Origin of the sequence: Nocardia sp. NPDC057663, assembly GCF_042799895.1 — a bacterium.
In the GTDB taxonomy this organism is placed as follows: domain Bacteria; phylum Actinomycetota; class Actinomycetes; order Mycobacteriales; family Mycobacteriaceae; genus Nocardia.
In genome coordinates this window covers 113,326-170,342 of sequence record NZ_JBHVHX010000006.1, presented here as the reverse complement: position 1 = coordinate 170,342, position 57,017 = coordinate 113,326, and the positions used below count along the sequence as shown (strand labels likewise).

The following is a 57,017-nucleotide window of genomic DNA, read 5'->3' as shown; positions in this document are numbered from 1 at the left end:
GGGTGACGGACTGATGTCCGCACCGGCACCGCCGTCGGCTGGGGCTTTCCCCAGCCCCCCTGGCGGATTCGCGCCAGCACCACCCCCGTCGACGCGACGCAACCAGGAGTTGCTGCTGCTGGCGGGGGCGGCGGGGATCACGACGGTGTCGTTGTTCATCGTCGAGGCGAGCCAGGAACAGTCGGTCACCTGGGACATCGCCAAGTACGGTCTGGCGTTCCTCGCGCTGTTCGGTGTCGCGCATCTGGCCGTGCGGCGGTTCGCGCCGTTCGCCGACCCACTGCTGCTACCGATCATCGCGCTGCTCAACGGTTTGGGCCTGGTGCTGATCCACCGGCTCGACCTCGCGGACGCGCAAAAGGCCGTGTACGACTCGAGCCCGATCCCCTCCCCCGACGCCAACCAGCAGATCATGTGGACCGGCCTGGGCATCGTGGTGTTCATCACCCTGCTCATCGTCTTGCGGGACTACCGCACGCTCGCGCGCTACACCTACACCCTAGGCCTGGTCGGCCTGGTCGCGCTGGCGATTCCGGCACTGCTGCCCAGCCGGTTCTCCGAAGTCAACGGCGCCAAGATCTGGATCCGGCTGCCCGGATTCAGTGTGCAGCCGGGCGAATTCGCCAAGATCCTGCTGATCGTGTTCTTCGCGGGCGTGCTCGTGGCCAAGCGCGATCTGTTCACCGCGGCGGGCAAGCACTTCCTCGGCATGGAGTTTCCGCGGCCGCGTGACATGGGCCCGATCCTGATCGTCTGGGTCGTCTGCATCGGCGTGCTCGTCCTCGAAAAGGACCTCGGCACTTCGCTGCTCATCTTCGGCACGGTGCTGGTGATGATCTACATCGCCACCGAGCGCGTGGGCTGGCTGGTCATCGGCGGCGGCCTGCTCGCGCTCGGATTCGTCTTCGCCTACCAGCTTTTCGGGCACGTGCGGGTGCGCGTGGACACCTGGCTGCACCCGTTCGACGACTACCACAACACCGGGTATCAGATCTCGCAATCGCTGTTCGGTTTCGCGACCGGCGGGCTGGCGGGCACCGGGCTCGGCAGCGGACGGCCCAACCAGGTGCCCTTCGCCAAGACCGACTTCATCGTCACCACCATCGGTGAGGAGCTCGGCCTGATCGGGCTCACCGCGGTGCTGATGCTGTTCCTGATCTTCATCGTGCGTGGGCTGCGGACCGCGCTGGCCGTGCGCGACAGCTTCGGCAAGCTGCTCGCGGCCGGCCTGTCGTTCACCATCGCGATCCAGGTGTTCGTCGTCGTCGGCGGTGTCACCAAGCTGATCCCGCTCACCGGCCTGACCACGCCGTTCATCTCCTACGGCGGTTCGTCGCTGCTGGCGAACTACGCGCTGCTCGGGCTGCTGATCAAGATCTCCGATGCCGCCCGCGCGCCCGCACCGGCGCGCAAGCGCGGCCCGGCGCCGATCGCCGAGGCGCCGACCGAGATGTTCCGCAGGTCGGAAGGCAGGGCGAGCGAATGAACACTCCGCTACGTCGCGTCGCCGTCGCCGTGATGGTGATGGTGGTCGCGTTGCTCGTGAACGCGACCTACCTGCAGGTGATCAAGGCCGACGATCTGCGCAGCGACCCGCGCAACTCGCGCGTGCTGCTCGACGAGTACGCGCGCCAGCGCGGGCAGATCTCCGCGGGCGGCACCGTGCTCGCGAGCTCGGTCGCCACCGACGACCGGTACAAGTACCTGCGCCAATACCCGAGCATCCCACCGGCTTACGCGCCGGTCACCGGCTTCTACTCGATGCAGTACGGCAAGACCGGCCTCGAGCTGGCCGCGGATCCGCTGCTGTCGGGCAACGACTCGAGCCTGTTCGGCCGCCGTCTCATCGACATGTTCGCCGGGCGTGACCCGCGCGGCGCCAATGTGCTGACCACGCTCAACCCGATGATGCAGCAGGTCGCCTACGAGCAGATGACCTCGAAGGGCTACACCGGCGCCGTGGTCGCGATCGAGCCGAGCACCGGCAAGATCCTGACGATGGTGTCGACCCCCAGCTACGACCCCAACGAGCTGTCGGGCCACGACGGCGCCGCGGGCCGGGCGGCATGGGAACGGCTCAGCACCGATCCGAGCCAGCCGATGCTCAACCGCGCCGTCTCGCAGACCTACCCGCCCGGCTCGACCTTCAAGACCATCGTGACCGCGGCCGCGCTCTCCAACGGCGTCGCCGGTCCCGACGACCAGTTCACCGCGGCGCCCACCATCACCCTGCCCGGCACCAGCACCACGCTGGAGAACTACAACGGCAGCACCTGCGGTGACGGGCCGACCGCCAGCCTCTACGAGGCGTTCCGGCGCTCCTGCAACACCGCGTTCGTCGAACTCGGCGTGAAGGTCGGCGCGAGCGCGCTCAAGGACGAGGCCGCCGCGTTCGGCATCGGCCCGCACCGTGGGGTGCCGATTCCGGTCGCCGAGTCGACCGTGGGACCGATCCCCGATAACGCCGCCCTCGGCCAGTCGAGCATCGGTCAGCGCGATGTCGCGGTCACCCCGCTCGACGTCGCGGTGGTCGCCGCCACCATCGCGAACGGCGGGACCAGGATGCAGCCGTACCTGGTCGACCAGACCCAGGCACCGGACCTGTCCGAGCTCAGCAAGACCAAGGCGGTCTCGGTCGGACAAGCCGTGAGTCCCCAGGTAGCGTCGACCCTGACGAATCTGATGGTCGCCTCGGAGAGCAATACCGCGGGCGGTGGCCGGTCCCCGTACCAGATCGCGTCCAAGACCGGAACAGCCGAACATGGCAGCAATCCGCGTAACACCCCGCCGCATGCGTGGTATATGGCGTTCGCGCCCGCGCAGAACCCGAAGATCGCCATCGCGGTGATCGTCGAGAACGGCGGCGACCGGGCGCTGGCGGCCACCGGTGGTTCGGTGGCCGCTCCGATCGCCAGGTCGGTGCTGGACGCCGGCCTGGCAGGGGGCTGAACGAAATGAGTGTGCGAGTGACAACACGGGGGCCCCGATGCTGAACAACGGCGCCATGATCGCCGACCGCTACCGCCTGCAGCGGCTCATCGCCACCGGCGGTATGGGTCAGGTGTGGGAAGCGATGGACACCCGCCTCGACCGGCGGGTCGCGGTCAAGGTCCTCAAGACCGAGTTCTCCGCCGACCCGACGTTCCGTCAGCGGTTCCGGACCGAGGCGCGCACCACCGCGCAGCTCAACCACCCCGGGATCGCCGGCATCTACGACTACGGCGAGACCACCGATCCGTCCGGCGGCGAGACCGCCTACCTGGTGATGGAGCTCGTGCAGGGCGAACCGCTCAACGCGGTGCTGAACCGGATGGGCAGGCTCTCGGTCGTCCAGGGTCTGGACATGCTCGAGCAGACCGGTCGCGCACTCGAGGTCGCGCACGCCGCCGGCGTCGTGCACCGCGACGTGAAGCCGGGAAACATCCTGGTGACCCCGACCGGCCAGGTGAAGATCACCGACTTCGGCATCGCCAAGGCGGTCGACGCCTCGCCGGTGACCAAGACCGGCATGGTGATGGGCACCGCCCAGTACATCGCGCCCGAGCAGGCCGTCGGCGAGGACGCCACCGCGGCCAGCGACGTGTACTCCCTCGGCATCGTCGGCTACGAAGCGCTGGCGGGCGTGCGCCCGTTCACCGGTGACGGTGCCATCACCGTCGCGATGAAGCACGTGCGCGACGCGCCGCCGCCGATGCCCGCCGATCTGCCTGCCAACGTGCACGAGCTGATCGCGATCACGATGGCCAAGGACCCGACCCAGCGCTACAGCAGCGGCGGCGAGTTCGCCGACGCGGTCGCGGCGGTGCGCGCCGGTCACATGCCTCCGCCGCCCGCCGGCATCGGCCCGTCGATGACCGGGGCCACCCGCGTGCTGCCGCCCGGCCCGACGACGGTGATCCCGGCAGCCGCGGCGGACTACGACGGCGCGACCATGCGCTTCGGCCACCAGCCGCCGCAGCCGATCACGCCCGGTGGCGGTTACACCGGTCCGGCGACGCAGGCCGCGGCTCCCGCTGCCGTCACGCCCGAGACCAGGAACAACAACCAGAAGTGGCTGATCGCGCTCGGCATCGGCGCGCTGGTGCTCGGTGGCGGTGTGCTGTGGCTGCTGTTCGGCGGTGAGCCGAATCGCGACACCGGCACCACGACCACCACCGTGCAAACCACCAAGCCGCTGCCCCCGCCGGTGACCACCAAGTCGCTGCCGCCGCCGATCGTGCCGCCCAGCGAGGCGCCGGTGACGACGCAGCCGCCGCGCCCGACGACCACCACCGAGGAGCCGCTGCCCACCACGACGGAACCCCCGGTGACGACGACGCAGCCGCAGACCACCACGTCCAAGCCCGCGCCGACGACCACGGCCAAGCCCACCAAGCCGACCACCACCAAGCCGGCGGAGGGTACGACGACGGTCAACGGGCGTCCGCGGCTGCCCACGCTCGACCTGCCGTTCCCCGACGCCCCGAACGCGATGGGCCCGAAGATCACCGTCGACAACACTCCGCCACAAGGACAACCATGAACACCCCGAAGAATCTCTCCTCGCGGTACGAGCTGGGCGAGATCATCGGGTTCGGCGGCATGTCGGAGGTGCACAAGGCACGCGACGTGCGGCTCTCACGTGACGTCGCGATCAAGGTGCTGCGGGCCGATCTGGCCCGCGATCCCACGTTCTACCTGCGGTTCAAGCGGGAGGCGCAGAACGCGGCCGCGCTGAATCATCCGGCCATCGTCGCGGTGTACGACACCGGCGAGGCCACCGTCGACGGCGGGCCGCTGCCCTACATCGTGATGGAGTACGTCGAGGGCGACACCCTGCGCGACATCGTCCGCGGCAAGGGCCCGCTGGCGCCGCGCAAGGCGATGGAAGTCGTGGCCGACGTGTGCGCCGCGCTCGATTTCAGCCATAAGGCCGGAATCGTGCACCGCGACATGAAGCCGGCCAACATCATGATCAACCGCGCCGGTGCGGTGAAGGTGATGGACTTCGGCATCGCCCGCGCGATCGCCGACAGCTCCAACCCGATGACCCAGACCGCCGCGGTGATCGGCACCGCCCAGTACCTCTCGCCGGAACAGGCGCGCGGCGAGACCGTCGACGCCCGCTCCGATGTGTACTCGGTCGGCTGTGTGCTGTTCGAGATCCTCACCGGGCAGCCGCCGTTCACCGGCGACTCGCCGGTCGCGGTCGCGTATCAGCATGTCAAGGAGGATCCGCCGCTGCCGTCGTCGGTCAATCCCGGCGTGCCGCGCGAACTGGATTCGGTGATCCTCAAGGCGATGGCCAAGAACCCGGCCAACCGGTACCAGACAGCCGCGGAGATGCGCGCCGACCTGATCCGGGTGCTCGGCGGGCAGAAGCCGATCGCGCCGATGGTGATGAACGACGAAGATCGCACCACCATCATGGATTACGACGACGAACCCGCCCCACGGACGTTCCGTGATCGCCGCGACGACACCTCCGAGCAGGCCGCTATCGCACCGCCCGCCGAGGGCCGCAACCGCACCGGCCTGATCGCGCTCGGCGTCGCCGCCGCGCTCGCGGTGGCCTTCGGGTTGTTCTGGGTGCTGGTCGGGCCGGGTAGTCAGCCGGACCAGGTCGCCGTACCCGATGTGTCGGGCCAGCCCTCCCAGCAGGCGCAGACCGCGCTGCAGAACGCCGGGTTCCACGTCGCCGTGCTGCAGAAGCCGGACGGCAAGGTGACACCGGGCAATGTCATCGCGACCCAGCCGCTCGGCGGTTCCCGAATCGACGAGGGCAGCACCGTCACCCTGCAGGTCTCGACCGGTCCGTCGCAGGTCCAGGTGCCGCGGCTGGCGGGACTCACGCAGGCCGAGGCCGAGCAGAAGCTGAATTCGATCGGGCTGCAGCTGAACCCGAATGTGGCGCGCAAGGCGTCGAGCACCGCCGAAACCGACAAGGTGATCTCGCAGGAGCCGAGCGCGGGCGTCCGGGTCGACATCGATCAGCCGATCGTCATCACCATCGGTTCGGGGCCGGAGCAGGTCAGGGTGCCGACGGTGATCGGCCAGGACATCGCCGTCGCCCAGCCGAACCTGACCGACAGCGCGGGCTTCAAGGTCGAGATCCAGGAGGTGAAGTCGACCGCGCCGCGGGGTCAGGTGCTCTCCACCAACCCGGCGGGCGGCAGCAACGCGGAGAAGGGGTCGACCATCACCGTGCAGGTCTCGGCCGGTGACCGGATCATCGTCCCCGATCTGAGCGGGCTCACCCCGACCCAGGCGCAGGAACAGCTGCGCGCGAGCGGCTGGACGGGTCAGCTCAGCCAGACCACGGTGATCACGCTGGACGGCAGTACGTCCGGCAAGGTCGTGGGCCAGAGTCCGGCGGCGGGATCCTCGGTCACCATGACCAGCAACGTCGTGCTGCAGGTGGGTGCTTCGCCGCTCCCGCGCTGAGGTCTCGATTGCATGGAGAACCTACCTGCCGCGGCGCGGCGGGCGCAGAATGAGGCTGCTTCATCCCAACAGCAACGCTGAACGAGGAGGTAGCCCTATGACCACGGCCAGGGACATCATGAAGCCCGGTGCACAGTGGATCACCCGCGGCGACACCGTATCGACCGCGGCGACGGCGATGGCCGATCTCGGCGTCGGATCGCTCGTCGTCGCCGATGACGACGAGCGCATGTGCGGCATCATCACCGATCGCGACATCGTCGTGAAGTGCATCGCGCTCGGTCTGTCCCCCGAAACGACGACCGCGGCCGAACTGTGCGAGTCGACCCCGCGCTGGGTCAGCGCGGACGCGGATGTGGAAGACGTGCTCGACCAGATGGAAAGTCATCGGGTCAAGCGGATGCCGGTGATCGACAACAAACGGCTGGTCGGCATGATCAGCGAGGCCGATCTGGCCAGGCACCTCGACGACAACCAGCTCGGCGAGTTCGTGACCGCCATCTACGGGCGGCCCTGAGCCTCAGCTCAGATCGAGGTGAGTGTTCATCGACATGGCCTCCTCGGCCAGGTCGGTGAGCTCGACCACGCGCACGCCGTGCTTGCGGAGTTTGTCCACACCTTCGCAGGCGGCGACGAACAGGCTCGGCTCGCGCCAGGCGATGACGACGGTCGGGATACCGGCGGCCAGGATCCGGTCGGTGCACGGCGGTCGGCTCGCCGTGGCGCGGGTCGAGCACGGTTCGAGCGTGCTGTAGATCGTCGCCCTGGTCAGCCGTGGATCGTCGGGGTCGAGCTTGTTCAGCGCCGATTCCTCCGCGTGTACCTTCTCGTCGGTCTCGCGCGACCAGCCGGTCGCGATCTCCACCCCGTCGGCGACGATCACCGCGCCCACCGAGTAGGCCGTTGTGCTGGGCGGACAGTTCCTGGCCAGGTCGATCGCCCTGTGCATGAATCGGTGGTCGGTGCTCTCGGCACTGTGTGCGCTCATCGAATTCCCCTGCTGGTCGGGAGTTATCCACAACTGTCGCATGATGTGGAGTCGGTCATGTTCAGGTGTGCAGCGATTCGTTCGACAAACTGTGGACAGTGATATTTCCCCAGGTCGGGCACATGATTTCGAACACAGGGCCGGTTAGCGAAGAGGCTCGTCCGCGGGGCCGACCAGGTACTTCAGCACAGCGACATCCCCAAGTTGTTCCACACCCGCCAAACGCAACCGGCGTTGGGCACCGCCGGGGAACTGGGCCGGGCCGACGAACCGCGGCGCGGCGGGGTCGCCGACCAGGATCGGCGCGATCGCGAGCCGGATCTCGTCGACCAGGTCGGCGGCGAGGAACCCGGTGTGCATCCCGGTGCCGCCCTCGACCATCAACCTGTGGATACCGCGCTCGCCGAGATCGTCGAGCAGCGCGGACAAGGCGAGTTCGGGGCCGAGGGCGACGACTTCGGCCAGGCCCGCCAGCCGGTCGCCCAGTGTCGCCGCGCCCGCATCGGAGGTGTAGACGACCTTGTCGCCGCCGGTGTGCCAGAAACGCAGCTCGGGATCGAGGTCGCCCGAGGCGGTGACGGTGACCTTGACCGGATACTCCGGCTTGCCCGCCGACACCCGATCGGCCCGGCGCTCGGCGCTGTTGACCAGCAACCGGGGATTGTCGGCGCGCAGCGTCTGCGCGCCGATCAGGATCGCGTCGGACTCGGCGCGCACCTGATCGACCCGGTCGAAGTCCGCGCTGTTGGACAGCAGCAGCCGCTGGGCGCTCGCATCGTCGATGTAGCCATCCAGGCTCACCGCCACCGACAGCAGAACCCAGGGCCTCACTGGGTCACCAGCGCGGCGACCTCCGCTTCGAGCGCTGAAACCAGGGCCTCGGCGGGGCGCTGCCCACACACCTCGAGCCAGTTGGCCAGCATCCGGTGCCCGCCCTGGGTGAGTACCGACTCGGGATGGAACTGCACACCGTGGATCGGCAGGGTGCGGTGGCGCATGGCCATCACGATCCCGCTCTCGGTGTGGCCGACGACTTCCAGCTCGTCCGGGATCGTCTCGGGGAGGACGGTGAGCGAGTGGTAGCGGGTCGCGGTGAACGGGTCGGGCAGGCCGGCCAGCACGCCGGACCCGAGGTGGAACACCTGACTGGTCTTGCCGTGCAGCAGCTCCGGCGCCCGGTCCACGGTCCCGCCGAACGCCTCGCCGATCGCCTGGTGCCCGAGGCACACGCCGAGCAACGGCATCCGGTGCCGCGCCGCCGCGTGCACCAGCGGGATGCTCGCGCCGGCCCGGTCGGGGCTGCCCGGCCCGGGGCTGACGAGCACGCCGTCGAAGGTCCCGCCCTCGTCGCCACGGGTGAGCAGGGTGTCCAGGTCGGCGAGGCGCTGGTCGTCGTTGCGCCAGACCACGGCGTCGGCACCAAGCTGGCCGAGGTACTGCACCAGGTTGAATACGAAGCTGTCGTAGTTGTCGACGACCAATACACGCATGCGTCGAGGGTACGTGCCGACCCCGTAGGTCGTCGCATCCATTACCTGGTGGGATAGCCTAGGAGTTACCTGTATTCCGAATTCGAGGACGTCATGCCCAAGTCCAAGGTCCGCAAGAAGGCCGACTACACCCCGAGCCCCGCCAGCCGCACCCCGGTGAAGGTGAAGGCGGGCCCGTCGCCGGCTTGGTACGTCGCGATCATGCTTGGCTTCATGCTGGCAGGCCTCGTCTGGCTGCTGGTGTACTACCTGGCTGCCGAGCAGATCAGCTGGATGAACGATCTCAATGCCTGGAACTTCCTGATCGGGTTCGGCCTGATGGTCATCGGCCTGATCATGACCATGCGATGGCGCTGACCTGCCGGTACGCACCGGATTACACCGGTGTTATTCATGCACACCTGTGGATGAAGCTGTGGACAACTCGAGGAGCAATGGGGGACGAAGCCGCGTGAACGCTGTGGATTCCACCGGCAGCACCTCGTGGACAACTCCCACCGCCGGTCTCGTCGCGGTGTCCGGCGGCGGTCTGATCCTGGTCGTGGCCGGCGTGCTGGCCCAGGACGGGCCGAGCAGGCTGCTCGTCGGCCTGGCCGCGGTCGCCGTCCTGGGGATGGCCGTGCTCGGTTTCCGCCAGCGCCCCCGGTTGACCATGGTGCCCGGACCCGCGGCGCGCCTGGTGGTCGGCACGCTCACCGGACCGAAGGAGTACCCGCTGGACCGGATCGACCGGATCCGGATGGTCTCCTACCGCCGCCTCGGCCGGAAGTCGGCGATGCTCGAGATCGACGTCCAGCACGAGGGCTCGGAGCGGCTGCTGATCTTCGGCCGCTGGGATCTCGGCACCAACCCGCACGATGTCTACGACGCGCTGGTCGTCAACGGCTTCGCCTCGGTGGCCGACTGAGCCCGCAACGTTTCACGTGAAGCAGAGAACTCCCCGTCGCGACTGTCGCGGCGGGGAGTTCTGCTGTGGACGGCTCGATCAGCCGATGGTGACCGAGGAGATCACGACCGGCTCTTCCGGGCGATCGTTGCGATCGGTCTTCACCGCGGCGATCGCGTCGACGACCTTGCGCGAATCGGGATCGACCACCTCACCGAAGATGGAGTGCTTGCGATTCAGGTGCGGCTGGGCGCCGACGGTGATGAAGAACTGCGAACCATTGGTAGCCGGCCCCGCATTGGCCATTGCCAGCAGGTAGCCGCGGTCGAAGCGCAGTTCGGGGTGGAACTCGTCGCCGAATTCGTAGCCCGGCCCACCGCGTCCGGTGCCGGTCGGGTCGCCGCCCTGGATCATGAACCCCGGCATCACCCGGTGGAAGACGGCGCCGTCATAGAACGGGCCAGCGTCCGTGCCACCGGCGTTCTCGGTGGTGTAAGGGGCGCTGCCGTCGGCGAGACCGACGAAGTTGCGCACCGTCCTCGGGGCATGGTTACCGAAAAGCGCGATCTTGATCTCGCCGTGGTTGGTGTGCAGAGTCGCCACGGCAGTCTGGTTGGGTGAGGTCACGCGATCATGGTGCCACGGGCGGGGCGCAAGGCCTCAGAAGCCGGTGGGAGCGTCTCGTAGAGTGGTCGCATGAAGCTTCGTAACCCGCTCATCGCGTCCCTCGCGATCGCCGGGGCAGGCGCCCTGGCCCTGCTGGCCCGCAGCAAGCGTCCGCAACTTCCCGAGCCCGCCGCCGAGCCGCCGCGCCTCGGTTACTCCCGCAACGGTTCCGCGCCGGCCCCCATCCCGGAGACCGGCGCGCACTGAACCGTCAGCGGCTCACGGACTTCTTGTACTGCACCTGAGCCAGCGGCACGAACACGATCAGGATCACCACGATCCACATCACCGTGGTGATCACCGGGTGCTGCATCGGCCAGGCATCTGATGGCGGACCCAACGGGTTGGTGTTGCCGAACAGGTCGCGCACGGCCTGGGTGAGCGCCGATACCGGGTTCCACTCGGCGAATACGCGCAGCGGCCCTGGCAGGCTCTCCAACGGCACGAACGCGTTCGAAATGAACGTCAGCGGGAAGATCACCATGAAGCTGGCGTTGTTGAACACCTCGGGCGCGCGCACGATCAGTCCGACGACCGCCATGATCCACGACAGCGCGTAGGCGAACAGCAACATCAGCACGTAGGCCAGCACCGCGTCCAGGAACGACCCGCGGATCCGCCAGCCGACGACCAGGCCGGTCACCGACATGACGACCAGGCTGACGATGTTGATCACCACGTCGCTGATCGTGCGGCCGACCAGCACCGCCGACGGCGCCATCGGCAGGGACCGGAACCGGTCGATGATGCCCTTCTGCATATCCTCGGCCAGGCCGGCACCGGTGAAGGTGGCGCCGAACACCACGGTCTGCGCGAAGATGCCCGCGATCAGGAATTCGCGATAGCCGCCGGCCACGCCCTCGATCTGGATCGCCGAGCCGAAGATGTAGGCGAACAGCAGCACGAACATGATCGGCGACAGCGTCGTGAAGACCAGCACGTCGGGCACGCGCTTGATCTTGATGACATTGCGCTTGGCGATGGTGATGCTGTCGCTGACGACCATCGAGAGCCGTTCACCGAGCCCGGGGCCTCCCACGTCCGCCGCCTTGTTCAGCGCGGTACTCGTACTCATCGCTTCTGTCCTTCCGTGACGCCGACGGACTGTGCCTCGGCATCGCCGTTGACGAGTTCCTCGGCCTCGTGCCCGGTGAGGGTGAGGAAGACGTCGTCGAGCGACGGCCTGCGCAGCGCGACGTCGTTGATCTGCACCTTTTGCTCGGTGAGCCGGCCGATCGCGGTGACCAGGTCCTGCGAGCCGTTGGCCACCGGCACGGTGACCCGGCGCAGGCCGGGTTCGAGATGGATCTCGCCGTCTGCCAGTCCGGCCAGCGCCTGCTGGGCTGGTCCGAGCTGATCGGCGGTGGCGACGGTGAGTTCGATGCGGTCGCCACCGACGATGGCCTTGAGTTCGTCGGCGGTGCCGCGGGCGATCACCTTGCCGTGGTCGATGACGGCGATCGAGTCGGCCAGCCGATCGGCCTCGTCCATGTACTGGGTGGTGAGCAGCAGCGTGGTGCCGCCTGCCACGAGTTCCTCGATGACGTCCCACAGGTCGAGCCGGGCCCGCGGGTCCAGACCGGTGGTCGGCTCGTCCAGGAACAGCACCGGCGGGTTGGCCACCAGCGCACCTGCCAGGTCGAGCCGTCGGCGCATGCCGCCGGAATAGCCCTTCACCGGCCGGTCGGCGGCGTCGGAGAGCCGGAAACGGTCGAGCAGTTCGCGCGCGCGTTCCTTACTGCGCTGCACGCCGAGGTGGTAGAGCCTGCCCACCATCTCGAGATTCTCGAATCCGGTGAGGTACTCGTCGACGGCGGCGTACTGGCCGGACGCGCCGATCCGGGAACGCAGGGCCTGTGGGTTGTGGAGCACGTCGATCCCCGCGACGGTGGCACTGCCCTCGTCGGGGATGAGCAACGTGGTGAGAACGCGGACAGTCGTGGTCTTTCCCGCGCCATTGGGGCCGAGAAGTGCGGTGACGGTACCTTCGGGCACGGACAGATCCAGCCCGTCCAGGGCGACGAGCTGCCCGTACCGTTTGACCAGACCCTCGGCGACGATTGCGTCGGGCATGATTCTCCTGATGTCGTGGTTCAACGCTGTTGCCCCAGTATTGCGGTACCCACCGACAAGTCGCACCCCGTTTTGCCGGAGCCCGATTCCCCGATGTACAGATTTGTTCGACATGCCGAGCTGTAGCGACACGCGGCGAATCGGACTGATTTTCCGGCCGTGCCGCGAAAGGCAAGCCCCTGGTCTCCGGGGCACGGCCGCCGGTACGACGAGAACCTGTTCACCGGCATTTTTCCGTAAAACGTTGCGTACCAGCATTTTCCACGCGCCGTAACACAATTGCCGGGTGCTCGGCCAGTGGATCCGCCGCCCACCACACCGCATGCGGGCGGCCACCCCGCCCACAGTCGCCGAAAAATTTCGGAAACTGGTTCGTTGCGCGTACACGAATTCCGCTCGTATCGCGTAGGATCGTTCACGTCGGCCCCTCCCCCCCGGGCCGACCCTACGCGGGCCTCGGCTAACTCCCCCCCTTCGCCGAGGCCCGCTCCCCATTTTCCGGCAAGGTGCAGCTCTGGCTACCGGTGAGTAACACCCGGTAGCCAGACCGTCACAGTCCAGCCACGTTCCCGCGATCACACCGCAACCGGGTCTATCGTCGCCCCATGGTGCCTGCCAAGGGTGCAATCGCAGCGCTGGTCGTGTCGATGGCTGTCGTGGTCGGCTGCGGCGGATCGCCCGGCGACGAGCACACCGCCACCACAACCACCACCACCGAACAGCTCCCACCGAACCAGGTCGCCGCGGTCGCGCTCCCCGACGACGCGGTCGACAAGGCCGTCGCGAAACTCGACGAGCTGGCGACGTCGCTGATGGACAGCAGCCGCATCCCCGGCATGGCCGTCGCCGTCGTACACGGTGGAAAGACCGTCTATGCCAAGGGCTTCGGTGTCCGCGAGGCGGGCGGTCAGGACAAGGTCGACGCCGACACCGTCTTCCAGCTGGCCTCGGTGTCGAAATCGGTGTCGGCCACCGTCGTCGCCCACCAGGTCGGCGCGGGCACGGTCGAGTGGGAAACGCCCGTGGTGTCGAAGCTGCCGTCGTTCGCGCTGGCCGACCCGGCCACCACCGCCCAGCTCACCATCGGCGACCTGTTCGCGCACCGCAGCGGCCTGCCCGACCACGCGGGCGACCGGCTGGAGGATCTCGGCTACGACCAGGACACCATCCTCGACAAGCTCCGCCTCGAGCCCCTCGACCCGTTCCGGATCACCTACCACTACACCAACTTCGGTCTGACAGCAGGCGCCGAGGCCGTCGCCGCCGCGGCGGGCACCGCGTGGGACCGGCTCTGCGCCGACACGCTGTACACCCCGCTCGGGATGTCGTCCACCAGTTCCCGCTTCGTCGACTTCCAGTCGCGCCCGAACCGCGCCGTCGGCCACGTGAACGTCGACGGCCAGTGGGTCGCCGAGTTCGTCCGCAACCCCGATCCCCAGTCTCCCGCGGGCGGGGTCAGCTCCTCGGTGAACGACATGGCCCGCTGGCTGGCGATGGTGCTCGGCAACGGTTCGTCGAACGGCACGACCATCGCCCCGCCGGAAGCGCTGCTGCCCGCGATCAGCCCGCAGGTGATCTCCGCACCGGCGTCCTCGCCTGCGGCACGGGCGGGCTTCTACGGGTTCGGCTTCAACGCGTCGACATCGTCCGCGGGCCGGACCGCCTACAGCCATTCCGGCGCGTTCGCGCTCGGCGCCGCCACGAACTTCCTGGCGATCCCGTCCGCCGACGTCGCGATCGTCGCCCTCACCAACGCCGCGCCGATCGGCGTGCCGGAGGCGCTGACCGCCGAGTTCGGCGATCTGGTGCAGTTCGGCGAGATCCGCGAGGACTGGCGCGGCATCTACCAGGCCGCGATCGCCCCCATCAACGATCCGGTGGGCGACCTGTCCGGCAAGTCCGCGCCGCCGAATCCGGCTGCCGCCCAGCCCCTACCGAGCTACGCGGGCACCTACGCCAACGAGTACTGGGGCCCGGCGACGATCTCCGAGGACGACGGCGCCCTGGTCCTCACCCTCGGCCCGGCCCAGCGCCGGTACCCGCTGCGGCACTGGGACGGCGACACCTTCGCCTTCGACCTGAGCGGCGAGAACGCACCGCCCGGCAGCGTCTCCTCGGCGATCTTCGACAACCGGACGCTCACCCTCGACTACTTCGACGAGAACGGCCTCGGGAAATTCACCCGGTGACGCTCACGCCTCGGCCACCGCACGCCAAGCCGCCGCGAGCCGCAGCGCCCTGACCTTGCCCGCGACCCCGAGCAGCGGCTCGTCGCGTTCCCACCGGCTCCTGACCTCGGGGTCGACCGTCTCCCACAGCGGCGCGAGGTCGGCGCGCAGGCGGGTCAGCCGCTCGAAGACGCCACCCAGCGCGATGTGGACACCGACCGAACCCGGATCCTCGGTACTCACGCCACGCACGGCCGCAAACAGGGCCAGCAGCTGTTCTACGGCCTCGGCGGGCCACTGTGCTTGCCGGGCAACCCGGACGAGCTGTCCGAGCACAGCGGCGACCACATGCAGATCTTCGACGGTGCGGAACGGCTTGAGGTAGTCGGTGTAACCGTCGCCGGGCAGCAGCTCGCCGGGCGCGGCGTCGAAAGTGACGGTGGCGTGCGGGATCTCCGGGGCGAACGGCAGCGCGGGCAAGGGTGTCACCACGGTGCCGGGCCCGGCCGGGACGAGCACCGCCCGCAGCTCGGCGCGACCGTCGGCCTGCTCGCCCGCACGGGCGATCACCAGGAAGCTGGTCGCGAACTCGCCGAGTGTGGCGAAGGATTTTGTGCCGGTGACGGTGCCGTCGGCGGTCACGGTGGTGGCCATCGACGACGGCTTGGCGCCGTTCGCCTCGGTCGCGCACATGGAGGTCAGCCCCTCGGGGCCGAGCGTGGGAACCAGCGCGTGCAGCGCTTCCTGATAGCCGCCGAGAAAGGCCGTACCTGTTCCGGCACTGTCGAATCCGGCGACAGCGGCGCGGTCGATCGAACCGGGGAAGGCGGTGCTGCGTGCGCGGTGGTGTGCCGCGATCGCGGCGATATCGGTCGAGCTGGACTCGACGGGAGCTGCGGTGAGCAGGAAATCGAAAACCGAGGAATTCACAGAAGTGGAGCCTAGGGGAATCGAACCCCTAACCCCTGCCTTGCAAAGGCAGTGCTCTGCCAATTGAGCTAAGGCCCCTTGCTGGCTTGGTGAAACCAGTTGGCAACCCGAATCAGCGGGTGGTGACCTCGCGCCAGAGATCTGCGTCATCGCGCTTGCGGAATTTGGTGATACCGATGAGAACCGCGATCACGACACCGACCGTGAGGACAATCTTCATGATTCCCACCCTACTGTGATGTACGGGAGTGGGCCTAGGAGGACTTGAACCTCCGACCTCTTCGTTATCAGCGAAGCGCTCTAACCGCCTGAGCTATAGGCCCGTACTCGTTTCGATCCCCTGCCGGAGCAGTGAACCGCAACGAGGAACGAGGTTACCCTACCCGGCCGGGGATAACCAAAACGGCCGGTCAAGCCCCTTTTGGCGGGGCTGACCGGCCGTCGTGGCAGAGCGTGTTTCTAGTCCGGATCGGCCAGGGTCACCTGGATGCCACCGACCAGATCGCAGCACTGGTTGTAGATGAACACACCGACCGTCGCCAGCGCGGTGAACAGCACCACGTTGATCAGGCCGATGACGCCGGCGTAGCCGAACACCGTGCCCGCGTCGATCAGGCTCGACGAACTGCCCTCCTGGTTCAGCATCTCGCCCAGCGAGTTGTCCAGGTTGTCCCACACGCCCATACCGGCGAGCACGATGTAGAGCAGACCGACGGCCAGCATCCACACGAAGAACAGCGCGACGCTGATCACCAGGGTGATCTTCAACGTCGACCACGGATCGATCCGGCGGATCTGCACCGTCGCGCGTAGCGGCTCACCCGACGCGGCGGCGGCGATGGCCACCGGCACCGCGGGCGAGACCGACACGGGGGCGGCCGCCCTGACACTCGGACCCTGCTGCGGCGGAATATGAGCCATCGGCAGGCCGGGCGGGACAGGCGGCGCGTCGGGCGTCGGGTGCCGCACCTCGGACAGGTCGGGCATGTCCTTGACCAGTTCCGGCCGGGCGATGCTGCGGGTCGGGCCGTCGATGCCGACGGACTTCACCATCGCCGCTTCCTTGCGGGCCGCCTTGGCCGCCAGGTCGGCCGTGGTGCGGGCGTTGGACGAGCCGCTGCCCTTCAGCCCACCCGACGGCGCAGGCGCTCCGGAGGACGGACGGCCCTGGCTCGGCGCCTCGCCCGGCCGGTACAGGTTCGACTGCGGCTCGCGCTGCGGCAGCTGCGCCCACCCGTCCGAGTAGGGCGACTTGCCCTTCCCGTTACCAGCGGGCGGCGTGGGTTCGGTACCCATCCGCACGGTCGACTGGTCGAACGATTCGCCCCCGGCGGCACCGGATTCCGGCGCTGCCGCACCCTCGGCCGGACCGCCCTGGCGAGGGATCGGCCGCGGCTGGATCGGAGACGAGGCAATCCGCTCGGTGACGCCGTTGGTCTGGTTCCGATCGTCGTTCGACTGATTCGGTGTGGTCAATGGAATCCTCAGATCCGTTCGTTGCCGCCGCTGGTTGGGTTATTGCTCCGAAGCCGCGTCGCCGGTGAGCTGATCGGGATCGGGCTCGTCGGCGTTGCGCGCGATCGCTAGCAAGGTATCGCCATCCGCGAGGTTCATCAATCGCACGCCCTTGGTCTGGCGTCCAGCTTTGCGAACTTGCTTGGCTGCGGTGCGGATGACACCACCGCTGGAAGTGATCGCGTACAACTCGTCCTCGTCGTCGACGATGAGCGCACCGACCAGGCTGCCACGCTTCGGGTCGTACTGGATTGTCAATACGCCTTTTCCGCCACGACCCTGCGCGGTGTACTCCTCGATCGCGGTGCGCTTGGCGTAGCCGCCCGCGGTCGCCACCAGCAGGTAGGTGTCCGGGCGAACCACGTTGAGCGAGAGCAGTTCGTCGTCGGCGTTGAAGCGCATGCCCTGCACACCGGAGGTGGCGCGGCCCATCGGGCGCAGCGCCTCGTCGGTCGCGGCGAACCGGATCGACTGACCGTGCGCCGACACCAGCAGCAGGTCGTCGTCGGACGAGCACAGCACCGCGCCGACCAGCTCGTCGTCGTCGCGCAGGTTCACCGCGACGATGCCGCCGGAGCGGTTGGAGTCGAAATCGGTGAGCTTGGATTTCTTCACCAGGCCCGCGCGTGTCGCGAGGACCAGGTACGGCGCGTCCTCGTAGGTCTTGAGCTGGATGATCTGGGCGATCTTCTCGTCCGGCTGGAATGCCAGCAGGTTCGCCACGTGCTGACCACGCGCGGTCCGGTTGGCCTCGGGCAGCTCGTAGGCCTTTGCCCGGTAGACCCGGCCCTTGTTGGTGAAGAACAGCAGCCAGTCGTGGGTCGAGGAGACGAAGAAGTGCTTGACGATGTCGTCCTGCTTGAGGCCGGCACCCTGCACACCCTTGCCGCCGCGCTTCTGCGACCGGTACAGGTCGGTCTTGGTGCGCTTGGCGTAGCCGGTCTCGGTGATCGTGACGACCACGTCCTCGCGGGCGATCAGGTCCTCGTCGGCGACGTCACCGTCGCTGGCGATGATCCTGGTCCTGCGGTCGTCGCCGTACTTCTCGACGATCTCGGCCAGCTCGTCGCGCACGATCGCGCGCTGCCGCTCCGGCTTCTCCAGGATGTCCTTGTAGTCGGCGATCTCGAGCTCGATCTTGGCCAGATCGTCGATGATCCGCTGCCGCTCCAGGGCCGAGAGCCGGCGCAGCTGCATGTCCAGGATCGCGGTCGACTGGATCTCGTCGATGTCGAGCAGCTGCATCAGGCCGGTGCGCGCGGTGTCGGTGTTGGCCGAACGGCGGATCAGCGCGATGACCTCGTCGAGCAGGTCGAGCGCCTTGACCAGGCCGCGCAGGATGTGAGCCCGCTCCTCGGCCTTGCGCAGCAGGTAGCGGGTGCGCCGGACGATGACTTCCAGCTGATGGTCGACGTAGTACCGGATCATCTGATCCAGGCGCAGCGTGCGCGGCACGCCGTCGACGATCGAGAGCATGTTCGCGCCGAAGCTGGTCTGCAGCTGGGTGTGCTTGTACAGGTTGTTCAGCACGACCTTGGCGACCGCGTCCCGCTTGACCGTCACCACGATGCGCATGCCGACCCGGTCGGAGGACTCGTCGTGGATATCGGAGATACCCGCGATCTTGCCGTCCTTGACCTGCTCGGCGATCGAGTTGATGAAGTTGTCGGTGTTGACCTGGTACGGCAGCTCGGTGATGACGATCTGGGTCTGGCCGCGGCTGCCCTCCTCGATCTCCACCACACCGCGCATGCGGATCGAACCGCGGCCGGTGGTGTAGGCGTCGTGGATGCCCTGGCTGCCGACGATCAGGCCGTGGGTCGGGAAGTCCGGGCCCTTGACCCGTTCCATGCACGCGGCGAGGGTGGTCTCCTCGTCGGCGTCGTAGTTCTCCAGCGCCCAGTAGATGGCCTCGGCCAGCTCGTTGAGGTTGTGCGGCGGGATGTTGGTCGCCATGCCGACCGCGATGCCGTTGCTGCCGTTCATCAGCAGGGCGGGCACGCGGGCGGGCAGCACGGTCGGCTCCTGCGAGCGACCGTCGTAGTTGGGGACGAAATCGACGGTCTCGCTGTCGATATCGCGCAGCATCTCCATCGCGAGCGGCGTCAGGCGGCACTCGGTGTATCGCATGGCGGCCGCGCCGTCGTTGCCGCGGGAACCGAAGTTGCCCTGGCCGTCGACCAGCGGGTAGCGCAGCGACCAGGGCTGCGCCATGCGCACGAGGGTGTCGTAGATCGACGAGTCGCCGTGCGGGTGGTAGTTACCCATGGTCTCGGCGACCGGACGCGCCGACTTCACGTAACCGCGGTCGGGCCGGTAGCCGTTGTCGTACATCGCGTAGAGCACGCGCCGGTGCACCGGCTTGAGGCCGTCGCGCACGTCGGGCAGCGCGCGGCCGACGATCACGCTCATCGCGTAATCGATGTAGCTGCTCTGCATTTCGTTCTGGATGTCGACCGGTTCGATCCGGTCGCCCGCACCACCGGAGGGCGGCAGCGTGGTCTCAGTCATCAAATCTCCTTCGAGGTCCTGACATGCTTCACGGGCGCGCGCTTACGGCGCTGCACCGGTTACACGTCGAGGAAGCGGACGTCCTTGGCATTGCGGGTGATGAAGCTGCGACGTGCCTCCACGTCTTCGCCCATGAGCACGGAGAACAGCTCGTCGGCCGCGGCCGCGTCGTCGAGCGTCACCTGACGAAGCACCCGCACCGCGGGGTCCATGGTGGTTTCCCACAGCTCCTTGGCATTCATCTCGCCCAGACCCTTGTAGCGCTGGACGCCGTCGTCCTTGTTGATCTTCTTGCCCGCGGCCAGGCCGGCCTCGAGCAGCGCGTCGCGCTCGCGGTCGGAGTAGGCGAACTCGGGCTCACTGCGCATCCACTTGAGCTTGTACAGCGGCGGCTGGGCCAGGTACACGTGACCGTGCTCGACCAGCGGGCGCATGAACCGGAACAGCAACGTGAGCAGCAGCGTCGCGATGTGCTGGCCGTCGACGTCGGCGTCGGCCATCAGGACGATCTTGTGGTAGCGCAGCTTCGCGATGTCGAACTCGTCGTGGATGCCGGTGCCGAACGCGGTGATGATCGACTGGACCTCGTTGTTCTTGAGGACGCGGTCGATGCGGGCCTTCTCGACGTTGATGATCTTGCCGCGCAGCGGCAGGATCGCCTGGTACATCGAGTCGCGGCCGGACTTGGCCGAGCCGCCTGCGGAGTCACCCTCGACGATGTAGATCTCGCACTTGCCCGGATCCTTGGAGCGGCAGTCGGCCAGCTTGCCGGGCAGCCCGCCCAGATCGGTGGCCGACTTGCGGCGCACCAGCTCACGCGCCTTACGGGCGGCCATGCGGGCCTGCGCCGAGGACACCGCCTTCTGCACGATGGTCTTCGCGTCGGCCGGGTTGGCCTCGAACCAGTGCTGCAGGTGCTCGTTGCAGGCGCGCTGCACGAAGGACTTGACCTCGGTGTTGCCCAGCTTGGTCTTGGTCTGGCCCTCGAACTGCGGCTCACCGACCTTGACGCTCACGATGGCGGCCAGGCCCTCGCGGATGTCGTCGCCGGTGAGGTTGCCGTCCTTCTCCTTGAGGAGCTTCTTCTCCTTGGCGTACTTGTTGACCACCGTGGTCAGCGCCGCGCGGAAGCCCTCTTCGTGGGTGCCGCCCTCATGGGTGTTGATCGTGTTGGCGAAGGTGTGGACCGACTCGGAGTAACCCGAGTTCCACTGCATCGCGACCTCGAGCTCGTGGCCGGTGCCCTTGCCGGTGAAGCCGACGACCGAGTTGTGGATGGCCGACTTGGTGCGGTTGATGTGGCGGACGAAGTCCACCAGGCCGCCCGGATAGTGGTAGGTGCGGGTCTTGACCTTGTGCTCGACCGGCTTGTCGACACCGTCTTCTGCGTGCCTGGGCGCCTCGGCGGTATCGCTGACGATCTCGTCGATGACGTCGGAGTCGCTGACCCGCTGGTCGGTCAGCGTGATGGTCAGGCCCTTGTTGAGGAAGGCCATCTCCTGCAGGCGACGCGCCACCGTCTCGAAGTTGTAGGTGGTGGTTTCGAAGATCTCCGGGTCGGCCCAGAACCGGATCGTCGTGCCGGTGCGCTGGGTCGCCTCGCCCTGGATCAGCTTGCCCGGCTTCGCGTCCTTGTAGATCTGGGTCCAGTGGTAGCCGTCGTTGTCGATCTCGGCTTCCAACTTGCTCGATAGGGCGTTGACCACCGAGATACCGACACCGTGCAGACCACCGGAGACAGCGTAGGAGTCGGAGTCGAACTTGCCGCCGGCGTGCAGCTGCGTCATGACGACCTCGACGGTCGGAATGCCCTGCGCGTGCATGCCGGTGGGGATGCCGCGGCCGTCGTCGACGACCTCCACACCACCGTCTTCCAGCAGCGTGACGTCGACCCGGGTCGCATAGCCGGCCATCGCCTCGTCGACCGAGTTGTCCACAACCTCCCAGATGAGGTGGTGCAGACCGCGTTCACCGGTGGAACCGATGTACATGCCAGGGCGCTTGCGCACCGCTTCCAGGCCTTCGAGGACCGTGATGGAGGAGGCACCGTAGCCCTGCTTGTTGCCCGATGCGTTGGAGTCGTTGGCAGCCACTTCTCGGTAGCTCTCCTTACTTGCTGATCCCTGTCGCAGCGATCGGGCAGCACGCGGACTGCACAAGCACGCGTCGAGGGTTCGCCGCTGGTTACGTCACCATCCTACTGGTAAGCCCAACTTACAGTGCACCTACGACACCCCTGACGCCGCCGTGAATGCAAGAAATCGGCCTACGGCGACAAACGTCCGCCTTCCGGAGATTTCCGCCCGCCAGAACTGGCGTGAGACTTGCATTCGACGGTTCCACGTGAAACGCGGTCGAGGCCTCTCGCCTCCGGTCCGAGTTATCCACAGGTTTTGTCCACATGTACAAAACTCCGGGGCCTGAGAGCAGCGCCGCCACAAGGCAACTCGCCCTGGTCACCGCCCGGCTACCCGTAGGTGTCGCGCGGACCACGCCCTTTGACGTGCCGCTCACCCTTGCGCCAGCTCGGCGCGGCAGGTCCGGTGATCCGCAGCTGAGTGACCACACCCTGACCCACCGCGGCATTGATCTTGGCCAGGATCTGCCCCTGCAACATGCGCAATTGGGTCGCCCACGCGGTGGACTCGGCGGCGATCTTGAGCACGCCGCCCTCCAGCGTCACGGGCGTGGCGTGTGAGGCGATGTCCTCACCGACCACGCTGGCCCAGCGACCGAACACCATGCCCTCGGCCACCTTGCCCGACCAGCCACGACTCTTCGCGATCGAGCCGGTCAGGGCCGACAACAGCTGGGGATCACGGGGATCGGGGCCTGCGCCGGACCAGCCGGTGCGCCTGCGTCCGCCCGCGCGCAGCTTGCGGACCGGGGACGCCCTGCCCTGGCCGACCGACTTACCGCTCGCCTTGGCCGCGGCTCGTGCCTCCTCCAGTGCGCGCCGGGCGAGGTCGATCCCGCGCAGCTCCGGTTCCGGCTCTTCGGTCACCTCGGTTCCGCCTTCCGGTGTCGATACTGGCCGAGTGCGGACCGAGTCTACGCCGGGGCGCCGACGGTCCTGTCGAGACCGATCCGGCATATGTCCAGCATGTTGCCGGTTTTCCACAGGCCGCTGTTGATAACTATCGCTATCTGTGCATATCTTCGGATTGTTCGGCCGGTTCGGTGACGATCAACGAGGTCCGCCGGTCGGCTTCGCCGGTGGTTTGCACCCGCAGCGGTTCGGCGGCGAGTTCGGCAGGCACATCCTCGGCCACCGCGGCGGTGATGAGCACCTGCTCCGCGCCGGCAGCGACCTCGGCCAGCGCGGTGCGCCTGCGCCGATCCAGTTCGGCGAACACGTCGTCGAGCAGCAGCACCGGCTCGGTGCCCGCACTGCGCAACAGTTCGAACGAGGCCAGCCGCAGCGCCAGCGCGAACGACCAGGACTCGCCGTGACTGGCGAATCCCTTGGCGGGCGCGCTGCCGAGCAGCAGCTCGAGGTCGTCGCGATGCGGGCCGACCAGGCATACTCCGCGCTCCAGCTCCCGGTTCCTGGCTGTGGACAACTCACGCAACACGATCTCGTGCAGTTGCTCCGCATCGTCGGCCGCCGGCTCCCTGGCCGGGTCGAGAAGTTCGGGCGGCAGATACCCCGATCGGTAAGCGATTGCCGCGGGCCGTGATTCGGGCGCGATCGACCGATAGGCCTGTGCCAGATACGGATACAGGTCGTGGACCAACCGCAATCGCTGCGCCAGCAGCACCGACGCGTGCTCGGCCAGATGCCCGTCCCACACGTCGAGCGTGCTCAGGTCGGCGCGGGAACGCACATGGCGCCCAGCGGTTTTCAACAGGGCCGAGCGTTGCCGCAGCACCTTGTCGTAGTCCGCGCGGACACCGGCCAGCCTGGGCAGCCGGGCTGTGCACAACTCGTCGAGGAACCGTCTGCGCTCCCCCGGATCGCCACGCACCAGCGCCAGATCCTCCGGCGCGAACAGCACGGTCTGCAGAATCCCCAGGATCTCCCGCGACCGGCGCACCGGCGAACGGTTGATCTGGGCCCGATTGGCGCTGCCCTGCTTGAGCTCGACGTCGACGCGCAGCTCGCGCCCCAGGTTGACCACGGTCGCGCCGATCCTGGCCTGCGTCGCGCCCATCCGGATCAGCGGCGCGTCGGCGGAGACCCGGTGCGAGCCGAGGGTCGCCAGATAGCCGATCGCTTCGAGCAGGTTGGTCTTGCCGTTGCCGTTCGCCCCCAACAGCACGGTGCGCCCTGGGGACAACTCGAGCTCGGCGTGTTCCCACGACCGGAAATCACGGACCGACAGCGCACGAATGAACATGCCGGGTTACGCGTGCGGGCCTCAGCCGGGCAGCCGGACCGGCATCAACAGGTAGATGTACTGGCTCTCCAGGGCCGCGAACGCACCGGACTCCAGCACCTTGGGCTCCTCGTCGGAGGCGGGCAGCAGGACGGCGGGACGGCTGGGCGTGGTGAAGCCGAAGGTGACCCGGTCGGTGTGCAGCGCCGACAGGCCTTCGGTCAGGTAGCCGGGGTTGAACGCGATGGTCAGCGGCTCACCGCGGAAATCGGCTTCCAGCCACTCCTCGGCGCGGCCCGCGTCGTCGCCACCCGCGGACAGCAGCACGCCGTCGGTGGAGAACTCCAGGCGCACCTGGGCACCGCGCTCGGCCACCAGGGCGACACGCTTGATCGCCTCGGACAGCGCGGCGACGGGCAGCGTGGCGATGGAGGTGTGCTCCTTGGGGAGCAACTGGCGGAACTTGGGGAATTCCGCGTCGAGCAGGCGGGTGGTGGTGCGGCGGCCCGCGTTGACGATGCCGAGCAGGCCGTCGGCCCCGCCACCGCTACCCAGCGAGAGCTGCACGGGCGCGTCGGTGGCGCCGAGGGTCTTGGCGGCTTCGGACAGCGTGCGCGCGGGGATGAGCACCGCGGTCTCGATGTCGGCGCGGGTGGGCTGCCACTGCAGGTGACGCACGGCGAGGCGGAAACGGTCGGTGGCGGCGAGCACCACGTCGTTGCCCTCGATCTCGACGCGGATGCCGGTGAGCATCGGAAGCGTGTCGTCGCGGCCCGCGGCGACGGCGACCTGGCCGACCGCCTCGGCGAACACGTCGACACCGAGCTCACCGGTCTGCTGCGGCACCTCGGGAAGCTGGGGATAGTCCTCGACCGGCATGGTGGGCAGGGAGAACTTGGCGCTACCGCAGGCGATGAGCACGCGGGTGCCGTCGACGGAGACATCGACCGGCTTGTTCGACAGCGCCTTGGTGATGTCGGCCAGCAGCCGGCCCGAGACCAGTACCTGGCCGGGACCGGCGACCTCGGCGGCCACCCGCATCTGCGCGGAGACCTCGTAGTCGAACCCGGAGACCGTCAGGCCGTTCTCGTCGGCCACCAGCAGCACACCGCCCAGCACAGGCACCGGAGGACGGGAGGGCAGACTGCGCGCCACCCAGGCCACCGACTCGGCGAAATCCTCTCGGGCGACCCGAAACTTCATGCTCGCAAGCTCCATCGCCCGATTTGTCCTCTCCGAGTTTCGAATCCGTGTGCGGGTGTGTTCAGCGGAGTTGAGGTGCTGCGTCGGCCGCGCACTGAGTCTCGCACAACAAGCCGACAACCAAACGGTACCCGGGCAGCGCGGGAAGTCCGCACCGACCCTCCCTGCCGATCGAGCGCTGCTGACCCGTCCCTCTTCTCCTTGCCGCTTGTGAGTGGAGCACCGACCGAGCCGAGCCTGTCCGACCGACTTTCCACACACCTTGTTTTGAAGAGATCTCTTCAAGAAATAGAACTGAAGTAGTAGTAGGCACTGTGGAATCTGTGGACTTCGACCGAATCCGCAGGTCAGCACGCACGTCGGCGTGGGGATGGCCGTGGGGTGTCTCGAGGATGAACCGAGGGCGGCTGTGGACGCCCGAAGTTGTCCCAATTCCATCCTCGAGTAGTCCTCGAGTTGTTCCACCGGATTCACCCTGTTGTTCACACGCAGGGGCAGGGTGGTGGCAACCAGGTGGATTCCTCGAGGACTCCACACGGATTCCTCGAGGAATCCACAGGGCCGATCCGGCAACGTCGCAGGTAGGCACGACCGTGGGGGTGTGAGTGGATCCGGCTGTGGACGATGTGGACAACTGCCTGTGAGCGAACACCCCCAGATCGCTCCCCAGCCCCTGTGCGCCGATCGGTGCACTACCGGTGGATTCCTCGAGGACTCCACAGGGATTCCTCGAGGAATCCACAGGGCAAAAAAGAACACCGCCCCAGGTCAGGGCGGTGTTCGAGGGTGTGGATGAAATCAGCGGGAGCGCTGTTTGATTCGGGCTGTGAGTTCTTGCACCTGGTCGTAGACGCGGCGCCGCTCGGTCATCTCCTTGCGCACTTTCTTCTCCGCGTACATCACCGTGGTGTGGTCGCGACCGAACGCCTGCCCGATCTTGGGCAGCGACAGGTCGGTGAGCTCACGGCACAGGTACATGGCGATCTGACGCGCCTGAGCGAGCGGCCGCGCCTTGCCGGGCCCGGTCAGCTCCTCGAGTGTCGTATTGAAGTACTCGGCGGTGACGGCCATGATCGTCGCCGCGTTGATCTCCAGCGCCGCGGTGTCGGGCATCAGATCGCGCAGCACCACCTCGGCCAGCGACAGATCCAGCGGCTGACCGTTGAGCGAGGCGAAGGCCGTCACCCGGATCAGCGCGCCTTCGAGCTCGCGGATATTGCGCTCCACCCGGCTGGCGATCAGCTCGAGCACGTCGTGCGGCACGTCGAGCCGGTCCATCCGCGCCTTCTTACGGAGGATCGCGATGCGGGTCTCCAGTTCGGGCGGCTGCACATCGGTGATCAGGCCCCACTCGAAGCGCGTCCGCAGCCGCTCCTCCAGGGTCGCCAGCTGCTTGGGCGGCCGGTCGGAGGACACCACGATCTGCTTGTTCGCGTTGTGCAGGGTGTTGAAGGTGTGGAAGAACTCCTCCTGGATGCCTTCCTTGCCCTCGATGAACTGGATGTCGTCGACCAGCAGGATGTCGGTCTCGCGGTAGCGCCGCTTGAACGCGACCTTGCGGTCGTCGCGCAGGCTGTTGATGAAGTCGTTGGTGAACTCCTCGGTGGAGACGTACTTCACCCGCATGCCGGGGAACAGCCGCTGGGCGTAGTGCCCGGCCGCGTGCAGCAGGTGCGTCTTGCCCAAACCCGAAGCGCCCCAGACGAACAGCGGGTTGTAGGCGCGCGCGGGCGCTTCCGCGATGGCGACCGCCGCGGCGTGCGCGAACCGGTTGGACGCACCGATGACGAAGGTCTCGAAGGTGTACTTGGCGTTCAAGCTCGCCGAGGACGACGCCTGCGGCGGCGCCTCGGGCGACTTGTTGAAGTAGGTCGGCCAGTTGTTGCGGGCGTCGACCACCGGCTCGTCGTCGGCGGGCTCGGCGCCCGGCGTGCCCGGCCGCAGCGGTTCCTGCGCGGGCTCGACGGTGGATTCCTCGGCTCGCGCGGCGATCGGCTCGTCCTGCTGGGGTCCGCGGCCCCGGCTCGGCGCGCGCTGCGGCGGCGGGTCGGGAGTGAACAGCGATTCCTGGCCGGGCGGGATGTGCTCACGCCGGGGCGAACCGGACTGCTCGCGCCGGGCGGGCGGTGCGGCGTCGGCCGGGCGCTGGTCCGGTCGGGCGCCACGGAACTCACCACGACCGCCGAACTCACCGTTGGCGAAGTCGGGTACCGGGTACGCCGCCGTCGGTTCGAAGTCGGTGCCGGGGAACTCGGCGCGCTCGGCCGGGAACTCCGGTGCCTGCCCGTAGTCCGGAGCGGGCGCGTACTCGGGCTGCTGCTGGTATTCCGGCTGCGGCTGATACTCGGGTTCGGGCTGCCGGTACTCCGGTTCGGCCTGGTACTCCCGATGACCGGCGTAGTCGGGGCGCTCGCCGTACTCGCCCGCCTGCGCGGGGTACTCGCGGCCGCCGTAACTGTTGCCGTAATCACCGGTGGGCGGATATTCCTGCCCGCCCTGGTACTCGTTGCCGTACTCGCCGTTGCCCGCGGGGTACTCGCCCGCGCCGTAGCGGGGACGGCCGTACTCACCGCGCGCGGCGTAGTCGGGAACACTGAAATCGGGACCGGGATAGCCGGACGGCGGGCGCACCTGCTCACGCGGACGCTCCGGTCGGCTCGTCATCCTGGCGTGCCGCGGCGAACCGCCCGCCCGCTCCCCCGCGGCCGGGCTCGGCGCGGCGATGCGGACGCCGAGTCCTTCGACCTGCGGACCGAGCCGGCGACCCAGCGAACGCAGGATCGGTTCCCGCAGATCGCGCTCGATCGCCTCCTGTGCCAGCGAGGACGGAACCGACAGCAACGCGAAGCCCTGGGCGACGGTGAGCGGTTTGACCAGTTTCAGCCAGGCCTGTTGCGCACGGCTGACCGCCGGAATGGCGCCGTCCGCCGACCCGGTGGTGAGCTCGGCAACCACCTCAGGCCATACGGTGGCCAGCACATTCTGCTCGTCGTCCATGCAGCGTCCTCCCCGGACCGGTTGTTGGGGCCCACGGCCGGGCGCACGCAAGCAACCACCTGTGATCAGGTGGAATCCAGTAATCCTGCGTACAACCGAAGCCGGTTCGAACGCCGTGCGGTCCCAGAATCTCCGAGTGCGGCGAGGGCACCGTCGGCCCTACGAATATGCCACTCCGGCCGTCTTTCCACACAATTATCCACAGATGTGGACAAACCTGGGGATAGAGGGAATCTGCCAGCGTCTGGCAGTGAACGGGGCTGGACCTGCGGTTCTTCAGCAATCCCCCGGCTACAGAGGGTAGCGGCCCCCGCCGCAGAAGGCCAGGGGTGTGGAGGAACTCACGAAAACTGCCCCGATGCGTCAGTGCGTCCCGGGCGTGTCGGCCCAGGTCGGCCCGCTCCCCGGCGGCTATCCGGGGTCCGGTAATCTGGACATCGTGCCTAGCGCACGTGCTTGGGGGCCGAGTTTGACCCTGCGTAGCGGTATCAGTACCCTCGTACAGTCACCCCTTGGCGCGGTGGCGGCTGTGTGCTGCACGTCGATCGCCAAGGCTTTCTGCGTGTAGACCGCGGTCCGCTGCGCAGACATCCGAATCATTGAACAGACTTCGGGCGCCGAACGGTGCCCACCAACTCGAGGAGTGTTGACCGTGGCCAAGGGCAAGCGGACGTTCCAGCCGAACAACCGTCGTCGGGCGCGCGTGCACGGCTTCCGCCTCCGGATGCGTACCCGTGCGGGTCGCGCCATCGTTTCGGCGCGTCGCCGTAAGGGCCGTTCCGAACTGACTGCCTGATCGCGCGTAGTCGGACGCTCGGGTGTTGCCTGAGCCGTATCGGTTGCACCACCGTGCCGAATTCTCCCGCACGGTGCGCCGCGGTCAGCGAATCGGGAGGCGAGATCTCGTCGTACACGCGCTTACGCACACGTACGACGATGTCGCCGCTGTCGATTCCCTGATCCGGGTAGGCGGTCCGCGGTTCGGGCTGATTGTGAGCAAGGCGGTGGGTAACGCGGTGGTTCGCCACCGGGTTACCCGCCGCCTGCGTCATATGTGCGCCCAGGTCGTCGACGAACTGCCGGCCGGTACCGATGTCGTGATCCGGGCGCTGCCCGGCGCGGCCACCGCCGACTCCGCCGAGTTGCTGCGCCAGCTGCGCACCGGCCTACGCAAGCTCGGTTTGCGTACTGCACCGGAGCCCGCGCTCGGTCGCACCCCGGCCGGTGAGCGGCGATGAGGATCCTTACCCGGCTCCCCGCGAACGCGCTGATCTTCCTGATCGAGCTGTACCGGACCTATGTCTCCCCCACTCGGATGCCGATCTGCCGGTTCACCCCCACCTGCAGTGAGTACGCGGTGACCGCCCTGCGCACCCGCGGGCTGCTCGTCGGATCGGCACTGACGGTCGTGCGCCTCGCGAAATGCGCGCCCTGGCACCCTGGAGGGTGGGATCCCGTGCCAGAGCGCGGGTCGAATGCCTGCACAAAGTCATCGCCCGCGCTGATCGGCGATACGAACGACGGGAGTACCTAGAGCCGTGCTCGACATCATCTATTGGCCGGTATCCGCAATTCTGTGGTTCTGGCACAAAGCGTTCGGCTTTGTGTTCGGAGCTGACAGCGGGCTCGCCTGGAGCCTTGCCATCGTCTTCCTTGTCTTCACGCTGCGGCTGGTGCTGTACAAGCCGTTCGTCAAGCAGGTGCGTACCACCAAGCAGATGCAGGAACTGCAGCCCCAGATCAAGGAGCTGCAGAAGAAGTACAAGAACGACCGCGAGACCATGGCGCGGGAGATGCAGAAGCTGCAGAAGGAGCACGGCTTCAACCCCCTCATGGGCTGTCTGCCGGTCCTGGTGCAGGTGCCGGTGTTCCTCGGTCTCTTCCACGTGCTGCGCTCGTTCAACCGCACCGGTCACGGCTTCGGCCAGCTGGGTATGTCCGCGTACGAGAACGCGCACACGCCGAACTACATCTTCAGCGCGACCGACGTGCAGTCGTTCCTGAGCGCCCGCATCTTCGGTGCGCCGATCGCTGCCTTCATCACCGCGCCGCAGAGCGAGCTGGAAGCCTTCGCCGAGTGGGGCGGCACGCCGACCAGACTGAGCATCGCGCTCGTCGCGATCCCGCTGATGGTGATCGCCGGTCTGGCGACCCACTTCAACGCGCGCGCCTCTGTACAGCGCCAGACGCCGGAGGCCGCCGCCAACCCGCAGGCCGCGATCATGAACAAGCTGTCGCTGTGGGTCTTCCCGCTCGGCGTGCTCGTCGGTGGCCCCTTCCTGATGATCGGCATCCTGCTCTACTGGGTGGCCAACAACATCTGGACCTACGGTCAGCAGCACCTCGTGTTCGGCCGCATGGAGAAGGAAGAGGAAGAGAAGAAGGCGAAGAAGCTGGAGCTGCGTGCGCAGAACGCGCCGAAGCCCGGCGCCAAGCCGGTCGACGTCCGCAAGAAGCAGGACGCCCCGGCCGAGGACACACAGTCGGCCAACGGCACCGCCGCGACCAACGGCACCGCCAAGCAGACCGCCAAGCAGGGTGGCGGTAAGCGCAGGCCCGGTGGGCAGCAGCGGCCGGGCAACCGTGGCCGTGCGAACCAGAAGCGTAAGCGCTGAGACGCGACCGGATAGAGGGAATCCAATGACTGTTGAGACCGAGACCGACGGAGGGGACGCGACTGTGTCGACGACTGCTGTTGACGTCGTGAACGACGCCGAAGAAGCGTTGATCGAAGAGGGTGAGATCGCGGGCGACTACCTCGAGCAGCTGCTGGACGTGCTCGACTTCGACGGCGATATCGACCTCGATGTCGAGGGCGACCGCGCCATCGTGAGCATCGACGGCGGCCGCGATCTGACCAAGCTCGTTGGACGCAACGGTGAAGTCCTCGACGCTCTGCAGGAGCTGACCCGGCTGGCCGTGCAGCAGGCGACCGGCGTTCGCAGCCGCCTGATGCTGGATGTGGCCGGCTGGCGCGCGCAGCGTCGCACCGATCTGAGCGAGCTCGGCGTCGCCGCCGCGAAGCGGGTGCTCGAGTCGGGCAAGCCAGAGGCGCTGTCCGCGATGACGCCCTTCGAGCGCAAGATCGTGCACGACGCTGTCGCCGATATCGAGGGCGTGGCGAGCGAGAGCGAAGGTGTCGAGCCGAATCGCCATGTGGTGGTAGTGCCCGAGTAGGCTGAGTCCGCCGCGACCATGAAAAGGCCTCCGGTCTCGGACCGGGGGCCTTATTCATGTCCTCTTGCGATCGACCACCACTCGGAAGGATGTTTCACGTGGAACGAGAACTGGGTGCGCTGTCCGCCGAGCTGGAACCGCCTGCCGCCGCCGCGCAGGTGTTCGGCGAGCGCCTGGACCTCGCCCGCCACTACTGCGCGGCCCTTGCCAGCGCAGGCGTGGTACGCGGCCTCATCGGCCCACGTGAAGTCCCCCGCCTCTGGGAGCGTCACATCCTCAACTGCGCCGTGATCGGCGAGCTGATCGAGGAGGGCGCTGCGGTTGTCGACATCGGCAGCGGCGCGGGACTCCCCGGCATTCCGCTGGCCATCGCCCGGCCGGATCTCCGCATCACGCTCGTGGAACCGCTGCTGCGCCGCACGGTCTTCCTGAGCGAGTTCATCGATGAGGCCGAGCTGAAGAATGTCACCGTCGTTCGTGGCCGTGCCGAGCAGTCCGGTGTCATCAAGGAGGCCGGCGGCGCGGATGTCGTCACCTCGCGCGCGGTCGCCCCGCTCGCCAAGCTCGCGCACTGGTCGCTCCCCCTGCTCCGCGACCACGGCCGGATGCTCGCCCTCAAGGGAACGAGTGCCGCCGAGGAACTCGAGCGTGATGGTGCCGAACTGATTCGCGACGGCGCCACCGATCTCCGGGTCGTCGGCTGCGGCGCCGGGATCGTCGAAGTCCCGACCCTCGTGATCAGTGCCGAACTACTCCCCCGCGCCGAGCGCCCGACCCGTCGTGCGAGCCGGAAGGCTGCCGGTGCGGAGAAGAAAGCGCGGAAGCAGTAATTCCACTTTCGTAACGTGACGAAAGTGGCCGAGGGTGGTTGCCTACGGCCGAACCGGACCGAATTTCGAGAGTTCCGGCGGAGTGTCGCAAGCCGCTCCCTGAAGTGTTTCACGTGGAACGTGGAACACGCAGTGACGGGATCATCGACGGTTGGCGTAGGCGATTGCCTTGCGGATTTCACCAGCCGGATCGCCCTCGTGATAGATCCGCTCACTCGGCTCGATCCCGTCGAGGAATTCTTGATAGCGGTGCGCGTAGCTGAGTCGCATCAGTGGCTCGGCACATAGCAGGGCGCGATGTGGATCGCTGTCCGGGATCGCGTGCCGCCACGCGTCGATCCACGCCGCCCGGGAGCGGCGAGTGAGATCGGCCGACAGGAAGATCGCGGGACGGAATCCGTCGATCGCGGGGTGCCCGTGGTGGGCGTCGGCGAAGTCGAGGATGGACAGCTGGTCCCCCGCTACCCGGCAGTTGTCGGGGGTGAAGTCGCCGTGGACGACGGTCGTCGGGAGCCCGCACGATTCGAGATCGCCGATGAGCGACGGCAGCCGATCGAGGTAGCTGTGCGCGGCTTGCAAATCCGCCGGGGACAGCTGGCTCCCGGCGTCCCCTTCGAGCAGTTCCGCGGTGGTGGTGCGGAGAGTGGCCGGGGTGCGGTCCGGGAGGAAGGCCGGGACCGGTCGGTGATGAACGGCTTCGGCCCACCGGCGCACGAGACGGTCGAGGAGATCGGGCCGAATCGTCCGGCAGTGGGTTCCGGGAAGATGAGTGCTGATCATCCAGCCCGGGCGTCGCGCAATGACTCTCGCTGTGAGGGTGGGGTCGGCGAGCCAGGTGACGGTGTCGGGTTCGGTCTGCGCGAAGGCGGGTAGTCCCTTGAGCCAGACCGGGCCGTCGGCGGTCGGTATCCGGAAGACCGCGGCGAGGTTCCAGGACTTCACCTGCTCGGGTTGTCCCGTTGCGCCGACGGTTTCGCACGCCCATGCCAGCGCGTCCCGTAGCGTCGCCGAGATGGCCCACGGTGACCGGAGCGGATGCTGGTCGAAGAGTTCGGCTTCGTTGACCGCTGCCGGTTCCAGTGCGGCGGCCGGACATTCGAGTGCCTCGGCGTGGTAGGTGACGATGCCGCCGCAGGCGCCGTCGTCGTGGTCCCGTTGCACCGACAGGAGTCGCAGCACCACCGTCGGCACCCCGAGTATCGCGGTGAGGCGCCGGCACACCGGCAACGTGTCGTACCACGCCGATGACTCAGGGGTGGTGAAAGCCGGTGCCTCGCCGAGGATCCGTTCGCCGTGGGTGACGACCGCGCGGACTGTTCTGACGGCTGGTGTCATGGGTCGAGTGTCGGGCCGGAAGGTTCGATCGTCCATCCGTTTTCGGCGCGACCACTCCCCCGTGTTTCCCGTGAAACATCGCTCCGGAAACCAATTTGCGCGAACTTGGGTGTGTCCTTCCCGGCGTGCCGCGATTCAGCTTTCCTAACGGTCGCGGGGCTGGCAAGCTGTTCACAGTCGGGCGTGCGCGCCGGGAGCCACCGCGGATGTGGCCGGACGCCCCCGAATTTGTTTGTGATGACACGGCGCCGACGCTCGGTCGGGAGTACGTGATCTGAAGTTTCTCGGGTTAGGAGCAGTCTATGTCGAGCGGTCCGGCGAATGTTTCACGGGAAACAGCGTCGCGGGTCCCGGGGATGCTGGATTCCAGCAGCTTCGACGCGGAGACGTTCGGGAACACTCCTTTCGGGAATATCTCCCCGGCCGAGACCCCGATCGCGGCGGAAGCGCAACGCGCCAGCCAGATTCTGCATCCAGGAAAGGTCACTGTGCCGAAACCCCGCGAGCAACGGATCATCACCATCGCCAACCAGAAGGGCGGCGTCGGTAAAACGACGACGACGGTCAATCTCGCTGCGGCACTAGCGCACCAGGGCATGACGGTGCTTGTCGTCGATCTCGATCCGCAGGGCAACGCGAGCACGGCGCTGGGCGTCGCGCATCACTCCGGGGTCCCCTCCAGCTACGAGCTGTTGATCGGTGAAGTCGCCGTCAAGGACGCGATCCAGCAGAGCCCGCACAGCGAACGGCTGCTGTGCGTTCCGGCGACGATCGACCTCGCCGGCGCCGAGATCGAACTGGTTTCGATGGTCGCCCGGGAGGGCCGACTGAAGACCGCGATCCACGAGGCGGCCATCGCCGGCTATGACATCGATTACGTCCTGATCGACTGCCCGCCCTCCCTCGGGCTGCTCACCGTCAATGCGCTCGTGGCGGCCAAGGAGGTGCTGATCCCGATCCAGTGCGAGTACTACGCGCTGGAGGGCGTCGGCCAGTTGCTCCGCAACATCGGGCTGGTGCAGGCGCACCTCAACCCCCAACTCCACGTCTCGACTGTGCTGCTGACGATGTACGACGGCCGCACCAAGCTGGCCGACCAGGTGGCCGAGGAAGTGCGCAACCACTTCGGCGACGTCGTGCTCAAGTCGATGATCCCGCGCAGCGTGAAGGTCTCGGAGGCACCGGGCTACGGCATGACCGTGCTCGATTATGATCCAGGCTCCCGCGGTGCGATGAGCTACCTGGACGCGGGGCGCGAGCTCGCCGCCCGCGCCCAGCTTCGCCAGGACGCGTCGTAGTGAGTTGGAACGAGGAAGGGATCGGTAGCCGATGAGTCAGGCGAAAAAGGGCGGTCTCGGGCGCGGGTTGGCCGCGCTGATCCCGACGGGTCCGGCAGCGACGGCGCCGGGTCTCAGCAGTGCCGCGGCGAGCGTGATCGGGATCAACCCGATCGGCCCGCAGCCGGCCGAGGCGTTCCTGCATCGCGTTCCCGATGCCGAACCCGAGCCCGAGGAAGACCTCGTCTCCCCCGGCGGCGCGGTCTACCGCGAGGTGCCGGCCGAGCAGATCGAGCCGAACCCGAAGCAGCCGCGTCAGGTTTTCGAGGAAGAGGCACTGGCGGAGCTGGTGCACTCGATCCGCGAGTTCGGACTGATGCAGCCGATCGTGGTGCGTCGCGTCGAACCGGGCGTCGACAAGTTCCAGTTGGTCATGGGCGAGCGCCGGTGGCGCGCGTGCCAGGAAGCCGGACTGGCGACCATCCCCGCGATCATCCGCGACACCGACGACGGCGCGATGCTGCGCGACGCACTGCTGGAGAACATCCACCGCGTACAGCTGAACCCGCTCGAAGAGGCTGCCGCCTATCAGCAGCTGCTCGAGGAATTCGACGTCACCCACGAGGAATTGGCCACGCGAATCGGTCGCTCCCGGCCGGTGGTGACGAATATGATCCGACTGCTGAAGCTGCCGATCCCGGTGCAGCGTCGAGTCGCCGCCGGGGTGCTCTCGGCCGGCCACGCCAGGGCGCTCCTCGGCCTGGATGCCGGTGCCGACGCGCAGGAAGTGCTGGCGGCGCGGATCGTCGCCGAGGGACTGTCGGTCCGGGCCACCGAGGAAGCGGTGACACTCGCGAACCGCAATCCGTCGGAGGTCGCTCCCCCGGCGCCGAAACGTAAGCCGATCCACATGCCGGGCCTGCAGGAAGTGGCCGAACGGTTGTCGGGTTCCTACGACACCCGGGTCACGGTCAGCCTCGGAAAGCGTAAAGGCAAGATCGTTGTCGAGTTCGGTTCCGTCGAAGATCTCGAGCGCATTGTGGCGTTGATGGAGCAAATCGGCCCTGAAACGTCACTGTGACGGGGCACTCCCAGTCTTTCTACATAATTGAAAGAGGCGGCATTACTGTGGATAGTGATGTGGCGTGAGCGTGGATGAATCGGACAGCTGGAGGCTGAGCAGAGCGGTGTCGACCAGCGTCACAGCACTGACCCTCGATCGACTCGATCAGCTCCCGGCACACACCCGGCGGTGTGTGTTCTGGGAGCTCGATCCGGCCGTCGCTGCCGACTCACACGCCTTCAGCGATCCGGTCTTCGAGAAGGAAGCCTGGCTCTCGACCGTGATGCTCGAATGGGGCTCGTGCGGTCAGCTGGCGCATGTCGACAACAACATCGCCGGCTGCGCGCTGTACTCGCCCCCGAGTGCCGTGCCGCGGTCGACCCTGTTCCCCACCTCCCCTGTGAGCCCGGATGCGGTCCTGCTGACCACGCTACAGGCCGAATTCCCCTATGAGGAGGCCGATGTAGCCCATCGGCTGATTCAGGGCGTGGTGGCCGATCTGGTGCGTCGTGGTGTGCGCGCGATCGAGGCGTTCGGCATTCGCAACGGTCCGGCGAGCAGCTCGCTGGCCGATCGCGGTCTCGGATCGTCGATGCGGTTGATGGAACGGATCGCGGCGCCGCTGCGGGATCCGGCCGCCGCGACCCACTGCACCCCCGAAACCTGCATGATCGACGCCGACTTCCTCACCGAGGTCGGTTTCGAAGTGGTGGCCCCGCATCACCGCTTCCCCCGGCTGCGCCTGGAGCTGAATTCCGACCACGGCTGGAAGGAAGACGTCGAGCGCGCCCTCGACCAACTACTTGCGGCGGCGTCGATGGCACCGCCGACCCGCGTCGGAGCGTCCTGAACCCAAACGAAAAGCGGCCCCGCGCAAACACGGGGCCGCTTTCGATTTCGCGAGTACATGGGTAACTCACCGGGAACGGGCTGACGCGACTACCCGTCGGCCGCCCGGCGAAATTCTGCGTACCTAGATCTGGCCAGAATTCTCGGGGAGGCGGATCGCGTTGCCCGACTCAGCAGCGGCCAGCTCTTCGGCGAGCAGTTCGGCGAAGGTGTACGTGCCGGTGGGCTGATCGTCCTGGCCGAGCAGGTACAGCCGCTTCACCGAGATGAGGATGGCTTCGGCGATCACGTCGCGCATGCGCGGGTTGGTGAGCACCGAGGCGTCGTATTCGTTGGTGAGATAGCCGAGGTCGACCTGCACCGTCGGCATCTTGGTGAGCCGCAGCAGATCCCAGGTGCGCTGATGGGTCCGGCAGTCCTGCACCGAGGTCCGGGCGACCACCTCGCGCTGGATGAAGCCGGCCAGCACCTGGCCGATCATCGACACCGAGCCGTGCGAGTTGCCGAAGTAGAAACCGGCGACGCCCTTGGCGGACGGGTTGTCGCTGGTGGCGCAGCGCAGCGAGATCATCAGGTCGGCATCGAAGGCGTTGGAGGTGTCCGCGCGTTCGGCATCGGTGGGGTTGGCGCCCCACGGCCGGGACAGGAACGTCTCCATGCCGGTGGCGGCCATCCGGCCCTCGAGCCGGGACGCCAGATCCCAGAGGATCTCCGACTCGTAGACGTCACCGAACTCGGTGGGCACCGCGAAACCCTTGTCGGCGCCGCCGAATCCGGGATCGATGACGATCCGCTTGCCGGTGAGCTGCGGGCCCGCCCGGTGCACCACCTCTTCCTCGGCGATCCGATGTGGGTTGCCGCCGGTGACGCGCGCGCCGAGCAGATCCAGCGAACGCAACGTGTCGGGACCGCAGATACCGTCGGCGGACAGGCCGATCTCGCGCTGGAACGCGCTGAGCCCGTCGTGGGTGTGCGGACCGAAGTAGCCGTCGACCCGGTGCACGTAGAAGCCGAGGTCCTGCAGCTTGCGCTGCAGGGTGGCCACGTCGTCACCGTAGAGCGGTGCGGACAGCTGGTAGATCAGCGTGCGGGCACCCAGGCGGTAGGAGGCCTCCTTCAGCGCGCGATAGGTCGCCGGACCGACGATCCCGTCGACGAGTAGACCGCGCTGCTGCTGGAACGCGCGAACCGCCGAGTCGAGCGGGCGGTCGAACTCCGCGTCGGTGTCCTTCCAGTAATCGCCGTGCTGGGGATGCAGGAAGCCGAGGCTTGCGAGGGTGCTCCGAACCTCTGCGACGGCTGGTCCTGAATCGCCGTGACGAAGTCGGTGCATGCGTAAGAGCCCTTTCTTCGGCCGGAGCGTCGCCTCGATTGTCTCAGACCCGGGCCGTATTACGGGAATCCCGGGTCCAGGCATCCTACGGCGCGTCGGCCGGTCGGAGGTGCTTTTGTCAGATCCAGCTGTCGAGTTCGCGCAGCAGGGCCGCCTTGCCCTTGGCGCCGACGATCTGCTTCACGGGCTTGCCGCCCTGGAACAGGATCATCGTCGGCAGGGACAGGATCTGGTAATCGCGGGCGGCGCCGGGGTTGGCCTCGGTGTCGAGCTTCGCGATCGTCAGCTTGTCGGCGTGGGTGCCCGCGATCTCCTCCAGCACGGGGGCGACCATCTTGCACGGACCGCACCAGTCTGCCCAGAAGTCGACCAGCACCGGCTTCTCGCTGAGCAGGACGTCATCGGCGAAGGACTGGTCGGTGACGGTGATGGTGTTGGCGCTCTCGGCCATGGGTGTACTCCTAGCTGGGGGTGGAACTAGACGTGCTCGAAATCAGTTGGTGGAGACTGCCGAGCCGTCGGCGTTTTCGAGGGTGTTGGCGGTGATGTCGCCCTGCTCGGCGAGCCAGCGCTCGGCGTCGATCGCGGCGCGGCAGCCGGTGCCGGCGGCGGTGATCGCCTGCCGGTAGGTGTGGTCGACCAGGTCGCCCGCGGCGAACACGCCTGCCACGTCGGTGGCGGTGCCCGGCTCGGTCACCTGCACATAGCCTTCGCCGTCGAGCGCGATCTGGCCCTTGACCAGTTCGCTGCGCGGGTCGTGGCCGATGGCGACGAACAGGCCGGTGGCGGCGAGCTCGGACTCCTCGCCGGTGCGGGTGTCGCGCAGGGTGAGGCTGGACACGCTGTTCTCGCCGTTGACCTTCACCACTTCGGCGTTGAGGCGGAACTTGATCTTCTCGTTGGCCTTGGCGCGCTCGAGCATGATCCGCGAGGCGCGGAACTCCTCGCGCCGGTGCACGACGGTGACGCTGGCCGCGAACTTGGTGAGGAAGGTCGCTTCCTCCATGGCCGAGTCGCCGCCGCCGACCACCACGATGTCCTGGCCCTTGAAGAAGAAGCCGTCGCAGGTGGCGCAGGCGCTCACGCCGCGGCCGAGCAGCTCCTGCTCACCCGGCACGTGCAGGTAGCGGGCGGCCGAGCCCATGGCGAGGACGATGGCGTAGGCCTCGAAGGTCTCGTCGCCGACGGTCACCTTCTTGATGGGGCCGGACAGGTCGATCGCGTCGACGTCCTCGGTGCGCAGGTCGGCGCCGAAACGCTTGGCCTGCTCGCGCATCTGCTCCATCAGGTCGGGACCCATGATGCCTTCGCGGAAACCGGGGAAGTTCTCCACCTCGGTGGTGGTCATCAGGGCGCCACCGAACTGGGTGCCCTCGAAGACGAGCGGCTGTAGTTCCGCGCGAGCGGCGTAGACGGCTGCCGTGTAACCGGCGGGTCCTGAGCCGACGATGATCAGGTCGCGAACTGGCGTGCTCATGGGGCCCTTCCGAAAGACAAGCTGGGGACGTGTCGGTCAACAACAGCCTAAACGGTGTTGTTCCCGGTGCTACGGCGCTGTCCGGGAAGCAGCCGCGTCAGCCGATGTCGCGGAGCGCGAGCTGTTCGGGGGCGCCGGTGGTGCAGCCGGTACCGACGACCAGCGCGGTAATGGTCGGCGGCTCGGGCCCGACGACGAGCACCAGGACCGCGTCGGAGCCGCGGAAGGTGATGCTCGACGCACCGAGGACCGCGCGGTCGATTCCATTGGCCTGGACGCAGCGGGTGAGTGCCGCGTCGTCGGCCAGCGGACCGCGGACCTCGCGCTTGCCCAGTGCGCTGAGCGCGGCCGCGGTGGTGAGTTCGTCGCCCGGGGTGGCCGGTTCGGTGAACTGCGCCGCGGTCGGCGTGCCGTCGGTGGTGTCGAGCGTGCTGACGACCGCGCCGGCGCCCGCCAGCACGGCCACCGTGGCGGCGGCCGCGGCCAGCAGGCCCAGCCTGCGACGGGAGCGGTACTGCGCCAGCGAGACCGGCGGTTCGGCCGGTGGGGGCGGCGCCGTGGACAGCGGCGTCAGGCGTTCGGTGGGACCGTCGGCCGCGTCTAGTTCGGCGACGAAACGGAACATGCGGTCGGCGACGTCGTCGGGCATGCGGTGCATGACCCGCTCGTCGTTGCCTAGCTTGCGGAGGTGAGCGTTCACCTCGTCGAGCTCGTTCAGGTAGCGCAGCGCGTCTGGGTCGGTGCTGACGGTCGGCCACAGTTGCTCGCGCAGTTCCGGCGCGAGGTTGTCGGCATGCAGATCGGCCAGCAGTTCCGACGGGAACGGAGGCTGCGGCACGGATCGAGACACCCTCGCACCTCCCCTGTTCTGTCGATATCGGATCGCAGGATTTACATCGCTGACTTGTTCGTCACTGTTAATGACGCATCCGGACTAGATCCGGTTCCCCGGATCCCGGAAAAATTCCAAACGTTCTTGCAAACGTACGCGCGCTCGGGAGCATCGGCTCTTGATAGTGCCCTCCGCCACGCCGAGCAAGGCGGCCGTTTCGGACACGCTGCGCCCCTCCATCTCGACCATGACCAGGGCCAACCGCTGATCCTCCGGCAGCGTGAACAGTGCCTCCTCGACCACGGTCGACAGTTCGAACTCGGCGAACTCGTCGCGCGAGTCGACCGCCTCGGGCATGACGTCGGGTGTGATCGATATCGCGCGCCGGGTCTTGTTGCGGCGGATCCGGTCCAGGCAGGCGTTGACGACGATGGCGTGCAGCCAGCTGCGCACCTCGGCCTCGGCCCGGAACGAGCTCGCGGTGCGGTGCGCGGACAGCAGGGCGTCCTGCAGCGAGTCGGCGGCGTCCTCGCGGCTGTAGGAGGTGCGCAGGGCGGTCTGCCACAGATGGTCCTTGTGTCTGCGCAGCAGCTCGGCGAACGCGTGCGGCTCGCCACGGACATGGGCGGCCAGCAGTTGCTTGTCGCTGCCGTTCTCCAGGAGGAACGAGCGATCGCGGTATGCGGCGACCTGCCGCGTTCTCCCCCCGCGGACCTGCTCGTTGACTTCCGGCGACACCTGACCCCTTGGACAGCGCTCATTACGGCGACTTCACGTCGGCGAACGAGGCCGATCCATCACCTGACTACAACGCAGCGTCCAGGATCGACGTCGACAGATCCTGGGTAACTCCCAGCCGAGAGCGCGGGGCGATCATACCGTCGATAACAATTCCGCACCAACCGGACCGCGGTTCGATGACGGTCGGCATCCGGCGCGGAAATAGGCGGCCACCTGCGCTGATAGCGGTGCGAGGTGGCAGCCGCGGACTAGGGCGCGGCGTCGAACCGGACGTCGGCGATCTCGGTCTGGAACTGTCCGCCCGAGTTCGCCAGTCCGGTGATCCAGACGAGCACGAAACGCGCGGCCTGATCGGTCTGCACGGCGATGTCGGTGACCCCGTCACCGAGCTTGGCCGAACCGATCAGCTGGGTCTGGTCGAGCGTGGGCGTCTCGGTGGGTGAGGTACGGATCTCGACGGTGCTGCCCGCGCTGGGCGAGGTGATCGAGATATTGGTCAGCTTCGCCGGCGTCGGCAGCGTGGCCAGCAGGCCCACGCCCTTCTTGAGGGCGGGGAACTGCTGGAAGTACTGATCCGTGTGCCACACCGTCGCCGGGTTCTGGTCGAGTACCGCGCCGGCCGTGGCCGCACCGTCCGGGGTGCCCTCCGGGGAGAACACCGCGGCACCGGTGACCGGCACCGGGACGCTGGTCACCGGCGCGGCCGGGGTCTGACCCGCGGGCGGCGCCGCGGCAGGCGGCGCGACACTCGACGTGAGCCCGATGTTGATCTGCTCATCCAGCGGCTTGTTCGACGCGCCGGGCGCGAAGATGCTGACCATCCACCAGATCAAAATGCCGACGACCAGCGCGGCGAGCACGCCGAGACCGACCATGATCCACATCATCCGCTTGGAGCGATCCCGCTCGGCGGCGAGCAGCTCCGGATCGGCGAGCGAATCCGGTCCACTCGCCACGGCCCGCTGACCCAACCGCAGGACCGGGATGAAGTCGGTCTTCTGGTCGACGACCGAGGCCTGCTCGAGCACATGCTGCACGGTGGCGGCGGTGCGCACACCCTTGTTCGACTCGAGCGAGCGGACCGCGACGGCCGAGATCTCGAACGGGACCTCCGGCCGGATCTGCCGCGGTTCCACCGGCGTGCCGTCCGGACCGAAGTCGGCCAGGCCCAGACCGCCGATGGTGGCTGCGGTGCCGGTGACACCGCCGATCCGGATCGGCCAGCGGGCGGTGATCAGGGCGTAGAGCATCGCGCCGAGGCCGCGCACGTCGGCCTGGGCGTCCGAATCGCCGAGGGTGCCGGGGAACGCCAGCACGGCGTCACCGGAAGCGCTGATCCGGATCCGGTCGGGATGGTCGATCGACAGCGAGCCGCCGCCGCGGTGGGCCAGTTCGGCCGCCGAGGCGAGTGCCCTGATGGCCCTGGCCGCGCCGATCGGCGACGGCACCGTCTCGGCCATCTCGCGCAGCGAACGACCCGGCGTCCACTCGGCGACGACGATGCCGCCGGAGCTGCCGCGGACCACGTCGAGGACCCTGGCCAGGCCGGGCGAGTTGATCCGGCCGAGGCGCAGCGTGCGCGACAGGATCGCCTGCGGGCCGTCGTGGCCGGAGTTCTCCCCCGACTTCTGATCGGCGTCGACGAAGGTCAGCGCGACCTCGCGGTCGAGCTTGATGTCGAGCGCCTGCCAGAACCGCAGCCCGCGCGCGCCGCCGTGACCGGCCAGCAGCCGGTACCGGCCACCGGCGACGGACGCGCCGGGCATCAGCTTCGGGCCACGCTGCGCGCGGTTCGCCGACGGCGGGACCTGCGGCGGGATCGGCAACATACCGGTGTCGTACGTGGGTTCGTGTGCCGGCATGTCCTGCCGTGGTTCGTCCGCCGGATGTCGCTCGTCGGCTGCCGAGCCGTTATGCGGCGATTCGGCCTCGTCGGGCGTGTCGGCGTGCTCGGATCCTGTCACGCGGGACACGGCAGGATCGACATCGGTGGACATTCCTCCTGCTGCGCGCACCGCAGAATCAGCGGCCGGGACGCCGCCCACCGCGTCATCGCTCACCCTCGGTCCTCCTTCGCCCTGATCTCGCGGATCTTTCCGCGTGTTCACGACATCACTTCCCATGTCGGTCTGCCGAACAGCGTACGGGAACTGCGCTTGGCCGGTGAGGTCAACAGCGCCGGGCCGGATCACCGGCAGGATCATCGTCTGGGTGTCCATCGACGGCCCGTACGCCGGGAACCCGTAGGTGTCGGGCCTGCGCAGCACCGTGGTCGCGTAGATGTCGTCGGCGGGGCTCTCGTCGAGGCCCAGATCCGGCGCGGGCGGGGTGATACCCAGCTTGCGCGACACCGCGACCGTGATCGCCACGACCTCGGGAATTCCGGCCAGGCGCATCAGGCCGAACGCCACCGAGAACATCACCAGCGCGCCGACGCCGACGCGCAGCAGCGACGCGGGACCGCCCGAGAGCTGATCCATCCGGGTGACCGTGTCGACGATGAGCATCACCGCGCCGCCGGCCACCGAGGCGAGCAGCACCCGGGTGACGGTGCGGCCGACGTTGGACATGCGCAGATCGCCGAGGCTGCGGTGCAGCAGCATGCCGCCGATCACCGCGCCCGCGGTGAAACCGAGGCCGGTGGCGACGCCGAGGATGATCACCACGTCGTCGCTGTCGCGGGCCAGGACCGGCGCCAGCGCGGAGAACAGGATCTTGACCGCCGTGATGCCGAGGATGATCCAGGTCGGGGTCCACGCCTGTTCCCTGGCGTAGAACACCCGCAGGTGGATCAGCACCAGCGAATACGGGATGAGGGAGAACGCCGACCAGCTGACCGCACTGCCGAGGCGTTCGGCATCGCCGGAGAACTGGGCGTATCCGTAGAGCGCCTGGCCGATCTCCGGGCCTGCCAGGGTCAGGAAGGTGACGACCGGGATCAACGCGATCATGGTGAGCCGGGTGGCCACGGACAGGTCGTCGACCACGGCCGGGGTGTCGTCGGCGGCGGCGTTGCGGCTCAGCCTCGGCATGATCGCGGTGAGCAGCGTGACGCCGAGGACGCCGTAGGGCAGCTGCAGCAGCGCCCAGGCATTGGCGAAGATCGCGGGACCGGCCTCATCGGCGGCGGAGGCGATGTTGTTCGCGACGACCAGGCCGATCTGGCTGATCAGCACGTACAGGATGATCGCGCCACCCATCTTGCCGAACTGCTTGAGGCGTGCGTCGACGCCCCACAGCGGGCGCAGATCGATGCCGTGCCGACGGATCGCGGGCAGCAGGCTCAGCGCCTGCGTGGCCACACCCGCGGTGACGCCGATGCCGAGCACCAGCAGTTTCGGGTCGCTCATCCGCACCGGATCGAGCGTGATCTCGCCCGGAGTCAGCGCGTAGGCGGCCAGTACTGCCAGCACGACAAGGTTGTTCAGGACCGGGGCCCAGGCACCTGGTTTGAACGCCTGTCTGGTGTTGAGAATGGCGGTGAACAGCGCCGACATGCCGTAGAAGAGGATCGCGGGCGCCAACAGGTAGGTCAGCGCCGTGGTCAGCTGGGTGTTCACCTTGCCGCCGGAGTCGACGAGCACATGGCCGGCCAGGATCGGGGTCGCGGCCAGCGTCAGCACCGTGGCGACGAACAGCACCGTGAAGGCCGCCGTCACCAACCGGCGGACGAACGCGGCGCCGTTGTCGGCGTCCTCGTGTTCGGCGCGGACCAGGGTCGGCACGACGATCGCCGTCAGCACGGCGCCGAGCACCAGCTCGGCGATCATGTTCGGGATCAGGTTCGCCGAGATGAACGCACTGGCGATGGCGGGTCCGAGCACGGTCAGCAGCAGCAGCTGCTTGGCGAAACCGGTGATCCGGCTGACCAGCGTCGCGACGGCGATCGAACCGGAGTCCTTGAGCAGTTTCGCGTTGGCGCTCTGCGGGGTGTCGGGCTTGTCGGCCTGCACCCGTTTGGGCCGCGCGATCCGCTGGGTCTTGGCGGCAGCCTGGTCGTCGACGACCGCGCGCCGGCCACTCGCCGAGCCACGGCCTACGGATTCCGCCTGCGCGCCGACCGGCGTGCCCGGCATCCCGGGGTACGCGGAGCGTTGCCGCGCGTTGGGGCGCTCCTGGCTTTCCGGTCGTCGCCCTGCGGCGTCGTGACCGCCGCCGGGCCTGCGATCTGGACCGCCGGGCTGTTCACCGAACCGCTGCTCCGGCCGGCCCTGCCGGGGGATGGCACCGGACTGCGGGCCGCGCGGGGGGAAGTCTCCTGCGCGCGCAGCGGGGCGCGGCGGGACCGCACCTTCCTGCGGCCGCTGGGGGCGTGCCCCCGCGTCGAGATCGGGACGCGCCTGCCGGGGAATCGCACCGGAGGGCGACCCGTGCGCCGACGCGGGACGCTGCTGCTGGGGGAACTCACCTGACCTCGGGGCCTGCCCGGGTCGCTGTGGAAACTCCCCCGGACGCGCGCCGGAGCCCGGCGCGGGTGGCCGCTGCTGGGGAAACTCACCCGAGCGTGCGCCCGAACCGGGCTGGGGTGGCTGACCAGGGCGAGCACCCTGCGCGGGATACGGAGCCTGGCCGGGCTGCCACGGCGGCGGAAAGTCGCCCGGACGCGGCTGCGGCTGGCCCGGGCGTTGTTGCTGCGGAAACTCGCCGGAACGACCCGCAGACGACTCGGGGCGGTGGTGCGGCGGAACACCGGGACGGCCGGCCGGGCCGGAGCGTTGCTGCTGCGGAAGTTCACCGGACTGCCCCGGAAGCACACGCGGCGGAACACCGGGACGGCCGATCTGACCAGGTCGCTGCTGCTGCGGAAACTCCCCGGACTGCCCCGGAGGCACGCGCGGCAACTCACCGGATCGACCGGCAGGCGGCGGCTGACGGCCGTCGCCATAGGGACCGCGCGGCTGATCCGGCCCGCGGTATCCGGCGGGCGGTGCTCCGGGATGATCCGGCGATATGGGCCGAAACCCGGGCGGCGCCTGCTCACCGGGACGGTATCCGGGCTGACCCGGCGGCATACCCTGCCGAGGTCCGGGCTGACGCGCGCCGCCCTGCTGGTCGAAGCCGGGATCCGCGGGCCGGTGCGGCGGCTGCGGTCGACGTCCCGGCTCACCAGGACGTGGTGCGGCGACGTTCCCCTCGTGCTCCCCGGCCGTCATCCCACGCTCCCACGGCGCGGCGGGTGTTTGGCGCTGTGCCGGTCCGTCGCGACGATCGTCGTGGTCGTGCCGATGAGCGGAATCATCGTCGCCCATCATGCCTCCTGTACCCGGCGTAACCCGCGAATCCCGCCGGTCCGATGAGCGTTTCGCTCACCCGTGCCACTCTCGTCCTTGTCTGCCATGTTCCCCCGCCCGCGTGTCAGGCGCGGGCGTTCACTGCCGTTCGAACTCCTCGTCGGCGGGATCGGGTTGCCCGCGGAACCGACGCCACAGCCGGCGCCCAGCCAACAGCAACAGCAGTATTCCGGCACATGCCGTAATTATGGCCAAGGCCTGTCCGTAGGCGTTCGAGCGCACCGAGACCGAGGTCGGCTCGCCTAGCGCAACGCCGTCCGGCGTGGTAAGGGAAATCGGAATCACCAGCTTACGGCTGTCGCTCACCTCGGTCGGAATCTGGAACGAGCGGGTGCCGGACGGCGGAAGCAGCTGTTCGCCGATATCGGTGATGTTCGTCTCGGCGGGCGCCTCGATCCGGAACTGCACCCGGATGGCGACCGGTAGTTCATTGCGGGCAACCAGCAGCAACGGGCTCTGTTCCGAGGCCAGCGTGTAGACCCCGCCCGGCGGCAGCACCGACACCGAAGCGAACATGTTGTCGAGTTCGCGGGTGGCCTGATCGATCCGGCGCTGGGCGTGCAGATCGGCCTGGGTGTCGTCGTCGGTCCTGCGGTCGGACAGGCTCAGCGCGCGCAGCAGGTCTTCCCTGGCCGGCGTCATGAAGGCGTGCGGGGTGAGCTCGGCTTCCGGCAGCTCGACCAGGGCGCGCATCAGCTCGGTGATCCGCGCGCCCTGGGCGTGGATCGGTGCCACGAATCGCTCCGGCGCCGCGTCCTGGGCGGCGCGCGGCAGGTATTCGAGCGTGAACGGGCGCGGGTCGGGCGCCTGGGCGACGAGGTCGGTGAAGCTGCGCGGGCTCGCGAGGTTGTTGCGGGTCAGCAGTTCGATCTGCTTGAGCAGCGCGATGCCCTCTTCCCGGTTGGCGCCCCACTGCTGCGGCGGCATGAGCAGCTGCGAGCGCGGCCGGTCCGGCGCCGGGTTCAACGCGGTCCAGGCGATCGCGCCGAGCGCGTCCTGCAACCGCGCCGCCCGTGAATCGTTGGTGACGTCGAATCGCACCTTCGACGGCGTGAACGACGGGGTCGGCGGGTTCGAGCCGACGGCGGCCAGCGCGGTCGCCGACCAGATGTCGAAGGTCGTCACACGCAGCGCGGGGTCGGTCGTCGCCGGTGCGGCCGCGGGCGCGTCGATGCTCACGCCAGGCACCCGGACGACGTCCGGCGCGGCCTGCTCTCCACCCACGACGACGCCCGGTTCGAGCGTCACCGGCGCGGAGGTGAGGGCGTTCTCGGTGTCGCTCGGCGCATCGTCGCTGGTCACGGCCGTGCTCGCCAGCACCGCCGTCCCGTACCCGTGACTGCGCAGCAGCTGCCCGGCCGGATCGTCGATGCTGCCGGAATCGGGCAGGCCGACCCCGCGCAGCGACCGGGTGCCGAGAATCGCGTCCACCACGTCGGCCGGTGCGAGCAGCGCCCGCGCGGACAGGCCGGGATCGTTCACCGCAGCCAGCGCCGACACGTCGACCTGCGCGAACGGCAACGCCACCGTGCACATCGACCCGGCCAGCGCGCGCAACCGGTCGAGCCAGGCCTGCGCGCTCGCCGCCCCGGTCCCCTCCCTGGTCGCGCCCTCGGGGTCGGACGGGCTGGCCAGCACCCGGTAGCCGCGGGTCATCGTCTGCACGGTCGACACCAGGTCGGGGTCGATCGCGATACACACCGAACTCGCCACCCCGCGCTCGCGACCGGGCGCGACCGATTCCAGCGCGGCCACCAGCTGTTCGAGCCGTCCGCCCATGCCGACCGACACGGCCAGCTCGTCGTCGAGCAGTTCCGCCTGCCCGTTGACCGACCCCGGCCTGCCCGCGACCATGCGCGGCCGGTCGGCGAGCGGCCAGATCAGCGTGGTCGCCACCGGCGTCGCGTCGGCGGGCGCGGGCACCGGCTCGGTCGCGCCGCCCGCCTCACCGCCCGCGGCGGGCAGACCGAGCACCGGCAGCAGGAAGCGGGCGTCGTCGAGCCTGGCCTGGGTGCCGTAGGCGGGTTCCCCGTTGACGTTCAGCAGCAGCGGATACACCCCGGGATCGGTCAGCCCGAGCGAGGCGCCCTCGCCGCCCGCCCGCAACGCGATGCGCACCGAGAACTGCTTGCGCTGACCGGGGCTCAACCGCTGCGCCACATCCTGGAACGGCCCGGTGACCTCGTAGTTCACCTGATCGAGCCGCAACGAGCTGCGCAGCCCGCTCGGCGAGTCCACCGGCGCGGCGCGCTGGATCCGCACGGCCACATCGTCGACGACCCGGTCGCCGATATTGGTGACGGTGCCCGACACCGTCAGCATCGGGTCGCTGCTCGTCGTGACCGTGCCCGGCGCGATGGCGTCCAGGGTCAGCTTGAGGAATTTCGGTGCCGACGCGCCCGACCCGTTCGGTTGCGCGTGCCCGACCGCCGGCAGGAGCGTCACCGAACCCAAGATGGTCAGGACCGCCGTGATCAGCCGGAACAGTCCACCCGTCATCGCTTGCCGGTCTCCATCCGGTCGATCATTCGATTCGCCACTTCGGCCAGCCGCCGTTCGTCGGCATAGGCCAATCGGGAATCCAACTCGCTCAACGGAACCCACGCAACCTGGGTGACTTCCACGTCGGCGTCGGACAGTTCACCGCCGAGCGAGCGCAGCAGGAAATGGTGCACGGTCTTGTGTACCCGCCTGCCCTCGGTCACGAACCAGTAATCGATACTGCCCAGCTCGGCGACCACTTCGCCGTTGATGCCGGTCTCCTCGGCGACCTCGCGAATCGCGGTCTGCTCGGAAGTCTCCCCCGCTTCGATATGCCCTTTGGGCAGCGACCACAGCAGCCGTCCCCGGCGGTCGGTGCGACCGATCAGGGCGGCGGAGCGGTGTTCTTTCGGGCCGTCCAGCCCGTCGACCACCAGGCCGCCCGCCGAAGTCTCGCGCACGGTCCGCATGCGCGGCTTACCGGCATTGCTCGCCGAACCCCGCCGCCGCGGCTGGCGGCGTCGACTGTTCGCGCGATCGGCCGGAGGAGACACCCCGCCAGCTTAGCTGTACCGCCTCCCCGCGAACTCCGCGTCTCTTCCGGTAGCTCGGCTGTTGGCAGTCGGTCTTGCGGTAGGTGCGGCACGGCTGGGAGGTGGTCGGGGAGTTACCCATGTTCTTGCGTGATCAGTGGGTGGGGCGATACCTCCTGGATAGATGGGCAGGTGGCCCAGTAGGCTGGCTGTTCGTGGTTTCCCCCAACGTTGTCCCTGATGCTGTGGCGGATCGTCGAGCTCGGCTGCTGGCCGCGGCGGCGGTGACGCTGGGGCAGTTGTCGGATGTGCTGACACCGTTGGGCGAGATGTTCGCCGAGCGCGGGCATTCCCTTTATCTTGTCGGCGGTAGCGTCCGCGACGCGGTGCTGGGCAGGCTCGGCACCGATCTGGATTTCACCACCGATGCCAGGCCCGACGTGGTGCAGGAGATGCTGCGCGGCTGGGCCGACCACCTCTGGGACACCGGTGGCCTGGCCTTCGGCACCGTGAGCGCGGCCAAGGCCGACCAGCAGCTCGAGATCACCACCTTCCGCGCCGACACCTACGACCGGGTCTCGCGCAATCCCGAGGTCACCTTCGGTGACACGCTCGAGGGTGACCTGGTCCGCCGTGATTTCACGGTCAACGCGATGGCGGTGAAGATCGCAGCCGACGGCTCGCTCGAATTCGTCGATCCCCTCGACGGTCTCGCCGCCCTGCTCGACGGTGTCCTCGATACTCCTGCCGCGCCGCAGGATTCGTTCGACGACGATCCGCTGCGGATGCTGCGCGCCGCCCGCTTCGTCGCCCAGCTCGGTTTCGACGTGGCGCCGCGGGTGCGGTCCGCGATCGTGGAGATGGCCGACCAGATCGACCGGATCACCGCCGAGCGGGTGCGCGCCGAACTCGACAAGCTGATCGGCGCCGCGCATCCGATCGACGGCATCAACCTCATGTGCGACACCGGCCTGGCGCAGCGGGTGCTGCCCGAGGTGCCCGCGATGAAGCTCGAGATCGACGAGCACCACCAGCATAAGGACGTCTACCAGCATTCGCTGACCGTGCTCTCGCAGGCGATCGACCAGGAGCAGGGCGATCCCGACCTGGTGCTGCGCTGGGCGGCGCTGCTGCACGACATCGGCAAGCCCGACACCAAGCGCAACGAGCCCGGTGGCGGCGTGAGCTTCCACCATCACGAGGTGGTCGGCGCGAAGATGGTGCGCAAGCGCCTGCGCGCCTTGAAGTATCCGAAGGCGTTCACCGAAGAGGTTGCGCGCCTGGTGTTCCTGCACCTGCGCTTCCACGGGTACGGCAAGGGTCAGTGGACCGATTCGGCGGTGCGCCGCTACGTCACCGACGCCGACGACCTGCTCGATCGCCTGCACAAGCTGGTCCGCGCCGACTGCACGACCCGCAACAAGCGCAGGGCCGCCGCCTTGCGCGCCACCTACGACGAGCTCGAGGAGCGCATCGCCACGCTGCGCGCGCAGGAGGATCTGGCCCGGGTGCGGCCCGATCTGGACGGCAATTCGATCATGGAGCTGCTCGGTTTGGCGCCGGGTCCGCAGGTCGGCAAGGCGTGGAAATACCTCAAGGACCTGCGTCTGGACCGCGGCCCGATGACCCGCGAGGAGGCCGAAGCGGCGCTGCTCGAGTGGTGGGCTGCCGAGAACGCCTGATCAGAAGACGATCAGCGTGGTGCCCGCGACGATGGCCGAGCGGATCTGCGCCAGGTCGAACGAACCGGTCGTCGCGGGCAGTTCGATTCGGAAGCGCACCTTGTCACCGCGCCGGTGGGCATAGGAGATGCTCGCCCGGTTCGGCAGGTCGTCGAGCAGCAGCGCCGGCGCCGGTACCGCGCGCTTCGGCAGCCGGATGCCGTGCCAGCTCGCCTTGCGGATGTCGATGTTGAGCAGGTTGTCGTAGACCTGCGCGTCGACCAGCGCGCGCATCTTGCGGGTGCGATGGGTCGCGACGATGCGGCCGCGCTCGTCGAGATGCACTCGCCAGTCGAGGTTCTGCGCGTCCACCCATTCCACGAGCGCCCCGATGCCGATGGTGCCCTCGATGTCGAGCTGCTGCACGCGGATCTTGGTCGGCACGCCGGGAATCAGGCGGACGCCGTGCGCGATGACGGTGACAGTGTCGAACGGGTGTGCGTCCCAGACCAGGTCCGACAGCACCGTCTTGCTCTGGAAGTGGGCGCCGCGCCTGCGCACCTTGAACACGTCGAGGGTGGCGGTGAGGTCGTGCCCGAGCAGGGTGGCGCTGACTTCCTGACCGCCGAACCGGCTGAGAATCCCCTCGCTGAGCACGGTCATCAGCACATCGGGCATGAGCGCGGTGACGGTACCGGAGCCCAGGTCGGCGACGGGGTCGGCCCAGGACGTGGTGAAGCCGAGCCACTGGTCGATCCACGACGGGTCGAGCAGGCGTCTGCCCAGGTCGACAGCGCCCGACAGTGACCAGGACTTCGGATCGAAATACGTGGCCATGATGGTCCGAGCGTACTTGCCCGCGGCGGACGCGGCCACGCTCCGCGGCGTGTTGTGCGCGCATCACGGCCGGATGTTGCGGGTATCCGCGCCCCGGTGGTGACGGCGTGAACGGCGTCGTTCATGCTCGAATCACCGGGATACCCACCTGGGAGTGACGCGCGAGTACCGGAGGGCATCGCATGCCGCTGGACCTGAACAGTGATCTGGGCGAAGGCTTGGGCCCGTGGCGCATGGGTGACGACGCCGCGATGCTCGACATCGTCACCAGCGCCAACATCGCCTGCGGTTTCCACGCGGGCGACCCGTCGATCATGCGCCGGACCTGCGAACTCGCGGTCGCCAAGGGCGTGCGGATCGGCGCCCACGTCGGCTACCGCGACCTGGTCGGCTTCGGTCGCCGCGATATCGCCATCGCCCCGGCCGACCTGCGTGACGAAATGCTGTACCAGATAGGCGCTCTCGCGGCGTTCGCGCGCGCGGCGGGCGACCGGGTGCGCTACGTCAAGCCGCACGGCGCGCTGTACCACGCGGCGGCGCGCGACCGCCTGCTCGCCGACGCCGTGCTGGCCGCGGTGGCCGAGGCCGAACCCGGACTCGCCCTGCTCGGACCGGCGGGAACGGAGCTGGAGCGAGCCGCGGGCCGGCTGGGTGTGCGCTTCGTCGGCGAGGGCTTCGCCGACCGCGCCTACACCGCGACGGGCACCCTCGCCCCGCGTGGGGTTGCCGGCGCGGTGCTGCCACCCGACACGGCCGTCGCCCAGGCAGTTTCTCTTGCGGTGTCGGGGACCGCGCGTACCGTAGACGGTCCCGGTACGGTCGCCGTGACCGTGGCCAGTGTGTGCGTCCACGGCGATTCCCCTGCCGCCGTGGAGATGGCCCGCCGGATTCGGCAGGCGCTCGACGAGGCAGGCGTACCGGTGGAGCCGTTCGGCTGAGGGTGGGAGGCAGGATGGACGAGGCAGGACCGAGGGACACGACCAACGATTGGAACTCGCGGATCCGGCCCGCGGGTGACCGTGCCATGCTCATCACCCTCGACGATCCACGGCCGGTGCAACGGCTCGCCTCCGCGCTGCGCGTGCACGCGATCGCCGGCGTGCAGGACGTGCTGCCCGCGGCGGAAACCGTTCTGGTGACCATGCATTCGGTGAGCTACGGCGTCCAGGTCCGGCGCGAGCTCGTCGCCCTGCTCGACCGGCTGGATCAGGATCCGCCGCAAGCGGATTCGCCCGATGTTTCCCGTGGAACAGTGCCCGACAGCGAGATTCCCGACGACGTGGTGGAGATTCCGGTCCACTACGACGGCGCGGATCTGCCCGAGGTCGCCCGGCTGCTCGACCTGTCGGTGCCGGAGGTGATCGCGGCGCACACCGGCACCGTCTGGCGGTGCGCGTTCGTCGGTTTCGCACCCGGTTTCGGCTACCTGACCTCGCCCGACGGCAGGCTGACGGTGCCGCGCCGGGCTCAGGCCCGCACCGCCATCCCGCCCGGCGCGGTGGCGCTGGCAGGCGGCTACTCGGCGGTGTATCCGCGGGGGACGCCGGGTGGCTGGCAGTTGATCGGCAGTACCGATCTGCGGATGTGGCTGGTCGACCGCGATCCACCCGCGCTGGTGCGGGCGGGGACGGCCGTACGGTTCGTCGACACGGCGACGACGGAATAACACCAGGGCTGCTCAACGATGCGCCGCCTCGACAGCGAATCGGGGAGTGATCGCATGCTGATCTTCATCGAGCGGGTGGGACCGCTCGCGACGATCCAGGACCTAGGGCGGCCCGGGTGGTTCGATTCCGGGGTGGGACAGGCGGGGGCGGCCGACCGCGCCTCGTTACGGCTGGCGAACCGGCTGGTCGGCAATCCGGAGGACTTCGCGGCCATCGAGGTGCTGCTCGGCGGGCTGGTCCTGCGCGCCGACGCCCACCTCACGGTCGCGGTCACCGGCGCCGCCGCGCCCGCGACCGTCGACGGCACGCCGGTCGGCCACGCCAGCGTGCTCGAACTCGCGGAGGGCCAGGTGCTGTGCCTCGGCCTGGCCATGGCGGGTCTGCGCAGCTACGTGGCGGTGCGCGGCGGCATCGACGTGCCGAAGGTGCTCGGTTCGCGCAGCCGCGACACCATGTCGGGCATCGGGCCCGAGCCGTTGCAGGCGGGCATGCAGCTCCCGGTCGGCCCGCCACCACGCACGCTGCCGACCGTCGAGTTCGCGCCGCTCCCGGTGCCACCGGAGGTGCTGACCGTCCGGGCCAGGCCCGGACCCCGCGCCGACTGGTTCGCCGACCCCGACGAGCTGTTCCACGGTTCCTGGGTGGTCTCCACCGACACCGATCGCATCGGCGCCCGCCTCGATCGCGCCGACGGCCCACCGCTGGTCCGGTCGGTCACCCACGAACTGCCCGCCGAAGGGGTGGCCCTGGGTTCGGTCCAGGTCCCGCCGAGCGGCCAGCCGGTCGTCTTCCTCGCCGATCACCCGATCACCGGCGGCTATCCGGTGATCGCCGTGGTGCTCGACGCGGATGTGGACCGGGTGGCGCAGGCCAGGCCGGGCGAACGGCTGCGGTTCGTGCCCGCGCGCTGATCAGCCGGGCGGATTCAGCCGGGCGTGCATCAGGTACACGTTGTAGCTTTGCCACGCCGACATCGTGAAGTACAGGTCGCGCGCGGTCGACCAGGGGTGGATGAAGCCGCCGTAGGCCATCGGATAGTCCTGCGTGGAAACCAGCGGCGCCGCCGAGTTCCACCGCCCCTGCGGTTCCGCCGCGGTGCGGAGCACGATCTGGCCGGCGGCCGCGTCCAGGTAGACCATCTGCCACTGCCCGCTCTCCGCGTCGAATCGCACCGACAGTTCGCTGGCCGTGCCGCCGACGAGCGGGGTCGCCGAATTCTCCGCGGCGGGCGCCCAATCGCCGTCCACCCAGTACTGGTAGGCCGTCTTGTTGAGCACGTCGGCCGTGCGCACCCTGGCCAGGCCGATCACGCCGATCCGCCCGTTGGGCGTGCCGAACATGTAGACGTACTCGCCGTGCGGCACCATCGCCGCCACCTGGAACCGGCCGACTCCGAACATGTTCTCCCAGCGGGCGTGCTGATCCTTGGTCCAGGTCTGCCCGCCGTCGTCGGAGTACGCCAGCCCGCCGTAGTTGGTCAGCCACATGCCGGGGATCCTCGACCAGTGGTTGACCGACATGTAGCTCAGGAACTGCCTGCGCCCGATCGCGAACCCCGAGGTGGGGATGGTGGTGGTCTCCCAGTTCTTGATCTTGCGGCTGCCGAGCAGTTCGGCGGCGTGGCAGGGACTGTCCTGCACCATCGAGTCGATGACCAGCCCGTCGTCGAGGTTCGTGTCGGTGCTGTAGGCGAGCGCGTTGGACCGCCAGTCGGCGGTGTCGGAGCCCGCGCCGCCGTATTCCCAGCCCTCGCCGAAGGTGTCGCCGAAGACCATGGCCACCTTGCCGGGTTCGGTCTCCCAGAACAGTCCGAGGTCGGTGCCGTCGACCTGCCAGCGCATGTCCGTCCGGTTGTTCGAGCCGTGCCCGGTGACCTGCTCGACGAGCCGCACCGACTCCACCACCGGCGCCGCGACCGCGGGCCGCAGCGGACCCGGTTCGACCGGACGCACCACGCGCGGCGGCGCCTCCTGGGCCGGTTCGCCCTCGCCGCCGGGCACCGGGATCGGGATGGTTTCCCGCTCGGGCTTGAGCCGGATGCGCGGTATCCCCGAACCGGAGCCCGAACCCGTCCCTGAACCCGAGCCCGAACCCGAACGCGGTGACGTGTTGTCCGACTCCTCGATTCCGTCCTCGGGTTCGGGCGTGTCCCTAACCTCGGGACACGGATTGCGGCACGGATCCGAGGGCAGCGGCGCCTGCGCGACGCGGGTGTTGTCGTGCGGCGGGTCGGGCAGCGGCACCGGGGTCAACTCCGGCACCACGACGGGGATGTCGATGCTCGGCGGAACCATCGGCCCCAGCGGCGCGGGCGGCGCGGCCGGGTCGGGCAGCCGGTTGAGTGGGTCGAATCCTGTTTCACCGCACATGTTTACGGGCGGCGGTAGCCAGGGGAACGGCGCGGCGTAGGCGGGGATGGCAAGCGTCACCGCGAGCAGGGCGCCGAGTGCGGTCGATCCGTGCGTTGCGCGCATGTGCTCCCTCGAATGGATATCCGAACGAACAAACAAATACCACCGACTCGACCATGAACTTACCGGAACCGAACCGGGTTTCCGTGCGTCCAATCACTATGTGAACGAAATCGAGTACGTCCTCGGAACCGGCGACGGCATCGTGCACGACTGGCCGGGACAGGCCGAACTGGCCGGCACCGGCCTCGCCGACACGCTATGGCTCGACTTCGACAGTGACACGAGCGACGACGAGACCCCCTGGGATCGCGACGGCGCCGCCGCTCTCGATTCGGCCTTGCTGCCGGACATCCCGCTGTTCGCCGTCGACCACCGAGCGGTGCTCGCGCAGGAACCGGCGAGTCCGCTCAGCCGGCCGCCCTGGCTCGACGGGAATTGAGCGCGATCGCCACGATGCCGAACGTGTAGACGGCCGCGCCCGCCAGCACCACCCCGATCGAGCGGCCGTCGGCGGGAATCACCAGCGCGGTCACCGCGATCGCCAGCACGAAGGTCATGTTGAAAACCGTGTCCTGCAGGGCGAACACCTGGCCGCGCTGGTCGTCGTCGATGTCGATCTGCATGCTCGCGTCGCCGGTCAGTTTGATCGTCTGGCCCGCCAGGCCGAGCCCGAACGCGCCGGCGAGCAGCAGCCGGTGCGCGTTGTCGACGGCCGCACCGGTCGCCAGCGCGATCGGGGTCACCAGCGTCAACTGCACGGCGACCGCGGTCGTCAGCCCGAGCAGCACGGTGCGCGGCCTGCCGAGTCGCGGGATGAGCACCGGCGTCAGGATCGCGGCGAGCAGCATGCCCGCCGCGGCGAAACCGATCGCGACACCGAATCCGACCAGGCCACCGCTCATTTCGTTGTCGCCGGTGGGCTGGCGCAGCACCAGCACCATGATCAAGGTGTTCATCCCGAAGACGATGCGGTGCGCGCCGATGCCGATCATCGCCGTCGTCACCTGCACCGATCGCCACACCGCGACCGCGCCGGTGCGCAGGCCGGTC

Annotated in this window: 52 protein-coding genes and 2 tRNA genes (2 of these 54 only partly in view); 25 read left to right on the top strand and 29 right to left on the bottom strand. The window is 68.4% G+C overall.

The annotated features are described in order from the left end of the window. The 6 genes from ACFVAV_RS16355 to ACFVAV_RS16330 form a co-directional block, all read left to right on the top strand. Positions 1-14: the 3' end of a PP2C family protein-serine/threonine phosphatase gene (locus ACFVAV_RS16355; protein ID WP_379035665.1), read on the top strand. Its footprint begins 1,438 nt before the window's first position; the window shows 14 of its 1,452 coding nt (coding positions 1,439-1,452); its start codon lies beyond the left edge, outside the window; it ends in the stop codon at positions 12-14. Continuing rightward, positions 14-1,486 carry an FtsW/RodA/SpoVE family cell cycle protein gene (locus ACFVAV_RS16350; protein WP_379035663.1) on the top strand — a complete coding sequence of 491 codons (1,473 nt, stop codon included), beginning with the start codon at positions 14-16 and terminating at the stop codon, positions 1,484-1,486. The genes ACFVAV_RS16355 and ACFVAV_RS16350 overlap by 1 nt, the downstream gene beginning before the upstream one ends. Further along, entirely contained in the window at positions 1,483-2,949 is a 1,467-nt protein-coding gene (locus ACFVAV_RS16345; protein ID WP_379035661.1) for a peptidoglycan D,D-transpeptidase FtsI family protein, read from the top strand. Before ACFVAV_RS16350 ends, ACFVAV_RS16345 begins: the two co-directional genes overlap by 4 nt. 37 nt (positions 2,950-2,986) lie before the next feature. Next, positions 2,987-4,522: a protein kinase gene (locus ACFVAV_RS16340; protein WP_379035659.1), complete on the top strand. Its 1,536-nt coding sequence runs from the start codon at positions 2,987-2,989 to the stop codon at positions 4,520-4,522. Next, on the top strand, positions 4,519-6,423 hold the full coding sequence (gene pknB / locus ACFVAV_RS16335) for a Stk1 family PASTA domain-containing Ser/Thr kinase (RefSeq protein WP_379035657.1): 1,905 nt from the start codon (positions 4,519-4,521) through the stop codon (positions 6,421-6,423). Before ACFVAV_RS16340 ends, pknB begins: the two co-directional genes overlap by 4 nt. Before the next feature lie 97 nt (positions 6,424-6,520). Beyond that, on the top strand, positions 6,521-6,940 hold the full coding sequence (locus tag ACFVAV_RS16330) for a CBS domain-containing protein (protein WP_189031810.1): 420 nt from the start codon (positions 6,521-6,523) through the stop codon (positions 6,938-6,940). A 3-nt stretch (positions 6,941-6,943) separates the two neighbouring features. Here ACFVAV_RS16330 and ACFVAV_RS16325 read toward each other — a convergent pair whose 3' ends face one another. From ACFVAV_RS16325 to ACFVAV_RS16315, 3 genes are all read right to left on the bottom strand, one after another. Next, on the bottom strand, positions 6,944-7,411 hold the full coding sequence (locus ACFVAV_RS16325; RefSeq protein ID WP_379035655.1) for a deaminase: 468 nt from the start codon (positions 7,409-7,411) through the stop codon (positions 6,944-6,946). Between the two features lie 144 nt (positions 7,412-7,555). Beyond that, entirely contained in the window at positions 7,556-8,242 is a 687-nt protein-coding gene (locus ACFVAV_RS16320) for a RibD family protein (protein ID WP_379035654.1), read from the bottom strand. Next, positions 8,239-8,901 carry an aminodeoxychorismate/anthranilate synthase component II gene (locus ACFVAV_RS16315; protein WP_379035652.1) on the bottom strand — a complete coding sequence of 221 codons (663 nt, stop codon included), beginning with the start codon at positions 8,899-8,901 and terminating at the stop codon, positions 8,239-8,241. The genes ACFVAV_RS16320 and ACFVAV_RS16315 overlap by 4 nt, the downstream gene beginning before the upstream one ends. Positions 8,902-8,994: 93 nt before the next feature. On the opposite strand from ACFVAV_RS16315, the gene crgA reads away from it, so the two are divergent. Together crgA and ACFVAV_RS16305 are read left to right on the top strand one after the other, a co-directional pair. Next, complete coding sequence (crgA, locus tag ACFVAV_RS16310; RefSeq protein ID WP_110037961.1) at positions 8,995-9,258, top strand: cell division protein CrgA; 264 nt, start codon at positions 8,995-8,997, stop codon at positions 9,256-9,258. A gap of 94 nt (positions 9,259-9,352) precedes the next feature. Beyond that, complete coding sequence (locus ACFVAV_RS16305; protein WP_379035648.1) at positions 9,353-9,808, top strand: PH domain-containing protein; 456 nt, start codon at positions 9,353-9,355, stop codon at positions 9,806-9,808. Positions 9,809-9,886: 78 nt separating this feature from the next. Here the strand turns inward: ACFVAV_RS16305 and ACFVAV_RS16300 are convergent, their stop codons facing one another. Continuing rightward, on the bottom strand, positions 9,887-10,414 hold the full coding sequence (locus ACFVAV_RS16300) for a peptidylprolyl isomerase (protein ID WP_379035646.1): 528 nt from the start codon (positions 10,412-10,414) through the stop codon (positions 9,887-9,889). A 69-nt stretch (positions 10,415-10,483) separates the two neighbouring features. Here ACFVAV_RS16300 and ACFVAV_RS16295 point away from each other — a divergent pair, with 69 nt between their 5' ends. Continuing rightward, positions 10,484-10,660, top strand: coding sequence for a hypothetical protein (locus ACFVAV_RS16295; RefSeq protein WP_379035644.1), 177 nt, complete (start codon positions 10,484-10,486; stop codon positions 10,658-10,660). Between the two features lie 4 nt (positions 10,661-10,664). Here the strand turns inward: ACFVAV_RS16295 and ACFVAV_RS16290 are convergent, their stop codons facing one another. Together ACFVAV_RS16290 and ACFVAV_RS16285 are read right to left on the bottom strand one after the other, a co-directional pair. Continuing rightward, positions 10,665-11,459 carry an ABC transporter permease gene (locus ACFVAV_RS16290; protein ID WP_379035943.1) on the bottom strand — a complete coding sequence of 265 codons (795 nt, stop codon included), beginning with the start codon at positions 11,457-11,459 and terminating at the stop codon, positions 10,665-10,667. Between the two features lie 65 nt (positions 11,460-11,524). Next, on the bottom strand, positions 11,525-12,526 hold the full coding sequence (locus tag ACFVAV_RS16285; protein ID WP_379035642.1) for an ATP-binding cassette domain-containing protein: 1,002 nt from the start codon (positions 12,524-12,526) through the stop codon (positions 11,525-11,527). Between the two features lie 605 nt (positions 12,527-13,131). Here ACFVAV_RS16285 and ACFVAV_RS16280 point away from each other — a divergent pair. Continuing rightward, positions 13,132-14,715, top strand: coding sequence for a serine hydrolase (locus ACFVAV_RS16280; RefSeq protein ID WP_379035640.1), 1,584 nt, complete (start codon positions 13,132-13,134; stop codon positions 14,713-14,715). 3 nt (positions 14,716-14,718) lie between these two features. Here ACFVAV_RS16280 and ACFVAV_RS16275 read toward each other — a convergent pair whose 3' ends face one another. From ACFVAV_RS16275 to dnaA, 11 genes are all read right to left on the bottom strand, one after another. After that, positions 14,719-15,624 carry an acyl-CoA dehydrogenase family protein gene (locus ACFVAV_RS16275; RefSeq protein WP_379035638.1) on the bottom strand — a complete coding sequence of 302 codons (906 nt, stop codon included), beginning with the start codon at positions 15,622-15,624 and terminating at the stop codon, positions 14,719-14,721. 5 nt (positions 15,625-15,629) lie between these two features. Further along, positions 15,630-15,702 (bottom strand) — tRNA-Ala (locus ACFVAV_RS16270). Between the two features lie 34 nt (positions 15,703-15,736). Continuing rightward, positions 15,737-15,844 carry a DLW-39 family protein gene (locus ACFVAV_RS16265; RefSeq protein WP_211359241.1) on the bottom strand — a complete coding sequence of 36 codons (108 nt, stop codon included), beginning with the start codon at positions 15,842-15,844 and terminating at the stop codon, positions 15,737-15,739. A 29-nt stretch (positions 15,845-15,873) separates the two neighbouring features. Continuing rightward, a tRNA-Ile gene (locus ACFVAV_RS16260) sits at positions 15,874-15,947 on the bottom strand. A gap of 136 nt (positions 15,948-16,083) precedes the next feature. Beyond that, positions 16,084-17,100, bottom strand: coding sequence for a DUF3566 domain-containing protein (locus ACFVAV_RS16255; protein WP_379035636.1), 1,017 nt, complete (start codon positions 17,098-17,100; stop codon positions 16,084-16,086). 39 nt (positions 17,101-17,139) lie between these two features. Further along, on the bottom strand, positions 17,140-19,650 hold the full coding sequence (gyrA, locus tag ACFVAV_RS16250; protein ID WP_379035634.1) for a DNA gyrase subunit A: 2,511 nt from the start codon (positions 19,648-19,650) through the stop codon (positions 17,140-17,142). A 59-nt stretch (positions 19,651-19,709) separates the two neighbouring features. Beyond that, positions 19,710-21,743: a DNA topoisomerase (ATP-hydrolyzing) subunit B gene (gyrB, locus tag ACFVAV_RS16245; protein ID WP_379035632.1), complete on the bottom strand. Its 2,034-nt coding sequence runs from the start codon at positions 21,741-21,743 to the stop codon at positions 19,710-19,712. A gap of 374 nt (positions 21,744-22,117) precedes the next feature. Next, positions 22,118-22,654, bottom strand: a complete 537-nt coding sequence (locus ACFVAV_RS16240) for a DUF721 family protein (protein ID WP_189031768.1) — start codon at positions 22,652-22,654, stop codon at positions 22,118-22,120. A 139-nt stretch (positions 22,655-22,793) separates the two neighbouring features. Beyond that, on the bottom strand, positions 22,794-23,990 hold the full coding sequence (gene recF / locus ACFVAV_RS16235; protein WP_379035629.1) for a DNA replication/repair protein RecF: 1,197 nt from the start codon (positions 23,988-23,990) through the stop codon (positions 22,794-22,796). A gap of 21 nt (positions 23,991-24,011) precedes the next feature. Next, complete coding sequence (dnaN, locus tag ACFVAV_RS16230) at positions 24,012-25,187, bottom strand: DNA polymerase III subunit beta (RefSeq protein ID WP_379035626.1); 1,176 nt, start codon at positions 25,185-25,187, stop codon at positions 24,012-24,014. Positions 25,188-25,970: 783 nt separating this feature from the next. Further along, positions 25,971-28,169: a chromosomal replication initiator protein DnaA gene (dnaA, locus tag ACFVAV_RS16225; RefSeq protein ID WP_379035624.1), complete on the bottom strand. Its 2,199-nt coding sequence runs from the start codon at positions 28,167-28,169 to the stop codon at positions 25,971-25,973. A 652-nt stretch (positions 28,170-28,821) separates the two neighbouring features. Here dnaA and rpmH point away from each other — a divergent pair. The 6 genes from rpmH to rsmG all read left to right on the top strand — a co-directional run bounded on the left by rpmH (position 28,822) and on the right by rsmG (position 32,176). Continuing rightward, positions 28,822-28,965 carry a 50S ribosomal protein L34 gene (gene rpmH, locus ACFVAV_RS16220; protein ID WP_071932098.1) on the top strand — a complete coding sequence of 48 codons (144 nt, stop codon included), beginning with the start codon at positions 28,822-28,824 and terminating at the stop codon, positions 28,963-28,965. Positions 28,966-28,987: 22 nt separating this feature from the next. Then, positions 28,988-29,407: a ribonuclease P protein component gene (gene rnpA / locus ACFVAV_RS16215; protein ID WP_379035622.1), complete on the top strand. Its 420-nt coding sequence runs from the start codon at positions 28,988-28,990 to the stop codon at positions 29,405-29,407. Next, a complete protein-coding gene (gene yidD / locus ACFVAV_RS16210; protein WP_379035620.1) occupies positions 29,404-29,703 on the top strand; it encodes a membrane protein insertion efficiency factor YidD in 300 nt (99 codons plus the stop codon). Before rnpA ends, yidD begins: the two co-directional genes overlap by 4 nt. 4 nt (positions 29,704-29,707) lie before the next feature. Next, positions 29,708-30,784, top strand: coding sequence for a membrane protein insertase YidC (gene yidC / locus ACFVAV_RS16205; RefSeq protein WP_379035618.1), 1,077 nt, complete (start codon positions 29,708-29,710; stop codon positions 30,782-30,784). A 25-nt stretch (positions 30,785-30,809) separates the two neighbouring features. Beyond that, the gene (locus ACFVAV_RS16200; RefSeq protein ID WP_379035616.1) at positions 30,810-31,346 is read left to right on the top strand and encodes a protein jag; all 537 of its coding nucleotides are present in this window, start codon (positions 30,810-30,812) and stop codon (positions 31,344-31,346) included. 89 nt (positions 31,347-31,435) lie between these two features. After that, positions 31,436-32,176 carry a 16S rRNA (guanine(527)-N(7))-methyltransferase RsmG gene (gene rsmG, locus ACFVAV_RS16195; protein WP_379035614.1) on the top strand — a complete coding sequence of 247 codons (741 nt, stop codon included), beginning with the start codon at positions 31,436-31,438 and terminating at the stop codon, positions 32,174-32,176. 141 nt (positions 32,177-32,317) lie between these two features. Here rsmG and ACFVAV_RS16190 read toward each other — a convergent pair whose 3' ends face one another. After that, positions 32,318-33,511, bottom strand: a complete 1,194-nt coding sequence (locus ACFVAV_RS16190) for a phosphotransferase (RefSeq protein ID WP_379035611.1) — start codon at positions 33,509-33,511, stop codon at positions 32,318-32,320. Positions 33,512-33,813: 302 nt separating this feature from the next. Here ACFVAV_RS16190 and ACFVAV_RS16185 point away from each other — a divergent pair, with 302 nt between their 5' ends. From ACFVAV_RS16185 to ACFVAV_RS16175, 3 genes are all read left to right on the top strand, one after another. Further along, the gene (locus tag ACFVAV_RS16185) at positions 33,814-34,809 is read left to right on the top strand and encodes a ParA family protein (protein WP_379035609.1); all 996 of its coding nucleotides are present in this window, start codon (positions 33,814-33,816) and stop codon (positions 34,807-34,809) included. Positions 34,810-34,840: 31 nt separating this feature from the next. Next, positions 34,841-35,869 carry a ParB/RepB/Spo0J family partition protein gene (locus tag ACFVAV_RS16180; RefSeq protein WP_379035607.1) on the top strand — a complete coding sequence of 343 codons (1,029 nt, stop codon included), beginning with the start codon at positions 34,841-34,843 and terminating at the stop codon, positions 35,867-35,869. 106 nt (positions 35,870-35,975) lie between these two features. Continuing rightward, the gene (locus tag ACFVAV_RS16175; protein WP_379035942.1) at positions 35,976-36,701 is read left to right on the top strand and encodes a GNAT family N-acetyltransferase; all 726 of its coding nucleotides are present in this window, start codon (positions 35,976-35,978) and stop codon (positions 36,699-36,701) included. Between the two features lie 123 nt (positions 36,702-36,824). Here the strand turns inward: ACFVAV_RS16175 and ACFVAV_RS16170 are convergent, their stop codons facing one another. The 6 genes from ACFVAV_RS16170 to ACFVAV_RS16145 all read right to left on the bottom strand — a co-directional run bounded on the left by ACFVAV_RS16170 (position 36,825) and on the right by ACFVAV_RS16145 (position 45,159). After that, positions 36,825-38,033, bottom strand: a complete 1,209-nt coding sequence (locus tag ACFVAV_RS16170) for an N-acetylmuramoyl-L-alanine amidase (RefSeq protein ID WP_379035604.1) — start codon at positions 38,031-38,033, stop codon at positions 36,825-36,827. Positions 38,034-38,151: 118 nt separating this feature from the next. Next, positions 38,152-38,484 (bottom strand): thioredoxin, encoded by a 333-nt coding sequence (gene trxA, locus ACFVAV_RS16165; protein ID WP_379035602.1) that lies wholly within the window; start codon positions 38,482-38,484, stop codon positions 38,152-38,154. Between the two features lie 42 nt (positions 38,485-38,526). Beyond that, positions 38,527-39,510 carry a thioredoxin-disulfide reductase gene (gene trxB / locus ACFVAV_RS16160; RefSeq protein WP_379035600.1) on the bottom strand — a complete coding sequence of 328 codons (984 nt, stop codon included), beginning with the start codon at positions 39,508-39,510 and terminating at the stop codon, positions 38,527-38,529. Positions 39,511-39,607: 97 nt separating this feature from the next. Next, positions 39,608-40,348 (bottom strand): hypothetical protein, encoded by a 741-nt coding sequence (locus tag ACFVAV_RS16155; RefSeq protein WP_379035598.1) that lies wholly within the window; start codon positions 40,346-40,348, stop codon positions 39,608-39,610. Between the two features lie 96 nt (positions 40,349-40,444). After that, positions 40,445-41,002, bottom strand: coding sequence for an RNA polymerase sigma factor SigM (sigM, locus tag ACFVAV_RS16150; protein WP_379035941.1), 558 nt, complete (start codon positions 41,000-41,002; stop codon positions 40,445-40,447). 329 nt (positions 41,003-41,331) lie between these two features. After that, positions 41,332-45,159 carry a lipid II flippase MurJ gene (locus ACFVAV_RS16145; RefSeq protein WP_379035595.1) on the bottom strand — a complete coding sequence of 1,276 codons (3,828 nt, stop codon included), beginning with the start codon at positions 45,157-45,159 and terminating at the stop codon, positions 41,332-41,334. A gap of 600 nt (positions 45,160-45,759) precedes the next feature. Here ACFVAV_RS16145 and ACFVAV_RS16140 point away from each other — a divergent pair. Next, positions 45,760-46,380 carry a hypothetical protein gene (locus ACFVAV_RS16140; protein ID WP_379035593.1) on the top strand — a complete coding sequence of 207 codons (621 nt, stop codon included), beginning with the start codon at positions 45,760-45,762 and terminating at the stop codon, positions 46,378-46,380. Positions 46,381-46,452: 72 nt separating this feature from the next. Here the strand turns inward: ACFVAV_RS16140 and ACFVAV_RS16135 are convergent, their stop codons facing one another. Next, the gene (locus tag ACFVAV_RS16135) at positions 46,453-48,873 is read right to left on the bottom strand and encodes a DUF6049 family protein (RefSeq protein WP_379035591.1); all 2,421 of its coding nucleotides are present in this window, start codon (positions 48,871-48,873) and stop codon (positions 46,453-46,455) included. Beyond that, positions 48,870-49,325: an NUDIX hydrolase gene (locus ACFVAV_RS16130; RefSeq protein ID WP_379035940.1), complete on the bottom strand. Its 456-nt coding sequence runs from the start codon at positions 49,323-49,325 to the stop codon at positions 48,870-48,872. The genes ACFVAV_RS16135 and ACFVAV_RS16130 overlap by 4 nt, the downstream gene beginning before the upstream one ends. 329 nt (positions 49,326-49,654) lie before the next feature. Here ACFVAV_RS16130 and ACFVAV_RS16125 point away from each other — a divergent pair, with 329 nt between their 5' ends. Next, a complete protein-coding gene (locus ACFVAV_RS16125; RefSeq protein WP_379035939.1) occupies positions 49,655-51,070 on the top strand; it encodes a CCA tRNA nucleotidyltransferase in 1,416 nt (471 codons plus the stop codon). Here ACFVAV_RS16125 and ACFVAV_RS16120 read toward each other — a convergent pair whose 3' ends face one another. Next, positions 51,071-51,925 (bottom strand): hypothetical protein, encoded by an 855-nt coding sequence (locus ACFVAV_RS16120; RefSeq protein ID WP_379035588.1) that lies wholly within the window; start codon positions 51,923-51,925, stop codon positions 51,071-51,073. It lies immediately after the preceding gene. A gap of 143 nt (positions 51,926-52,068) precedes the next feature. On the opposite strand from ACFVAV_RS16120, the gene ACFVAV_RS16115 reads away from it, so the two are divergent. Genes ACFVAV_RS16115 through ACFVAV_RS16105 form a run of 3 tightly spaced genes read left to right on the top strand, consistent with a single transcriptional unit; the run spans position 52,069 to position 54,464 of the window. Beyond that, entirely contained in the window at positions 52,069-52,824 is a 756-nt protein-coding gene (locus ACFVAV_RS16115) for a LamB/YcsF family protein (RefSeq protein ID WP_379035585.1), read from the top strand. A 14-nt stretch (positions 52,825-52,838) separates the two neighbouring features. Further along, on the top strand, positions 52,839-53,552 hold the full coding sequence (locus tag ACFVAV_RS16110) for an allophanate hydrolase subunit 1 (RefSeq protein WP_379035583.1): 714 nt from the start codon (positions 52,839-52,841) through the stop codon (positions 53,550-53,552). Between the two features lie 54 nt (positions 53,553-53,606). Next, complete coding sequence (locus ACFVAV_RS16105; protein ID WP_379035581.1) at positions 53,607-54,464, top strand: biotin-dependent carboxyltransferase family protein; 858 nt, start codon at positions 53,607-53,609, stop codon at positions 54,462-54,464. Here ACFVAV_RS16105 and ACFVAV_RS16100 read toward each other — a convergent pair whose 3' ends face one another. Then, the gene (locus tag ACFVAV_RS16100) at positions 54,465-56,027 is read right to left on the bottom strand and encodes a DUF4185 domain-containing protein (protein WP_379035579.1); all 1,563 of its coding nucleotides are present in this window, start codon (positions 56,025-56,027) and stop codon (positions 54,465-54,467) included. It abuts the gene before it with no gap. A 100-nt stretch (positions 56,028-56,127) separates the two neighbouring features. Here ACFVAV_RS16100 and ACFVAV_RS16095 point away from each other — a divergent pair, with 100 nt between their 5' ends. Next, positions 56,128-56,406, top strand: a complete 279-nt coding sequence (locus ACFVAV_RS16095) for a hypothetical protein (protein WP_379035577.1) — start codon at positions 56,128-56,130, stop codon at positions 56,404-56,406. Here the strand turns inward: ACFVAV_RS16095 and ACFVAV_RS16090 are convergent. Then, positions 56,375-57,017 carry the 3' portion of an MFS transporter gene (locus tag ACFVAV_RS16090; protein WP_379035938.1) on the bottom strand. It continues 671 nt past the right edge of the window, so the window shows 643 of its 1,314 coding nt (coding positions 672-1,314); its start codon lies beyond the right edge, outside the window — the gene reads right to left on this strand; it ends in the stop codon at positions 56,375-56,377. The two genes, ACFVAV_RS16095 and ACFVAV_RS16090, sit on opposite strands and share 32 nt — an antisense overlap.

Excerpts from the sequence above, each read along its gene's own strand:
- trxB (WP_379035600.1), bottom strand. The coding sequence starts at position 39,510 with ATGAGCACGCCAGTTCGCGACCTGATCATCGTCGGCTCAGGACCCGCC.
- ACFVAV_RS16330 (WP_189031810.1), top strand. The coding sequence starts at position 6,521 with ATGACCACGGCCAGGGACATCATGAAGCCCGGTGCACAGTGGATCACC.
- yidD (WP_379035620.1), top strand. The coding sequence starts at position 29,404 with ATGAGGATCCTTACCCGGCTCCCCGCGAACGCGCTGATCTTCCTGATC.
- ACFVAV_RS16325 (WP_379035655.1), bottom strand. The coding sequence starts at position 7,411 with ATGAGCGCACACAGTGCCGAGAGCACCGACCACCGATTCATGCACAGG.
- ACFVAV_RS16295 (WP_379035644.1), top strand. The coding sequence starts at position 10,484 with ATGAAGCTTCGTAACCCGCTCATCGCGTCCCTCGCGATCGCCGGGGCA.
- rsmG (WP_379035614.1), top strand. The coding sequence starts at position 31,436 with ATGTTTCACGTGGAACGAGAACTGGGTGCGCTGTCCGCCGAGCTGGAA.
- ACFVAV_RS16145 (WP_379035595.1), bottom strand. The coding sequence starts at position 45,159 with ATGCCGGGCACGCCGGTCGGCGCGCAGGCGGAATCCGTAGGCCGTGGC.
- ACFVAV_RS16130 (WP_379035940.1), bottom strand. The coding sequence starts at position 49,325 with ATGCGGACCGTGCGCGAGACTTCGGCGGGCGGCCTGGTGGTCGACGGG.
- dnaN (WP_379035626.1), bottom strand. The coding sequence starts at position 25,187 with ATGGAGCTTGCGAGCATGAAGTTTCGGGTCGCCCGAGAGGATTTCGCC.
- ACFVAV_RS16280 (WP_379035640.1), top strand. The coding sequence starts at position 13,132 with ATGGTGCCTGCCAAGGGTGCAATCGCAGCGCTGGTCGTGTCGATGGCT.
- ACFVAV_RS16315 (WP_379035652.1), bottom strand. The coding sequence starts at position 8,901 with ATGCGTGTATTGGTCGTCGACAACTACGACAGCTTCGTATTCAACCTG.
- crgA (WP_110037961.1), top strand. The coding sequence starts at position 8,995 with ATGCCCAAGTCCAAGGTCCGCAAGAAGGCCGACTACACCCCGAGCCCC.
- ACFVAV_RS16105 (WP_379035581.1), top strand. The coding sequence starts at position 53,607 with ATGCTGATCTTCATCGAGCGGGTGGGACCGCTCGCGACGATCCAGGAC.
- ACFVAV_RS16135 (WP_379035591.1), bottom strand. The coding sequence starts at position 48,873 with ATGACGGGTGGACTGTTCCGGCTGATCACGGCGGTCCTGACCATCTTG.
- ACFVAV_RS16170 (WP_379035604.1), bottom strand. The coding sequence starts at position 38,033 with ATGCACCGACTTCGTCACGGCGATTCAGGACCAGCCGTCGCAGAGGTT.
- trxA (WP_379035602.1), bottom strand. The coding sequence starts at position 38,484 with ATGGCCGAGAGCGCCAACACCATCACCGTCACCGACCAGTCCTTCGCC.
- ACFVAV_RS16345 (WP_379035661.1), top strand. The coding sequence starts at position 1,483 with ATGAACACTCCGCTACGTCGCGTCGCCGTCGCCGTGATGGTGATGGTG.
- ACFVAV_RS16190 (WP_379035611.1), bottom strand. The coding sequence starts at position 33,511 with ATGACACCAGCCGTCAGAACAGTCCGCGCGGTCGTCACCCACGGCGAA.
- ACFVAV_RS16115 (WP_379035585.1), top strand. The coding sequence starts at position 52,069 with ATGCCGCTGGACCTGAACAGTGATCTGGGCGAAGGCTTGGGCCCGTGG.
- recF (WP_379035629.1), bottom strand. The coding sequence starts at position 23,990 with ATGTTCATTCGTGCGCTGTCGGTCCGTGATTTCCGGTCGTGGGAACAC.
- ACFVAV_RS16185 (WP_379035609.1), top strand. The coding sequence starts at position 33,814 with ATGTCGAGCGGTCCGGCGAATGTTTCACGGGAAACAGCGTCGCGGGTC.
- gyrA (WP_379035634.1), bottom strand. The coding sequence starts at position 19,650 with ATGACTGAGACCACGCTGCCGCCCTCCGGTGGTGCGGGCGACCGGATC.
- ACFVAV_RS16200 (WP_379035616.1), top strand. The coding sequence starts at position 30,810 with ATGACTGTTGAGACCGAGACCGACGGAGGGGACGCGACTGTGTCGACG.
- ACFVAV_RS16350 (WP_379035663.1), top strand. The coding sequence starts at position 14 with ATGTCCGCACCGGCACCGCCGTCGGCTGGGGCTTTCCCCAGCCCCCCT.
- pknB (WP_379035657.1), top strand. The coding sequence starts at position 4,519 with ATGAACACCCCGAAGAATCTCTCCTCGCGGTACGAGCTGGGCGAGATC.
- ACFVAV_RS16285 (WP_379035642.1), bottom strand. The coding sequence starts at position 12,526 with ATGCCCGACGCAATCGTCGCCGAGGGTCTGGTCAAACGGTACGGGCAG.
- ACFVAV_RS16100 (WP_379035579.1), bottom strand. The coding sequence starts at position 56,027 with ATGCGCGCAACGCACGGATCGACCGCACTCGGCGCCCTGCTCGCGGTG.
- ACFVAV_RS16110 (WP_379035583.1), top strand. The coding sequence starts at position 52,839 with ATGGACGAGGCAGGACCGAGGGACACGACCAACGATTGGAACTCGCGG.
- dnaA (WP_379035624.1), bottom strand. The coding sequence starts at position 28,169 with ATGGACGACGAGCAGAATGTGCTGGCCACCGTATGGCCTGAGGTGGTT.
- ACFVAV_RS16265 (WP_211359241.1), bottom strand. The coding sequence starts at position 15,844 with ATGAAGATTGTCCTCACGGTCGGTGTCGTGATCGCGGTTCTCATCGGT.
- ACFVAV_RS16290 (WP_379035943.1), bottom strand. The coding sequence starts at position 11,459 with ATGGTCGTCAGCGACAGCATCACCATCGCCAAGCGCAATGTCATCAAG.
- ACFVAV_RS16340 (WP_379035659.1), top strand. The coding sequence starts at position 2,987 with ATGCTGAACAACGGCGCCATGATCGCCGACCGCTACCGCCTGCAGCGG.
- ACFVAV_RS16180 (WP_379035607.1), top strand. The coding sequence starts at position 34,841 with ATGAGTCAGGCGAAAAAGGGCGGTCTCGGGCGCGGGTTGGCCGCGCTG.